Source organism: Nitrosovibrio sp. Nv17 (assembly GCF_900119085.1).
Taxonomy (GTDB): Bacteria; Pseudomonadota; Gammaproteobacteria; order Burkholderiales; family Nitrosomonadaceae; genus Nitrosospira.
The window spans coordinates 3,253-59,128 of sequence record NZ_FPIQ01000019.1; the positions used below are offsets into that span (position 1 = coordinate 3,253).

General features: G+C 65.2%; 46 protein-coding genes. 17 read left to right on the top strand and 29 right to left on the bottom strand.

The genetic code is table 11. The features are described from left to right. Nucleotides 1-105: 105 nt before the first annotated feature. Genes cas2 through cas9 form a run of 3 tightly spaced genes read right to left on the bottom strand, consistent with a single transcriptional unit; the run spans nucleotide 106 to nucleotide 4,427 of the window. Nucleotides 106-432: a CRISPR-associated endonuclease Cas2 gene (gene cas2, locus BT108_RS10425; RefSeq protein ID WP_177257303.1), complete on the bottom strand. Its 327-nt coding sequence runs from the start codon at nucleotides 430-432 to the stop codon at nucleotides 106-108. A gap of 15 nt (nucleotides 433-447) precedes the next feature. Beyond that, nucleotides 448-1,371 (bottom strand): type II CRISPR-associated endonuclease Cas1, encoded by a 924-nt coding sequence (gene cas1, locus BT108_RS10430; protein WP_072294473.1) that lies wholly within the window; start codon nucleotides 1,369-1,371, stop codon nucleotides 448-450. A gap of 5 nt (nucleotides 1,372-1,376) precedes the next feature. Then, nucleotides 1,377-4,427 (bottom strand): type II CRISPR RNA-guided endonuclease Cas9, encoded by a 3,051-nt coding sequence (cas9, locus tag BT108_RS10435; RefSeq protein ID WP_072294474.1) that lies wholly within the window; start codon nucleotides 4,425-4,427, stop codon nucleotides 1,377-1,379. A gap of 393 nt (nucleotides 4,428-4,820) precedes the next feature. On the opposite strand from cas9, the gene BT108_RS10440 reads away from it, so the two are divergent. From BT108_RS10440 to BT108_RS10450, 3 genes are all read left to right on the top strand, one after another. Next, nucleotides 4,821-5,861 carry a phytoene/squalene synthase family protein gene (locus BT108_RS10440; protein WP_072294475.1) on the top strand — a complete coding sequence of 347 codons (1,041 nt, stop codon included), beginning with the start codon at nucleotides 4,821-4,823 and terminating at the stop codon, nucleotides 5,859-5,861. 15 nt (nucleotides 5,862-5,876) lie between these two features. Beyond that, complete coding sequence (locus BT108_RS10445; protein WP_072294476.1) at nucleotides 5,877-7,529, top strand: MFS transporter; 1,653 nt, start codon at nucleotides 5,877-5,879, stop codon at nucleotides 7,527-7,529. Between the two features lie 70 nt (nucleotides 7,530-7,599). Next, nucleotides 7,600-7,902, top strand: a complete 303-nt coding sequence (locus tag BT108_RS10450; RefSeq protein ID WP_255369697.1) for a hypothetical protein — start codon at nucleotides 7,600-7,602, stop codon at nucleotides 7,900-7,902. Between the two features lie 33 nt (nucleotides 7,903-7,935). Here BT108_RS10450 and BT108_RS10455 read toward each other — a convergent pair whose 3' ends face one another. The 5 genes from BT108_RS10455 to BT108_RS10475 are packed head-to-tail and all read right to left on the bottom strand — an operon-like array spanning nucleotide 7,936 to nucleotide 16,678. Next, nucleotides 7,936-9,129 carry a Y-family DNA polymerase gene (locus tag BT108_RS10455; RefSeq protein WP_369817090.1) on the bottom strand — a complete coding sequence of 398 codons (1,194 nt, stop codon included), beginning with the start codon at nucleotides 9,127-9,129 and terminating at the stop codon, nucleotides 7,936-7,938. Nucleotides 9,130-9,143: 14 nt separating this feature from the next. After that, nucleotides 9,144-11,648, bottom strand: a complete 2,505-nt coding sequence (locus tag BT108_RS10460) for an ABC transporter permease (RefSeq protein WP_072294478.1) — start codon at nucleotides 11,646-11,648, stop codon at nucleotides 9,144-9,146. A 22-nt stretch (nucleotides 11,649-11,670) separates the two neighbouring features. Next, nucleotides 11,671-14,784 (bottom strand): efflux RND transporter permease subunit, encoded by a 3,114-nt coding sequence (locus BT108_RS10465; protein WP_072294479.1) that lies wholly within the window; start codon nucleotides 14,782-14,784, stop codon nucleotides 11,671-11,673. Next, complete coding sequence (locus tag BT108_RS10470) at nucleotides 14,784-15,995, bottom strand: efflux RND transporter periplasmic adaptor subunit (RefSeq protein ID WP_083566386.1); 1,212 nt, start codon at nucleotides 15,993-15,995, stop codon at nucleotides 14,784-14,786. Before BT108_RS10470 ends, BT108_RS10465 begins: the two co-directional genes overlap by 1 nt. Then, complete coding sequence (locus BT108_RS10475) at nucleotides 15,992-16,678, bottom strand: ABC transporter ATP-binding protein (protein ID WP_072294481.1); 687 nt, start codon at nucleotides 16,676-16,678, stop codon at nucleotides 15,992-15,994. The genes BT108_RS10470 and BT108_RS10475 overlap by 4 nt, the downstream gene beginning before the upstream one ends. Between BT108_RS10475 and BT108_RS10480 the strand changes: the two genes are divergently transcribed. Further along, nucleotides 16,677-17,327 carry an arylesterase gene (locus BT108_RS10480; protein ID WP_083566387.1) on the top strand — a complete coding sequence of 217 codons (651 nt, stop codon included), beginning with the start codon at nucleotides 16,677-16,679 and terminating at the stop codon, nucleotides 17,325-17,327. The genes BT108_RS10475 and BT108_RS10480 overlap by 2 nt on opposite strands. A 38-nt stretch (nucleotides 17,328-17,365) precedes the next feature. Here the strand turns inward: BT108_RS10480 and BT108_RS10485 are convergent, their stop codons facing one another. Beyond that, nucleotides 17,366-18,172 carry an outer membrane protein assembly factor BamD gene (locus BT108_RS10485; protein WP_072294483.1) on the bottom strand — a complete coding sequence of 269 codons (807 nt, stop codon included), beginning with the start codon at nucleotides 18,170-18,172 and terminating at the stop codon, nucleotides 17,366-17,368. Here BT108_RS10485 and rluD point away from each other — a divergent pair. The 4 genes from rluD (at nucleotide 18,171) to BT108_RS10505 (ending at nucleotide 21,694) form a co-directional block, all read left to right on the top strand. Continuing rightward, nucleotides 18,171-19,211, top strand: a complete 1,041-nt coding sequence (rluD, locus tag BT108_RS10490; RefSeq protein ID WP_255369698.1) for a 23S rRNA pseudouridine(1911/1915/1917) synthase RluD — start codon at nucleotides 18,171-18,173, stop codon at nucleotides 19,209-19,211. The two genes, BT108_RS10485 and rluD, sit on opposite strands and share 2 nt — an antisense overlap. Next, nucleotides 19,208-19,957 carry a peptidoglycan editing factor PgeF gene (gene pgeF / locus BT108_RS10495; RefSeq protein WP_072294484.1) on the top strand — a complete coding sequence of 250 codons (750 nt, stop codon included), beginning with the start codon at nucleotides 19,208-19,210 and terminating at the stop codon, nucleotides 19,955-19,957. Before rluD ends, pgeF begins: the two co-directional genes overlap by 4 nt. A 187-nt stretch (nucleotides 19,958-20,144) precedes the next feature. Next, nucleotides 20,145-20,948: a ZIP family metal transporter gene (locus BT108_RS10500; RefSeq protein WP_072294485.1), complete on the top strand. Its 804-nt coding sequence runs from the start codon at nucleotides 20,145-20,147 to the stop codon at nucleotides 20,946-20,948. 251 nt (nucleotides 20,949-21,199) lie between these two features. Then, complete coding sequence (locus BT108_RS10505) at nucleotides 21,200-21,694, top strand: hypothetical protein (RefSeq protein WP_255369699.1); 495 nt, start codon at nucleotides 21,200-21,202, stop codon at nucleotides 21,692-21,694. Between the two features lie 175 nt (nucleotides 21,695-21,869). Here BT108_RS10505 and BT108_RS10510 read toward each other — a convergent pair whose 3' ends face one another. Beyond that, nucleotides 21,870-22,625 (bottom strand): PEP-CTERM sorting domain-containing protein, encoded by a 756-nt coding sequence (locus BT108_RS10510; RefSeq protein ID WP_072294487.1) that lies wholly within the window; start codon nucleotides 22,623-22,625, stop codon nucleotides 21,870-21,872. 234 nt (nucleotides 22,626-22,859) lie between these two features. Between BT108_RS10510 and BT108_RS10515 the strand changes: the two genes are divergently transcribed. The 5 genes from BT108_RS10515 (at nucleotide 22,860) to BT108_RS10535 (ending at nucleotide 27,557) form a co-directional block, all read left to right on the top strand. Then, nucleotides 22,860-23,996 (top strand): MlaE family ABC transporter permease, encoded by a 1,137-nt coding sequence (locus BT108_RS10515; protein WP_072294488.1) that lies wholly within the window; start codon nucleotides 22,860-22,862, stop codon nucleotides 23,994-23,996. 13 nt (nucleotides 23,997-24,009) lie between these two features. Then, nucleotides 24,010-24,783, top strand: coding sequence for an ABC transporter ATP-binding protein (locus BT108_RS10520; protein ID WP_072294489.1), 774 nt, complete (start codon nucleotides 24,010-24,012; stop codon nucleotides 24,781-24,783). A 9-nt stretch (nucleotides 24,784-24,792) separates the two neighbouring features. Next, a complete protein-coding gene (locus BT108_RS10525; protein WP_072294490.1) occupies nucleotides 24,793-25,716 on the top strand; it encodes an MlaD family protein in 924 nt (307 codons plus the stop codon). Further along, the gene (locus tag BT108_RS10530; protein WP_072294491.1) at nucleotides 25,713-26,342 is read left to right on the top strand and encodes an ABC-type transport auxiliary lipoprotein family protein; all 630 of its coding nucleotides are present in this window, start codon (nucleotides 25,713-25,715) and stop codon (nucleotides 26,340-26,342) included. Before BT108_RS10525 ends, BT108_RS10530 begins: the two co-directional genes overlap by 4 nt. Before the next feature lie 168 nt (nucleotides 26,343-26,510). Beyond that, on the top strand, nucleotides 26,511-27,557 hold the full coding sequence (locus BT108_RS10535; RefSeq protein ID WP_083566389.1) for a DUF6607 family protein: 1,047 nt from the start codon (nucleotides 26,511-26,513) through the stop codon (nucleotides 27,555-27,557). Nucleotides 27,558-27,575: 18 nt separating this feature from the next. On the opposite strand, the gene BT108_RS10540 is transcribed toward BT108_RS10535, so the two are convergent. The 11 genes from BT108_RS10540 to sucC form a co-directional block, all read right to left on the bottom strand. Then, nucleotides 27,576-28,256: a DUF4197 domain-containing protein gene (locus BT108_RS10540; RefSeq protein ID WP_072294492.1), complete on the bottom strand. Its 681-nt coding sequence runs from the start codon at nucleotides 28,254-28,256 to the stop codon at nucleotides 27,576-27,578. Nucleotides 28,257-28,313: 57 nt separating this feature from the next. After that, a complete protein-coding gene (gene lipA / locus BT108_RS10545) occupies nucleotides 28,314-29,258 on the bottom strand; it encodes a lipoyl synthase (RefSeq protein WP_072294493.1) in 945 nt (314 codons plus the stop codon). A 57-nt stretch (nucleotides 29,259-29,315) separates the two neighbouring features. Continuing rightward, nucleotides 29,316-29,996, bottom strand: coding sequence for a lipoyl(octanoyl) transferase LipB (gene lipB, locus BT108_RS10550; RefSeq protein WP_255369700.1), 681 nt, complete (start codon nucleotides 29,994-29,996; stop codon nucleotides 29,316-29,318). A gap of 10 nt (nucleotides 29,997-30,006) precedes the next feature. Then, nucleotides 30,007-30,360 carry a YbeD family protein gene (locus BT108_RS10555; RefSeq protein ID WP_072294494.1) on the bottom strand — a complete coding sequence of 118 codons (354 nt, stop codon included), beginning with the start codon at nucleotides 30,358-30,360 and terminating at the stop codon, nucleotides 30,007-30,009. A 12-nt stretch (nucleotides 30,361-30,372) separates the two neighbouring features. Continuing rightward, nucleotides 30,373-31,233 carry a D-amino acid aminotransferase gene (locus BT108_RS10560; RefSeq protein WP_072294495.1) on the bottom strand — a complete coding sequence of 287 codons (861 nt, stop codon included), beginning with the start codon at nucleotides 31,231-31,233 and terminating at the stop codon, nucleotides 30,373-30,375. Nucleotides 31,234-31,275: 42 nt separating this feature from the next. Continuing rightward, nucleotides 31,276-32,418, bottom strand: a complete 1,143-nt coding sequence (locus BT108_RS10565) for a D-alanyl-D-alanine carboxypeptidase family protein (protein WP_177257304.1) — start codon at nucleotides 32,416-32,418, stop codon at nucleotides 31,276-31,278. Nucleotides 32,419-32,487: 69 nt separating this feature from the next. Further along, the gene (locus tag BT108_RS10570) at nucleotides 32,488-32,829 is read right to left on the bottom strand and encodes a hypothetical protein (protein ID WP_072294497.1); all 342 of its coding nucleotides are present in this window, start codon (nucleotides 32,827-32,829) and stop codon (nucleotides 32,488-32,490) included. 51 nt (nucleotides 32,830-32,880) lie between these two features. Next, nucleotides 32,881-34,407: a helicase HerA-like domain-containing protein gene (locus BT108_RS10575; protein WP_072294498.1), complete on the bottom strand. Its 1,527-nt coding sequence runs from the start codon at nucleotides 34,405-34,407 to the stop codon at nucleotides 32,881-32,883. Between the two features lie 129 nt (nucleotides 34,408-34,536). Continuing rightward, complete coding sequence (locus BT108_RS10580) at nucleotides 34,537-35,457, bottom strand: CobD/CbiB family protein (RefSeq protein ID WP_072294499.1); 921 nt, start codon at nucleotides 35,455-35,457, stop codon at nucleotides 34,537-34,539. Between the two features lie 25 nt (nucleotides 35,458-35,482). Beyond that, nucleotides 35,483-36,367: a succinate--CoA ligase subunit alpha gene (gene sucD, locus BT108_RS10585; RefSeq protein WP_072294500.1), complete on the bottom strand. Its 885-nt coding sequence runs from the start codon at nucleotides 36,365-36,367 to the stop codon at nucleotides 35,483-35,485. Next, complete coding sequence (gene sucC, locus BT108_RS10590) at nucleotides 36,355-37,551, bottom strand: ADP-forming succinate--CoA ligase subunit beta (RefSeq protein WP_072294501.1); 1,197 nt, start codon at nucleotides 37,549-37,551, stop codon at nucleotides 36,355-36,357. Before sucC ends, sucD begins: the two co-directional genes overlap by 13 nt. A gap of 538 nt (nucleotides 37,552-38,089) precedes the next feature. Here sucC and BT108_RS10595 point away from each other — a divergent pair. Continuing rightward, on the top strand, nucleotides 38,090-38,455 hold the full coding sequence (locus BT108_RS10595) for a hypothetical protein (RefSeq protein WP_072294502.1): 366 nt from the start codon (nucleotides 38,090-38,092) through the stop codon (nucleotides 38,453-38,455). A 63-nt stretch (nucleotides 38,456-38,518) separates the two neighbouring features. On the opposite strand, the gene BT108_RS10600 is transcribed toward BT108_RS10595, so the two are convergent. From BT108_RS10600 to BT108_RS10630, 7 genes are all read right to left on the bottom strand, one after another. Continuing rightward, nucleotides 38,519-41,773: an efflux RND transporter permease subunit gene (locus tag BT108_RS10600; protein ID WP_072294503.1), complete on the bottom strand. Its 3,255-nt coding sequence runs from the start codon at nucleotides 41,771-41,773 to the stop codon at nucleotides 38,519-38,521. Continuing rightward, nucleotides 41,774-43,030 carry an efflux RND transporter periplasmic adaptor subunit gene (locus BT108_RS10605; RefSeq protein WP_072294504.1) on the bottom strand — a complete coding sequence of 419 codons (1,257 nt, stop codon included), beginning with the start codon at nucleotides 43,028-43,030 and terminating at the stop codon, nucleotides 41,774-41,776. Beyond that, on the bottom strand, nucleotides 43,027-44,259 hold the full coding sequence (locus BT108_RS10610) for an efflux transporter outer membrane subunit (RefSeq protein WP_255369701.1): 1,233 nt from the start codon (nucleotides 44,257-44,259) through the stop codon (nucleotides 43,027-43,029). Before BT108_RS10610 ends, BT108_RS10605 begins: the two co-directional genes overlap by 4 nt. Before the next feature lie 190 nt (nucleotides 44,260-44,449). Next, complete coding sequence (locus BT108_RS10615) at nucleotides 44,450-46,093, bottom strand: cyclic peptide export ABC transporter (RefSeq protein WP_072294514.1); 1,644 nt, start codon at nucleotides 46,091-46,093, stop codon at nucleotides 44,450-44,452. 115 nt (nucleotides 46,094-46,208) lie between these two features. Further along, nucleotides 46,209-46,925, bottom strand: a complete 717-nt coding sequence (locus tag BT108_RS10620; RefSeq protein ID WP_083566392.1) for a 4'-phosphopantetheinyl transferase superfamily protein — start codon at nucleotides 46,923-46,925, stop codon at nucleotides 46,209-46,211. Nucleotides 46,926-47,038: 113 nt separating this feature from the next. After that, nucleotides 47,039-47,269 (bottom strand): MbtH family protein, encoded by a 231-nt coding sequence (locus tag BT108_RS10625; protein WP_072294506.1) that lies wholly within the window; start codon nucleotides 47,267-47,269, stop codon nucleotides 47,039-47,041. A gap of 64 nt (nucleotides 47,270-47,333) precedes the next feature. Continuing rightward, a complete protein-coding gene (locus tag BT108_RS10630) occupies nucleotides 47,334-47,843 on the bottom strand; it encodes an RNA polymerase factor sigma-70 (RefSeq protein ID WP_072294507.1) in 510 nt (169 codons plus the stop codon). Between the two features lie 315 nt (nucleotides 47,844-48,158). Between BT108_RS10630 and BT108_RS10635 the strand changes: the two genes are divergently transcribed. Genes BT108_RS10635 through BT108_RS10645 form a run of 3 tightly spaced genes read left to right on the top strand, consistent with a single transcriptional unit; the run spans nucleotide 48,159 to nucleotide 51,630 of the window. Next, nucleotides 48,159-49,259, top strand: a complete 1,101-nt coding sequence (locus BT108_RS10635) for a GNAT family N-acetyltransferase (RefSeq protein WP_255369703.1) — start codon at nucleotides 48,159-48,161, stop codon at nucleotides 49,257-49,259. Between the two features lie 10 nt (nucleotides 49,260-49,269). Continuing rightward, complete coding sequence (locus BT108_RS10640) at nucleotides 49,270-50,583, top strand: lysine N(6)-hydroxylase/L-ornithine N(5)-oxygenase family protein (protein ID WP_072294508.1); 1,314 nt, start codon at nucleotides 49,270-49,272, stop codon at nucleotides 50,581-50,583. Nucleotides 50,584-50,625: 42 nt separating this feature from the next. Further along, on the top strand, nucleotides 50,626-51,630 hold the full coding sequence (locus BT108_RS10645) for an alpha/beta hydrolase (RefSeq protein WP_072294509.1): 1,005 nt from the start codon (nucleotides 50,626-50,628) through the stop codon (nucleotides 51,628-51,630). Here BT108_RS10645 and BT108_RS10650 read toward each other — a convergent pair. Continuing rightward, the coding region (locus BT108_RS10650) for a non-ribosomal peptide synthetase (RefSeq protein WP_143142472.1) at nucleotides 51,611-55,876 on the bottom strand (4,266 nt) is incomplete at its 5' end. The two genes, BT108_RS10645 and BT108_RS10650, sit on opposite strands and share 20 nt — an antisense overlap.

Sequence of the window (55,876 nt, forward strand, 5' to 3'; positions counted from 1 at the left end):
GTTCCGGCCAGAGCGCAAATCCCAACCTGCTATACTCGAAACTCACCATCCTCTTGATAAATATAGAGGATGGTGAATATCGGGCGTCCAGAGCCATGGTAATCTCTAAAACAAACAGTACTGATCTGGAGATTTTTTGGACGCTCGTTTGATTTTTCCATAGAAAGTAATAATGCGTTCGTACTGCTTATCCGTAAATTGCAAAATATTTACCCTCCCCCCACTGGGCAAACACCTCTCCACTTGTGAGCAATAAGTATCGACCTGGCCTTGACTGTTACAAAATCGCATGTAAACAGAAAACTGCGACATCTCAAATCCCATATCAAGTAACGCATTCCGAAATTCTGTCGCTGCCTTACGCTCAGCTCTCTCAATCACTGGCAAATCGAACATCACCATGATCCACATGAGTCGATATCCAGATAACATTTTTCGGACTATTTCTCAGTTTAGTGCGGAAGCCATATCTATAGGCAATCCGGGAAGGGGTAAATCAAGCTTGTTTCTTTCACCTATAAATACCTGAGCCAATGAAGTAGCCAGCCTCTGAACGCAAACTAGGACAGGCGTTGCTCCCATACCAGTTTGCATATCTTCATATATCGTCCTAACCAATGCGCGCTTGCTCTCAGATGTAATCAATCTCTCTCCATTTCTGTTCAGCAACCACACCTTCAGATCAATGATGGGGCGAAAAGGCTCCATCAGATCATCCACTAACCGCATGGCATTCCCCTCATTCCGATGATGTATTCCAAGGGTTGGGTGTAGCCCTGCCGCCACTACTGACCTCGCTGTAGCGGCCCGCAGAACTGTATATCCATAATTTAGCATGGCATTCAATCCCCCTTCCTGCTGATCGCGTCGAAAATCACTACCAAATAATAGGCCCCAGTAACGCCGTGCTCCCTGTGCTTCGAGATTATCCGGATCTCCAGACCGCACCTTACGGATCAAATATCGAAGGGGTATATCTGGTGCACCGGTAGCTTCAAGAACAATGGCTTGCTGTTGCAGTTTGGATTTGACAATCTCAGCCCACAAACGCTTCATCAATGGTTGTCCGGCCGCAAGCTGCGCATCGAAACGCTTGGCCTGCTGATAATTTCCATCAATAGTCACCAGCATGCCTACAGCATTATGGTTTGCGGCACACAATACAAAAGGAACACAGCGCTCGGTTAAGGCCACCAACAGGTTATTGGTGTAGCTGAGGCCATGTGCATTGGCTATAAGCGCAACAATATCATCCAGAGGAACCTGACCGAGCTCCTTGCGCTCACCCTGTGTATCCTGCACCACCAGAAAACCTCGAGAAAGAAACAGATGCCGGCGGTCATCAGCAATTTCGACGATGCGTCCTATCACTCGGACTATCCTTTAAAACCAGGATCCTGGAGCTTTCCTGTTGGTGAAATCGTAACACGGCGCGCTTTGAGCAATTGAAGAGAGCTGGCTTTCTTTGAGATATACGAAAAAGGGTCTTCTTTGTTTCTGTTTCTCGCGTCGACATTTGCTTCATTTATATCAGCCATAAATACTTGTCCATTACTACTCAACTTCGCTACTCGCATTACCCGCAATATCCCATCAATATGCAATCGAATCGTATCGTCGATCATCAACCGCATCACCAGTGATTCTCCGTTAAATCCCGTGCGAGAATCTCTTAGCTTTGCAATCCCACCCTTACGCACTATTTGATATGCCATATATGTCGAAATGACATTCCCTTTCCATTTTCCACCTTCATCGCAAATGATTTCGATACAGTAATTGCTATCTCCTTTGTAACCCTTATAAGGACGCGGCTCTCCATTCGGTAAGAAGCCATGCCGATCCCCCACGCCGGTATCCGTGATTTCTATGACCTTCAAGTTCTCCTCTATATATATACGTTGCCCCCCTTCCACCTTATGAAAGCCAATTTTTCCATCGCCGAGCAGGCCATATGCAGTATCATTGTGCATGGCACCTTCATGACCATGGTCTGGCTTATGGCTGGTGTAAGTATGCCTAATCGCACGTTCCACATGTTCCCGATAACTCTCCCACGGCAAGGGCATGTTCGCCACAAGCCGATCTAGTTGGCTCTCTCGTGAACTGGCGCTGGCGGATGCAAACCGCTGTAACAAACCCTGGTCAGTTACAGCTATCACACAAGCATCCACCGCATGATGACGATGATCATTACGATTCTTTTCACCCCTCAACCCCAGAATACCATTCAACCCCAGCTTTGCACGCAATAGGGCTGTCATTCGCCCAGGAATGACACGGGTATGCGGGCAAATCAAGCTTAGATACTCCTTGGCAACCCTGCTCATATACCGCGTGTCATTCAACGCACGTGCAAGAAAACCAGCATCATCTTTCAACCAATTCCGATAACCATCCTCGCCAAAGCGATAGCGCTTGGCCTTAGGCATACGCTCGGCCCTTTCCAAGATATCAGAATAATCAAAACCACTTGGATTTTGTGCCCCAAAAGCATCCCAGGGAGTGCGATTACCTTTGGCCCGATTGGCAAGACGAAGACAGACAGTTTTATTGTTCAGGCTATCATCCAAGGTTTGAGAGAAAGGTAAAATATGCTCAACCTCCACTTCGTCGCTTAGCAGCATGCTCACACTGATCTGTGTCCCTGAGTAAGGGCAGCGACGATCCGCTGGATCCGATCCCAGTTCCTCCCACAGAATCATTTTCTGAATATCTGCATTTCTCACTCTTTCCTCATCGACATTCAGAATCCGCGCAATCTCTGCACGTAATCGTCTATTACGTTTTTGATTCTCAGCCTGACGCTTATTTTCCTCATTACGCTGATCCTTACTTTGCTTCAAGTCCCGGGCCACCTCCACAATTACCTCACTGGGATGCCCATACCGCTTGATCAGGGCGTTCACAACAAGACGTACTTGATTCAAGCAAACGTGTACGGTGGGATTGGCTATTCGGCCATAGCGTTTTTCATCTTTATCCTGAGGATCGTTGCTCCCGAAGCCGACATGGCGTTGCAAGGCTCTTCCATAATAGGGTAATTCCAACAGTACTTCGCCGGTGACTGATGCACCAATGTGACTGTGATGTTCAAAACCTGCAGCTATCACCGCTTTGTCATACGTAATCACCTCTCTGCGTAACTCTGGAAGAATGCGATCTATAGCTATCTTGCATAATCCTCCGTAGCCTTCCGGCAATCCAACATTGGCAATGGCTTCCGCGCGCTCCTCATCCACATCTGTTTCATTACGCAACCAGGAAATCAATTGGCTCATGTTTTCTTCTTTACACAGCTTTAGAACTATCTCATCCTGTTTTTCCTCACTAAATGAGAACCAGTCTTCTCCGAAATACTTATCTTTGCTCAAAATAGCATTGGTAATGTTGCCTTTGAGTTCCTGGCGTCTCTGATCTTCCAGATTGAATTGTACCGAGCCGTTCATTCCCAACAATTTCTTTATCTCGGGAAACGTACGCTTACCATATCTCTCAAGAGATCCAACGAGATCATCACGTTGCTTTAACGTAAGTGTTTCCTCTTTCAAATTTTCGCCCAGAATACGCAAGTTATTCACTTCCTGATACAGGCGAAAACGTTGCACGCTGGGCAACGCCATCGGTGCACGCTCTTCATCGGGAATGAATGTACAACGACCCGGTCTGATTGGTTTGAGAGGCCTCTGATAAAGCAATATATCCTTGAGTTCTATACGTGCCGCTTCATTGAACAACACCGGATTGAATTCGGATTGACTCTTCCATAAAACATCGAATTCCTGCTCGATCATGGCACGATCGACATAAAGATCGTAATTTTTGTTAATACGCGTTTTCCCATCATCATTGATGGTTCTTTTTTCTCTGTACCGTGCTCGGACACCCCATCCCAATTTATGGCGGTTGTTCAACCATTCGCCCACCGTGCGACAATTCTCCGATGCAAGGGCATTTCTCAAACGAGTGATGGCCGTCTTCAATACACTGGAGTCATCGTTCTTTTGGTCTGTTTTACGATTGCTCTTGAATCCACGTCGTTGGTTGATATGAAACAATGCACGACCAAATTCCCCGGGAGTGAGTGCCTCATTCAATCCCTTTGCCCGCAGAAAATAAGGATCCAGAAGCTCCAATGCCTTGCGTTGAGCCTTCTCTGAAGGAAAAAATCCGTATTGGATCAGGGCATTCAACATTCGGCACCTACGCCTCAAGAAGCGATCACGACGCCTTCGCATGGCTCGAGCCTTCCGCCTCGTAACAGCCAATGAAGATCCATCCTTTGGATTCCGGCCATCTGAGAAAATACGTACCCCGGTTTTTATTACCGCACAGGGCTGATCGCTCGTATCCAGGCGAACCAGCGCCCATCCGATCGATGTCGACCCCAAATCGAGGCCCAAGCGATAGCGCATTTTATGTAACATGGTTCGCACCCCTCCTCTTTTGCTGGGAACCTATGAAACTTTCTTCGAATCCCTATTATCCCTTGACGCCTCAGCATTTTGCCATTATAGTCATCAATACGCTAGTAAGTTGGGATTTGCGCTCTGGACGCTAACAAGCTGAAAGATGCACTAAATGATAAGGCCGCTATATGCGGCCTTATTTCATTTATCCTTGAAGCGATTCGTTGCCAGCTTTTCTGGATTATGAGTCTTGCCTTCCACCCCAACATTCATGACCTATCCTTTTTCAAGTCGACAATAGCAGACACCTCCAATCAGGACTTGAAGCATAGAAATACAGAAATTTGACGCCCTGCCTCGGCGCCGTGTAACGTTCGGCCCTGATCGAGCATCTCCGGAACCTTCCATCCCTTGAGCACCGACCCCATCGCGCACGAGCTGCTGCACGGCATTCTCAGGCAGGTCTCGCGCTCGTTCTACCTCACGCTCCGGGTGCTGCCGGCGCCGGTGCGGGACCAGATGGGGCTGTCGTACCTGTTCGCGCGCGCGGCCGACACCATCGCCGATACGGATCTGATCGACCGCGACCGGCGCCTGGCCTACCTGCACCGGTTCCAGGCGCAGTTCCGGAATGATGCGATAGACTGGCAGGCGGTGCGGGAGATCCAGGCCGCGCTGGTCCCGCACCAGCGCGATTCCGCGGAGGGCGTCCTGCTGCAGCGGCTGGAGGACTGCCTGAAGATATACGAGGGCTACGAGGCAGGCGACCGCGCCCGCATCCGCTGGCTGATGGAGGTGCTGCCCCAGGGCATGGAGATGGACCTCACCCGCTTCCCCGCCGATGTGCCGGGGCGGCCGGTGGCGCTGTCCACGCTGGAGGAGCTGGACCGCTACACCTATCACGTCGCGGGATGCGTGGGGGAATTCTGGACCCGGATGGTGTGCGCGCACAGCCCGGGGATGGCGCGCTGGAATGTCGAGGAGATGTCCGCCCTGGGGGTGCGGTTCGGCAAGGGCCTGCAGCTCACCAACATCGTCAAGGATATCGCGCGCGACCTGCACAACGGCCGCTGCTACATGCCGGACGAGCTCCTGCACGAGGCCGGGCTGAAAGCCCATGACCTGCTGGACGAGGCGAGCCTGCCCGCCTTCCGGCCGGTATTGGATCGAATCATCCGGCTCGCGGTGGCGCACCTGGACGCGGGCTGGGCCTATACGCTGGCGATCCCGGCCGGGGAGGTGCGTCAGCGGCTGGCCTGCATGTGGCCCATCCTGCTGGCGGGCGAGACGCTGTGGCGCGTGGCGGCCGCCCCCGGCCTGCTCAACCCGGCCGTCAACGTGAAGGCCCCCCGCAGCACGGTGTACCGCGTGATGGCGGTGACGGCCCTCACCGCCGCCAATGGAACGGTGGCCACCGCCTGGTGGAACGGGATCCGCGCGCGCATCGCCTGAGAATATGCCACAAGGATGAATACGACACCCACGCCCCCCGGATTGATCGCCGGCCTGCACCGCTGGCTGGATGACAACATCCTCTCGCTGGGCCGGGAGATGCGCCTGTCGTACCTGCCGCCGCTGATGGTCTACGTCGCCGCCGGGATTTCCGGCCTGACGGGAATCGTGGGCACCTTCTACGTCAAGGAGCGCCTGGGACTGTCCGCCGAGTTCCTGGCGGCGCTGGGGTTCTGGATGATGCTGCCGTGGGCGCTGAAGATGCCGCTCGGCCACCTGGTGGATCTCGTGTGGCGCTGGAAGAGCCTGCTGGTCTACCTGGGGGCGGGGCTCATCGCGCTGAGCCTGCTGATCATGATCGGCCTGCTCGGGCATACCGAGGCCATGCACGCCCTAGCGCCGGTGGAGGCCTGGTACGTGACCTCCGCCCTGCTCGCGCCCATCGGCTACGTGCTGCAGGACGTGGTGGCGGACGCCATGACGGTGGAAGCGGTGCCGCGCGTGGACGGGCAGGGGCAGCCGCTGGATCTGGAGGCGCGCAAGTCGATGCACGTCACCATGCAGACGCTGGGGCGCGTGGCCATCATCAGCGGCGGCGTCCTGGTCTCGGTCATGAACGTGTTCCTGCTGCAGGGCGTGGGCGAGCTGCCGGAGGCGGACAAGGCCGCGACCTACCTGTTCGTGTACGAGCTGGCGCTGATCATTCCCGTCGTGTCGGTGCTGGGCGTCCTGCTCGCCACCTGGCTGCGGCGCCAGGAAATGGCGCGGCTGGCCGCGCAGGGGCACAGCCGCGAGGCCTCCGAGGCGCTGCTCGGCCTCCACAACGAACCGCCACCGGTCAACTGGTGGATACTGGGCGGGGGGCTGGCCTTTACCGTTGTTTCGCTGAGCGTCGGCCTCAGCCGCATCGCCTGGGGGGAGGAGATCATCTTCCTCGTCTCGATGGCGATCGTGCTGTTCCTGATGTGGCGCCTCACGGGGGAACTCGAGCCGGACGCGCGCAACGTGCTGGTGGGCACCGCCGTGCTGATCTTCGTCTTCCGCGCCGTGCCGGGGCCGGGCGCAGGCTCCACCTGGTGGATGATCGACGAACTGGGCTTCGACCAGTCGTTCCTCGCGACGCTGTCGCTGATCGGCGCGGTGCTGACCCTTGCCGGCATGTTCATCTTCCGCCGCTTCATGGCGGAGCGCTCGATCGCCTACATCATCGGCGCGCTCACCATCGCGGGGACGATCCTGTCGCTGCCGATCATCGGGATGTACTTCGGGCTGCACCACTGGACCGCCTCCGTCACCGGCGGCGTCGTGGATGCCCGCTTCATCGCCGTCATCGACACGGCGCTGGAGTCGCCCCTGGGGCAGATCGCGATGATCCCCATGCTGGCGTGGATCGCCAATTCCGCGCCGGAAAAACTCAAGGCGACCTTCTTCGCGGTCATGGCCTCGTTCACCAATCTCGCCCTGTCCGCCTCCCAGCTCGCCACCAAGCACATCAATCAGATCTTCGTCGTCGCGCGCGAGGTGAAAGACCCGCTCAGCGGTGCCGTCACCGTGCCCGCCGACTACGGCGCGCTGGGCATCCTGCTCATCACGGTGACGGCGATCGGCTTCGCGATGCCCATGCTGTCCATCCTGCTGCTGCGGCAAACGCGCTTCCGCAACGCCTGAGCAGCCCGCCGGCTTGACAATGCCACACCCGCCCTCCATCATTCGGCGGGTAATGGAAGGAGGGTTCGCGATGCAGCGGCTGCAATCCCCATCGAGGCAGAAAGGCGGCATCACGTTGTTCGCGGTGGTGCTGGTCGTCTTCGCCGCGTCGATGGCGTACTGGCTCTGGCGCGCCCATGTGCAGGTGTCGCTGGAAATCGATCTCGCCTGCCGCCTGCCGGAGGCGGCGGCGTGCGCTGCCGCCCGGGGGCGCTATGCGGACAGCTTCTACGCGGCCTGGCTGGGCCAGATGTTCCCCTGGGTGCTCCCTTTCGTCCCCGCCTTCATCTACGTGGTCTTCTTCCGCTGGCTGCGCGGAAACCGCCAGCCCTGATGCCCGGACGACCCGCGTGATTCCCCTGCGATCCTAGGGCCTCCCGGCGGAAACGGCGAACGGCAGTTCCGCCTGGCTGGGCGGATCGAAGCCCGCACGCAGATCGCTGCCGCAGACCAACCCCCCGACCCGCACTCCCAGCAGGCGCAGCCTGCGATCCAGCGGCACCCGCCGCAGGCACTCCTCCGCTGCGCGGCGGATGGCGGCGGCATCGGCCGTAGGGCCGGGCAGCGTGAGATCCCGAGTGACGGTGCGGAAATCGGCATACCGCAGCTTGATGCCGATGGTGCGCCCGAGGTAGTCCCGGCGCTGGAGATCGCGCGCCACCTGCACGCACAGCGCCGTGAAGATCTCGCCCAGGATAGCGCGGTCATGGCGTGCGTGCAGGTCGCGATCGAAGGTGGTCTCGCGGCTGAACGACTTGCGCTGCGCATCCGTAACCACCGGGCGCGCGTCGATTCCGTGCGAGGCCTCCTGCAGCCAGTGGACGTATCCGGGGCTGAAGTGCCGCGCCAGGAAATGCGGATCGGCGCCCGCCAGGCCGCCGATGGTGGCGATGCCCAGTTCCCCGAGCCTGGCCGCCGCCTTGGGGCCGATGCCGTTGATTTTCCTCACCGGCAGCGGCCAGATGCGCCGCGGGACATCCTCCGGCGCCAGGAGGGTGAGGCCGTCCGGCTTGTCGAGATCCGAGGCGATCTTCGACAGCAGCTTGTTGGGCGTAATGCCGATGGAGCAGGACAGTCCCGTGGCCGCCCGCACCGCCTGCTTGATGCGCCGCCCCAGCGGCAGCGCCTCCTCCGACAGGTCACTCAGGTCGGCGTAGATCTCGTCGATGCCGCGATCCTCGATGCGCGGGGCGATGCCCGCCACGGCGGCCTTGAACAGATTCGAATGGTGGCGGTAGGCGGCGAAGTCGGCGGGCAGGAGGATCGCCTCCGGCGCCAGCGCCGCCGCCTTCATGAGGCCCATTCCGGAAGAGACGCCGAACGCCCGGGCCTCATAGGTGGCGGTGGTGACCACGCCGCGTCCCGCGTAGTCCCGCAGGCGCGGGAAGGCCCATCCGCCCTCCCGCCGCGGCGCCGGCCGCCGCTCATTGCGCCCGCCGACCACGACGGGCGCCCCGCGCAGCCCGGGATAGCGCAGCAGCTCGACCGACGCATAGAACGCGTCCATGTCGAGATGGGCGATGCGCCGCGTCATCCCGCCTGCCCGAAATGCGCCTGGCATGGCCTCATGGCGCTTCAGAGCCGGCGCAGCACCACCAGGGGCGGAGTCGACAGCACGGAGCGCGTTCCCATGAGTCCGGCAAGCATGACGCCCGCCATGCCCGCGAACACGCCGATCAACCCTATCCAGGGATTGGGCGTATAGGGCAGGTTCAGTGCGTATTCGCTGATGACATAGCCCAGCGCGCTGGCGCCGGCGGCGGCGAACAGCCCGGCCAGGCCGCCGAGCACGGCGAATTCCGCGGCCCAGGCGCGCGCGAGCTGGCCGCGCCGCGCGCCCAGGGTGCGGAAAATGGCGGCTTCGTGGATGCGCTCGTCCTGGGTGGAGGCGATCGCGGCATACAGCACCGCCAGGCCCGCCATGAGGGTGAACAGGAACACGAACTCGATCGCGCGGGTCACCTGCCCGATCATCTTGTGGACCTGGGCGATGATGGTCGCCACGTCGATCACCAGCAGATTCGGGAACGCCTTGGCCAGCTTGTTCGCCACGTCCATGTGCGCCGGCGGCATGTAGAAGCTGGTGATGTAGGTCGCCGGGTATGCTTCCAGCACGCCCGGCGGCGTCAGCACGAAGAAATTCACGCGGAACGTATCCCAGTTCACCTTCCTCAGGCTGGTGATGGTGGCGGAAAGCGAGGATCCTGCGATATCGTAGGTCAGGGTGTCGCCCAGGCCCACGCCCACCCGCCTGGCGATGCCCTCCTCCATCGACATCACCGCCCTGCCCGCGTCCGAGCCGTTCCACCAGTGGCCTTCCACGATCTGGTTGTCATCCTGCATCTCCTGTGCCCACGACAGGTTGAACTCGCGCTCGATCTGCCGCCGCGCCTGGATGTCGGCATAGTCTTCGGTGACGATGGGATTGCCGTTGATCGCCGTCAGGCGCCCGCGCACCATGGGGAAGATCGGGGGACGCTCGAGGCCGTGCTGGTCGAAGAATGCGGCCAGCGGCTCCAGCTGGTCCTGCTGGATGTTGACCAGGAAATGATCGGGCGCGTCCGGCGGCAGGCTGCTGCGCCAGTTCTGCAGCAGGTCGTCGCGGATCAGCGTCAGCGCCAGCAGCGCCATCAGCCCCAGCCCCAGCGCCACCGCCTGCACCACGCTGGCGGCGGCGCGCCGCCGGATGCTGGCCAGGCCGTAGCGCAGCGCCCCGCCCGTCTGGCTGCGCATGCGCGCCAGCCCCCTGATCAGCAGCAGGCCCAGCATGCCGAACACGCCGACCGCCGCCACGAATCCACCCATCACGGAAATCCCCAGGCGCACGTCGTCGGCCTTCCATACGAACAACAGCGTGAGTGCCGCCAGCCCCAGCGCATAGCCTGCCAGGCTGTGGCTGTTGCTCGTGCCGATGTCGCGCCGCAGCACGCGCAGCGCCGGCACGCTGCGCAGGTTGATCAGCGGCGGGAGCGCAAAGCCGATGAGCAGCACCATTCCGGTCAGCAGCCCGTGCACGCCGGGCCAGATGCCCGGCGCGGGCAGCTCCGTCTCCACCATCTCGGCCAGCCACAGCGCCAGCACCTCCTGCGAAAAAAAGCCGAGCAGGCAGCCGGTCCCGCTGGCGACCAGCCCCAGCACGCTGAAGTGCAGGAGATAGAGTCCCAGTATCGCCGCCTGGCTGGCCCCCAGGCAGCGCATCACGGCGCATCCGTCCAGGTGGCGCTGGGTGAAGCGCCGTACCGCGAGCGCAGCGGCGGCCGCCGCCAGCACCACGCTCGCCAGGGCAGCAAGGCTCAGGAATTTCTCCGCACGCTCCAGCGCCGACTTGATTTCGGGACGGGCGTCGCGGATGCCCTCGATGCGCTCCCCCAATGCCAGGCGCGGCTGCGCCCAGGCCCTGAAGTTCTCCACCGCGCCGTCCTCGCCCGCCACCAGCAGGCGGTAGCCCACCCGGCTGCCCTGCTGGATCAGGCCGGTCGCGGGCAAATCCGCCGCGTTGATCAGTACCCGGGGCCGCAGATTGATGAAGCCGATCGAATGGTCCGGCTCCTCGGTGATCAATGCATCCACGGTGAAGCGCGTCGCGCCCAGCTCGATGCTGTCGCCTTGCCGCAGCGCCATCTGCGCCATGAGCTTCTCGTCCACCCACGCCGATCCCGAGGGAGGAATCGCGCCCGCGACCCGGTCGGGGCGGAGGCCCTGCACCTGGCCGAACTCGCCGCTGACGCGCAGGTCCCCGCGCAGGGGATAGCCTTCGGTCACCGCCTTGATCTCGGTCAGCTGGCTGTTCTCGTCCTTCACGGCCATGCTGGGGAACCTGGCCGCGGTGGACACCGCCAGCCCGCGCCGCAACGCCTCTTCGCGAAAGCCCGGCGCCAGCGGATGGTCCGAGTGGATGATCAGATCCGCCCCCAGCAGCTGGTTGCCCTGGCGGGAAAGCGCCGCCTGGACACGATCGGCGAAGAACCCCACGGTGGTCATGCCGCCCACGGCGATCACCAGCGCGAAGCCCAGCACGCGCAATTCTCCCGCGCGCCAGTCGCGGCGCAGCATCCTCAGCGACAGCCTGACCAGGTTCATGATGGATTCCCCAGTGCGCCCGTCATGCTCCCTCCCGTCCGCGGCCGCCCTCGTCCTGCCGGAAATCCGGATCCGTCTCCAGCTTGAGCGGCCCCGTGCCGGAGAAGCGATCCAGGTAGAGATAGATCACCGGGGTGATGAACAGCGTGATGACCTGGGAGAACAGCAGCCCCCCCACCACGGCGAGCCCCAGGGGCTGGCGCACCTCGGCCCCCGCGCCCAGGCCCAGGGCGATCGGCAGCGCGCCCATCAGCGCCGCCAGCGTGGTCATCATGATCGGCCTGAAGCGCAGCAGGCAGGCCGTGCGGATCGCCTCGAACGGCGCCATGCCGCCGTCACGCTGCGCCTCAAGCGCGAAGTCGATCATCATGATGGCGTTCTTCTTGACGATGCCGATCAGCATCAGGATGCCGATCATGGCGATCACCGAGAGCTCGATGCCGAACAGCCACAGCATCGCCAGCGCACCCACGGCCGCGGAGGGCAGGCCCGACAGGATGGTGAGCGGATGGATGTAGCTTTCGTAGAGCACGCCGAGCAGCACGTAGATGACCAGCAGTGCCGCCACGATCAGCACCACCTGGCTGGTCTGCGTGGACTCGAACGCCGCCGCGTCGCCGGCGTAGCTGGTGAGTATGCTGGCCGGCAGGCTCAATTCGCGCTTGAACTGCTCGATGCGCGCCGAGGCCTCGCCCAGGGCGGCGCCGGGAGCCAGGTTGAACGAGACGGTGACGGCCTCCAGCTGCCCGGCATGGTTGATCGCGAGCGGCCCGACCTCGCGCCGCACCGAGGCGACGCTCGACAGCGGCACCAGTGCGCCGTTGCGGGCGCGCAGGTAGATCTTGCCGAAGGCGGTCTCGTCGGCACGATCCTCGTCGGCCATCTGCAGGATGACCTGGTACTGGTCGATCGAGGTGAAGATGGTGGAGACCTGGCGCTCGCCGAACGCGCTGTAGAGCGCGGAGCGGATATCCGCGATCTGCACCCCCAGCAGGTTGGCCTTGTCGCGGTCGACGGCGAGCACCGCCTGCAGCCCCTTCAGCTGCGAGTCGCTGGTGACGTCCTGGAAGATGGCGTCCTGGCGCATGCGCGCCATGAGCGACTCCGACACGCCGTACAGCTCTCCGGAATGGACGCTGCGCAGGACATACTGGTAGCGGCTCTTGCTGAGGCGGCCGCCCAGCCTGAGATTCTGCAGGGAATTGATGAAAATGCTGACACCGGGCATGGCGCCCACCTCGCGCCGCAGTTCCCCGATGACCTCCGTCATGGAGGCGCGCTCGCCGCGCGGCTTCAGTGTCATGAACAGGCGTGCGCTATGGCTGTCGCTGGCGTAGACGTTGAGCGTATGCACCGCGGGATTGGCGCGTATGACGCCGTCGACGCGCAGCAGGAGCTCGGACATGGCCGGAAACGAAATGTCCTCCACCGCGTCCACCGTGATCAGCGCCTGTCCCGTGTCCTCGTCGGGAAAGAATCCCTTGGGCAATATCATGAACAGCAGGCCGCTGGCGACGAAGGTTCCCACGGCGATCGCCAGCACCAGGCGGCGATGGCGCAGCGCCTGGTCGAGGACGCGCTCGTAGATGCCCATGAGCCAGGCGAATCCGCGTTCGAACCATTCGGTCCACCGCAGGCTGCCGGCCTCGGATTCATGCCCGACGACGTAGCGGCTGGTCATCATCGGCACCAGCGTCAGGGACACCACCGCCGACATCATGACGGCGATGCCCACGACCGCGGCAAACTCGTGGAACAGCAGGCCGATCACGCCGGGCATGAAGAATATCGGGATGAACACGGCGACCAGCGACAGGGAGATGGACATGATGGTGAAGCTCACTTCGCGGGAGCCGTCCAGTGCCGCCCGCAGCGGGGATTTGCCCAGTTCCATGTGGCGCACGATGTTCTCCAGCATGACGATGGCATCGTCCACCACCAGCCCGACCGCAAGCGTGATGGCGAGCAGCGAGATGTTGTCCAGGCTGTAGCCGAGGGCCCGCATCATCGCGACCGTCCCGAGCAGGGAAATGGGCAGGGACAATGCCGGGATCAGGGTGGCGGAGGCCTTGCGCAGGAACAGGAAGATCACCAGCAGCACCAGCACGATGGTGATGCCCAGGGTGACCTGCACGTCGTGTATCGACTCGCGGATCGACACCGAGCGGTCGCTGTACAGCCGGAGCTGGACGGACGACGGCATCTGCTCGACCAGTTCCGGCAGGATCGCCTTGATGGTATCCACGGTCGCCACCGTGTTGGCGCCCGGCTGGCGCTCCACCGCCAGGGTGATGGCGCGCTCGCCGTTGACCCAGCTCGCGGTCTTGATGGACTCCACGCTGTCTTCCACGTCCGCCACTTCCGACAGCCGCACCGGATTGCCGCTGGGAGAGGTCGCGACGATCAGCTGCGCGAACTCGGCGGCGCTGGCGAGCTGGCGGTTGGCCTGGATGGTCAGGCTCTGGCGCGGGCCGTCGAGCGTGCCCACGGGCGTGTTGACGTTGGCGCTGCGCAGCGCGCCGGCGACGTCGTCCAGTGTCAGGTTGCGCACCGCGAGCGCCTCCGCGTTCACGCGCACGCGCACGGCATATTTCTTCTGCCCCCTGATCTGGACCTGCGCGACGCCCATGATCGTCGAGAGCGTGGGCGCGATGAGATCCTCGGCGTAGCGGTTCAGGTCGAACAGGGACATCGACGGCGAGGTCAGGGCCAGGTAGACGATGGGCGCCTCCGCGGGATTGACCTTGCGGTAGGAAGGCGGCGTCGTCATCTCGATCGGCAGGGATCGCTGGGCGCGCAGCAGCGCCGCCTGCACGTCCACCGATGCGCTGTCGATGTCGCGATCCTGCTCGAATTCCAGCGCGATCTCGGTGTTGCCCAGCCGGCTGGTCGAACTGATCACGGCAAGCCCCGGAATGGTGGAGAACTGCCGCTCGAGCGGGGTGGCCACGGAGGACGCCATGGTCTCGGGACTCGCGCCCGGAAGCAGGGCGGTGACCGTGATGGTGGGGGTATCGTAGCTGGGAAGCGCGGCGATGGGCAGGCCGCCGTAGGCGATGACGCCGGCGATGACGGAGGAAAGCGACAGCAGCACCGTCATCACCGGACGGCAGATGCACAGTTCGGGCAGGTTCATCAGCCACCCGCCGGAGCGTGCGCCGCCGGACCCGCCCCGGCCGCCCGGCCCCGCGGATCGCTTTCCGTCACGAGATTTCCCGGCTTGAGGTTCTGCGCGCCTTCGACCACCACGCGCATGCCCGACGCCAGGCCTTCCCCCTCGATCACGGCGATCCCGTCCTGCACCAGGCGCACCGCCGTCGCCACCGCTTCCACCGTGCCGTCGCCGCGGATGGCGTAGACGAAGGTACGCTCCGGCCCGGTCTGCACCGCCTGCACCGGCACCTGGAGCGCGTCGGAGAATTGGCGCGGCGACAGTGTCACGCTGACGAACATGCCGGGCCAGAGGTGCCTGTCCGCGTTCGGAAACTCGGCCTTGAGAACGATGGTGCCGCTCGCCGTGTCGACGACATTGTCCATGAATATCAGGTGGCCCTGGCGCGCCGGCTGTCCCTCGGCGCTCAGCGTCACGATCACCCTGCCCTTCGCCAGGGCCTGCTGCAGCGGCACGAACTCACGCTCCGGCAGGGTGAAGTTGACGTTGATCGGATCGACCTGCGTGATGGTCACCAGCGCATCGTTGGGTTGCACCAGGCTGCCCTGGTACACGGGAACCACGCCGGTGCGTCCGGAAATGGGCGCGACGATCTCGCTGAAGCCGCGTGCGACACGGCTCGCGTCCAGCGAAGCCTCGTCCACGGAAAGCTGGGCGCGCAGGCCGTCCACCTGGTTCTCGGCCACTTCCAGCGCTGCCCGGGAAATGAAATTCTGCCTGAACAGCTCGCGCTGCCGCTCCAGGTTGCGTTCCGCGTTCAGCAGATCGGCGCGCGACCGGGCCAGCTGCCCCTGCATCCGGTTGAGATTGGCATCCTCGGTGCGCGCATCCAGAGAGAAGAGCTTCTGGCCTGCCTGCACATACTGCCCCTCCTGGATGTGCACCGCACGGATCATGGCGCTCAGCTGCGGCCGCACCACCACCATCTGCTGGGCCGATACGGTGCCGTTGGCCGCCAGCCTGACCGCCACGTCGCCGCGGGTGACCGCGGCGGCCACGACATGGATCGCGCCGTCCCTGCCGCCGTTGCGCTTGCCGTCCGCCACGGCGGAACGATGGTGCCAGTTCCAGGCGAGGACGAGCAGCGCGGCCAGTGCGACGCCTGCCAGGCCAAGGCCGATGCGCCGTCCGCTGCCCGCCGGCCTCTCCGGTGCGCCCTGCATCGGGTGGGTCAATCGACGACCCTTCCCGCGGCAAGCCGTATGCGCGAGGCGCAGCGGGCGGACAAGGCCTCGTCATGGGTCACCAGGATCAGCGTCGTTCCAAGCTCACGGTTCAATTCGAACATCAGCTCGATGATCTGTGCGCCCGTGGCGGAATCCAGGTTGCCGGTGGGCTCGTCGGCCAGCAGCAGCTGCGGCTGCGTGACGAATGCGCGCGCGATGGCGATGCGCTGCTGCTCGCCTCCCGACAGCTGCCGCGGATAGTGGGTCAGGCGCATGCCCAGTCCGACCCGCTGCAGCAGCTCGCGCGCCGCGGTCTGCGCATCTTGCGCCCCCATCAGCTCCAGCGGCAGCATCACGTTCTCCAGCGCCGTCAGCGCGGGCAGCAGCTGGAACGACTGGAACACGAAACCGAGAATACGGCCGCGCAACGCCGCGCGCGCATCCTCGTCCAGCAGGAAGATGTCTTCCCCGCCGAGCTGCACCTTGCCGGTCGTGGGCACGTCCAGGCCCGCCAGCAGGCCCAGCAGGGTCGATTTTCCCGATCCCGACGCTCCCACCACGGCAACGGAATCGCCCGAATTTACTTTGAGATTGATGTCCTCCAGAATAGTCAGCTGATCGTCGCCGGTGCTGACGCACTTGGTCAGGGCGAAGGTCTGCACCACGGGCTTTCCAGTCGGGTCATCCACCATGAGATACTTCCACGCCTTTCTTCTCCATATGCTGCTTGCCGCGCTGTCCGTTCACGCCGGCATCGCCTCCGCATCCACCACCATCATGGTGTTCGGCGACAGCCTGTCGGCCGGATACGGGTTGCCGCAGGAAGCGGGCTGGGTCAGCCTGCTGCAAAAAAAGCTCCCCGCGCGCCCGCCCACCCGCCTGGTCAACGCCAGCATGAGCGGCGAAACCGCGGCAGGCGGACGTGCCCGCATCGAACAGGCGCTCAGGACCCATCGTCCGGACATCGTCATTCTCGAGCTTGGGGGCAATGACGGATTACGCGGCGCATCCATCGGTTCCATCCACGACAATCTGGAGGCGATCATCGAGGCCTGTCTGCGAACGGGTGCTGCGGTGCTGCTGACGGGAATGCAGCTGCCGCCCAATTATGGCATAGCATACACGCAAAAGTTTCAGGATATTTACGCGCAGCTGGCGGCTCGCCACCGGCTCAAACTGGTGCCTTTCCTGCTGGACGGCTTCGGCGACCGGCGCGAGTTTTTTCAGGCGGATGGAATACATCCGAACGCGCAGGCGCAGCACAGGATCGTGGAAAACGTGTGGAAGGTGCTGCAGACGATGCTGGGACCGCGCCCCACCATCGCGAGCGGGCATGACTGATCAGATGCCGGCCTCCTTGCGAACCGCCGGCAACCCGGCTACCAGAACTTCCACCACGAATCTTCGCGCGCCGCGACGGAATCCGGGAAGAACCGGCTGTCGGGAAAGTTCTTTCTCATCACGCGCTCGGCATCGTCGCGCAGGTCGAACATCCCCAGGGCATCGTAGGCCTTTATCATGATGTGCAGCGCTTCCTCGGTGGCCGGGGTCTGCGGATACTCCTTCAGCGTGAACTGGGCCCGGTTGAGGGCCGCGACATAGCCGCCGCGCTTCATGTAGTAGCGCGCCACCTGCACCTCGCCCAGCGCCACCACATTGACCAGATGCTTCATCCGCTGGACGGAGTCGGCCGCATACTTGCTGCCGGGAAAGCGGGTGACCAGCTCCCTGAAGCTGTCGAACGACTCGCGCGAAGCCTTGGGGTCGCGCTCGCTCATGTCCTGGTTGAGTATCTTTTCCGAGACGACGCCCATCAGGCCGAGATCGTCGTTGAAATTCGCCAACCCCTTGAGATAATAGGCGTAGTCCACGTTCGCATGATTCGGATGCAGCTTGATGAAGCGGTCTGCGGCGGCAATGGCGCTCGCCTGCTCGCCCTCCCGGTAGTGGGCGTAGCCGACTTCGAGCTGTGCCTGCTGGGCGTAACGCCCGTAGGGATAGCGTGCCTCCAGCTGCTCGAACAGGCGGATGGCGGCGGCGTAGTTGCCGTTGGACAGCTCCGACTTGGCCTCGGTATAGAACTTGCCGGCGGACCAGCTCTTGGAATCCTCCGCGCTGTCCTGCCTGGGGAACAGGCCGCAGGCGGACAACAGCAACGCCATCAATAAGACTACACTACGGGACATGGAGCATTCGCCGAAAAGCGGGGATGGACGCCCGCATTATAGCGCAAAGCCCGGATCGTTCGCACCGGCGGCGCGGGCCGTCGAACTGGTCATTCCTCCGGCCTGCGCGGGCATGCGGCTGGATGCGGCGCTGGCCCGGCTGCTGCCCGACTGGTCCCGCAGCCGGCTGCAGGCGGGCATACTGGAACAGCGCATTCGCCTGGAAGAAGGCGCCGCCCTGCCCAGGAAAACGGTGTGGGGAGGGGAAAGGGTGCGGATCGCGCCCGCCGCGAGCGATGGCGCGGAGGGCCCGCACGCCGCCGAAGCCATCGCGCTCGCCGTCATCCATGAGGACGACGCGATCCTGGTCATCGACAAGGCGCCGGGACGGGTGGTGCATCCCGGCAACGGCAACCGCCGGGGCACCCTGCTCAATGCCCTGCTGCATCATGCGGCGCATCTGGCGGCCCTGCCGCGTGCGGGCATCGTCCACCGGCTCGACAAGGAAACCAGCGGCCTGCTGATGGTGGCCAAGACCCTGGAAGCCCAGACCAGCCTGGTACGGCAGCTGCAGAGCCGCACCGTCCGGCGCGAGTACCTGGCGCTGGTGCTGGGCGAGGTGGCCAGCGGCGGACGGGTCGACGCGCCGATCGGGCGCCATCCGGTGCAGCGCACCCGGATGGCCGTCACCGCGCGCGGCAAGGAAGCGTGCACGCACTATCGCGTCGAGGAAAGGCTCGATGGCTGCACCCTGTTGCGATGCAGCCTGGAGACCGGCCGCACGCACCAGATCCGCGTGCACATGCAGGCCCTCGGCCACCCGCTGGTGGGCGACCCCGTCTACGGCGGGAAACCGGGGAAAGCCCCGGTGGAGATCGCACGCCTGATCGCCGGCTTTCCCAGGCAGGCGCTGCACGCGCAGCGGCTGGCATGCACCCATCCGCAACATGGCGGCCACATGCAATGGGAAGCGTCCCTGCCGTGCGACATGGACGGGCTGCTGCGGGCGCTGCGGCAGCGACGGGAACCGGAACCCGCGGGGCGCCAGGCAACGGCATGAACGACTGGATCGTCCCGGACTGGCCTGCACCCGCCAACGTCAGGGCCTTGTTCACCACGCGCAACGGCGGTATCGGCAGCGGGCCGTACGCCAGCTTCAACCTCGGAGACCACGTCGGCGACGATCCCGGAACCGTCAGGCATCACCGCGCGCAACTGCGCCGCATGCTGCCCGGAGAGCCCGCCTGGCTGCGACAGGCGCACGGCACGACGGCGGTCGACATCGACAGCCGGGATCCCGCGGCCCCCTGCGACGGCGACGCCGCATTCAGCAGGCGTGCCGGCGGCGTCTGCGGGGTGCTGGTCGCCGACTGCCTGCCGATACTGCTGTGCAGCCATGCCGGCACCCTGGTCGGCGCCATCCATGCGGGATGGCGGGGATTGGCGGGCGGCATCGTCGAGCAGACAATCTCCGACATGCGCCGGGCGGATCCCTCCGGCGCGCCGATCATGGCCTGGCTCGGGCCCGCGATCGGCCCCGCCCGCTTCGAGGTGGGCGAGGATGTCCACCTGGCGTTCGCCGCCGGGGACGGGCGCTCCGCCTCGGCGTTCCGGTCCCATCCGACCGAGGGTGGAAAATGGCTGGCCGACATCTTCCTGCTGGCACGCCAGCGGCTGGCCCGGGCCGGCGTGACCGCAATCCATGGCGGAGGCGTCTGCACCTTCGACAACCCGGACGCCTTCTTCTCCCATCGCCGGGACGGCCGCACCGGACGCATGGCGGCGCTCATCTGGCTGGAGCGGTGAGGGACAACATCTTTTTCAATGATGACGCTCCCATGAAGGGGGTATAATTCCAGGTTTTGTCCAACTTCCTTCCGACCCTCCGGCTGATGATCGCCCCGCCTCCCCACCGCCTCCCGCAACACCGTCTGTCAGCGGATGTCATGATCCATCGGAATTTTCATGACTTCAGCATTAAGCGCCCGGTCTCGTGTCCACGCTGACCTGGATCATCGCCACCACCTTTCTGGGTGGGGTGCTCAGCGTGCTGTTCGCCGCCGCGCTGACCTTCAACACCCGGACGTCATGGGTGCAGATGCTGATTTCGTATGCGATCGGCGCGCTGCTGGGCGCCGCGTTCCTCAATGCCCTGCCGGAAGCGCTGGAGATATCCAGGGATCCCGGCCAGATGACGGGGGTCGTCCTGTTCGGCATCCTGCTGTTCTTCATCCTGGAAAAACTGGTGCTATGGCGCCACTGCCACATGGACACCTGCGAGGCCCACGATCCGCTGCATGCCCTGGAGCACGCGGCGCCCCTGCCCACGCACGACCATGGCCGCAGCGGCATGCTGATCATGCTGGGCGATACGTTCCACAATTTCGTCGACGGCATCCTCATCGCGGCGGCGTTCATGGCGGACATACACCTGGGCATGGTGACGGCCATCGCCATCATCGCCCACGAAATCCCCCAGGAAGCCGGGGACTTCCTGATCCTGCTCAACTCCGGCTATACCCGGCGGCAGGCGCTGCTCTTCAATCTGCTGTCCAGCTTCGCCACCCTCGTCGGCGCCTTGCTGACCTACTTCATGCTGCAGGACATGAACCACCTGATCCCCTCGCTGCTGGGACTGGCGGCGGCCAGCATGATCTACGTGGCCATGGCCGATCTGATCCCGGGCCTGCACAAGCGCCCGGAAATCGGCGCCACCATCCAGCAGGTCGCGCTGATCACCCTGGGAATCGGCTCCATCTGGCTGGCGGGAAACCTTTTCTCCCATCATCACGCCTGAACGTTCCGCAACCCGCCCCACGGTGGAACGCCCTCGTCCCCTGCCGCGCCCGGCAGGATCCTCGGCATCGCCGGGCTGCGTGTCCCACCGGCAGGGTCGATCTTTCGTGCCTGCCGGGATGGGCACCGATATCCCTCATGTCAAAGCGGTGAAACCAGAGGGACTTATTGCAGTCAGAATGATGACGTCGCATTGACGGGCAGGCATTCCGCGAGGATACGCCAGATTTTCCACGCACAATGGAGGTTCGCTTGAAAAGATCGGGAAAGATACTGGCCATCGTTCTGGGTGGCATGGCCATGGCCGCAACGGCATCCAATCGGATCGACACACGGCAGATCCTGTCCTTCAGCGAAGCGCAGCGGCACCACGTCCTGACCGAAATGCGCGCGCTGCTGTCCGGAACACAAGGCATTCTGGATGCGATCCTGAAAGAGGACATGGAAGCGGCGGCACGGCATGCACGTTCGCTGGGCATGGGCATGGCGCACCAGGCCGAGGATCGTCTCAAGTCCATCCTGCCCAGGGAGTTTCTGCAGCTGGGGATGTCGGTGCACCAGGATTTCGACCGGATCGCCGCGGATGCGGAATCCTTGAAGGATCCGCAGCACACCCTCCGGCAGTTGAACGAATCGTTGAAGAAATGCAGCGCCTGTCACGCAGGCTATCAGATTCGAGTGGAAGTATCCTCAGAACCAGGGAACACCGCGGCGGATGCCCATGATGGGGGCCACGCCCACCCCTGATCCTTTACAAAAAACGACCAGGGCCGGGACGGTCTTCGCGGAAAACCGCCCCGATCCTGATACTTTCATGGCTGTTATTATTGTTTTGTCGTTATTATTATTGGTTATTGTTGTTATTGTCATATGACTGCGCCTTCAGTTCCCAGCCATTTCCTCCCTCCTGAAGCCTGTCAGCCTACACCCCCCGGCGGCGCCCGCTGGCCCAGAGACCCGTCAGGGCGATACCCAGCAGCGCGAGGGTTCCCGGCTCCGACACCGGTACCTGCGGATCCGGATCGGGAGGCGGCACCTCGATCACCGGCAGGTTGCCCGCGATCGCGCTGATCTTGAAATAGTCCTCCTTCTTGTCGAAGTTCCCGCCGACCTGTTGCGGCGCCAGGATCAGATAGCGCCCCACGAGATCGGTACCGAAGGAAGCGAGATGGTTGATGGAAACATTGCTGAAATTGAACAGGCTGAATCCGAGTCCGGCGAGATCCGTTACCTTCTCCCCGGTGAAGTCATAGCCCGCCCCGAGCGTTTCCCCGCCGATCCACGCGCGAACGTCGGAGTCATTGGACCGCCAGCCGATTTCGAAACCGACGGGATTGTAGCCGCCGTCGCCGAATTCGAACACCACGAATTCGTCCCGGCCGGCGTTGTCGGTCGCATGATTGGGGGATCCTGTCCCTTCGCCGGGACTCCTGACCCCTATCCCGCCGTCGAAGATATTGATGGTGGCCTTCTGGAAGGCCCCCGTGCCATTGCTGTTGCTGGTCGCATAGGCGCGCGCCTTGAGGACCTCCCCGCCCGCGGTGAAGGTGTAGGTGTTGCCCGCATTGCCATGGTTGCGCGTGCCTGCGGTGGTGTCCCAGGTGATGGGCACGGCACCGGCAGCGCCCGCCAGGCCCGTCGCCAGGATGATCACTGCCCCCTTGGTCAGCTTGCTCATGCCATTCTCCGTAGAAAAGGATACTGCTCCGTGATGCCGCCGCGCCTGTCGCCGCAAGCCCGTCTGCCATAAGCAAAGCAATTCCCGTGCCATGATATGATTATCCATAGATAACAATCGCTTGGAAAATACCGGGGAGAACTGTCCAACGCCGCTGTAAGAAGCTCCGACACGGCGGGCGAGCGCGGCGGTGCAATCTTGCTATACTGTAGCCTCGCTCCATCCGTGTCCGCCATGATGCAGAAAAACCAGCATGATTCTTCTGCCACGCTGCATCGCTCCATCGGTGAGGAAGGTTTCCCTCTGCTGGAACTGGGCGGAAGATACACGCTGGCCGCCATGGGCCGGCGTCTGCATGCGCTTCCCGCCGAACTGGCGCGGCACGCGGCCGAACCCGGGCTGCGGTGGGATCTGAGGGGGATCGAACAGATGGATGACGCCGGCGCGATACTGCTGTGGCGGGCCTGGGGATCCCGCCGTCCCGATCACCTCCTGCTGCGGCCCGAGCAGGAACGGCTGTTCAGCCGCATGGAAGCCGCTCCTGCCCCTCCCGCGGCCGTGCCGCGCGACGCATGGTGGCCCATGATGATGCTGGGCCGGGGTATCCTGCTGCTGTGGGAACACCTGGTCGCCTTGGTTGCGCTGATCGGGCAGATGCTGCTGGACGTCCGCTACCTCGCCACCCACCCCGCCCGTCTCCCATGGCGCGAAATCTCCGCCAATCTGTACCGTACCGGCGCGCAGGCGCTGGGCATCACGGCGCTGGTGGGGTTCCTGATCGGCGTCGTATTGAGCTTCCTGTCGTCGAGACAGCTGCAGACCTTCGGTGCCGACATCTTCATCATCAACATCCTCGGCATCAGCATCATCCGCGAACTGGGCCCGATGCTGGCCGCCATCCTCGTGGCGGGGCGCTCCGGCTCCTCCATGACCGCGCAGCTGGGTGTGATGCGGGTCACGGAAGAACTGGACGCCCTCACCGTGCTCGGCATTTCCCACAGTCAGCGGCTGATCCTGCCGAAAGTCCTGGCGCTGGGCATGGCGATGCCGCTGGTCGTGCTGTGGACCAGCGCCGTCGCCCTGCTGGGCGGAATGATCGTCGCCGAGATTCAGCTGGGATTGAACCACCGCTTTTTCCTGGACAAGCTGCCGGACGTGGTGCCGATCGCCAACCTGTGGCTGGGCCTGGGCAAAGGCATGGTGTGCGGCATGGTGATCGCACTCATTTCCTGCCATTTCGGCCTGCGGATAAAATCCAACACCGAAAGCCTCGGCGCCGGCACCACGAACTCGGTCGTGACCGCGATCACCGTGGTGATCATCATCGATGCCATCTTCGCCGTCGTGTTCTCCAATGTCGGATTGACATAGGGACCGCAGGACGATGGGCAAAACCTGTATCATCGAGGTCGAGGGGCTGCATACCCGCTTCGGCAGCCACGTGGTGCACCGGGACATCAGCCTGTGCGTGCGCCCCGGGGAGGTGCTGGCGCTGGTGGGGGGATCGGGCAGCGGCAAGACCGTGCTGATGCGCCAGATGCTGGGCCTGGAAACCCCGGCGGCAGGCAGCATCCGGGTTTTCGGCGAATCGCTGCACGGGCACGATCGCGAGGCACTGCAATCGCTGCGCAACCGCTGGGGGGTGCTGTTCCAGAAAGGCGCACTGTTCAGCGCACTTTCGGTCTATGACAATATCGCCCTGCCGATGCGCGAGCTGCGCACCCTGAGCGAAGGCATGATACGGGACCTCGTCATGCTCAAGCTGAAAATGGTGGATATCGGAGCCGAGCACGCCGCCAAGATGCCGGCCGAGCTCTCTGGCGGCATGATCAAGCGCATTGCGCTGGCACGCGCCATGGCGCTGGACCCGGAACTGTTGTTCCTGGACGAGCCCACCGCCGGCCTGGATCCGCAACTCGGCGAAGCGTTCGTCAAGCTGATCCATGCGATGCGTACCGAACTGACTTTGACCATCGTCATGGCGACGCATGACCTGGACACGCTGGTGGCGCTTTCGGACCGCGTGGCGGTCCTGGCGGAGCAGCGCATCGTGGCACTCGGCAGCCTGCAGGAGGTCGCGGGCATGGAACATCCGTTCATCGCCAGCTTCTTTCGCGGCGAGCGCGGACAGAAAGCCCTGGGCAACACCCTGTCATAGGAGAGCATCATGGAGAATCGCGCCCATGCCCTTGCAGCCGGCCTGTTCGTCATCGTGCTGAGCGTGGCCGTCGCGGCGGTGGTCATGTGGTTCAGCGGAGAAACGACGACGCGCGACAAATACCTTCTGGTCTCCGAGTTTCCGGTGACCGGCCTCAATTCCCAGGCGGTGGTGCGCTATCGTGGAGTCAGCGTCGGCAAGGTGGAGGACATCCGCCTGGATCCGGAGAATTCCCATCGAATCCTGATCCGCATCGCCGTCGATCGGGATCTGACGCTGACCCGGGACGCCTATGCGCAACTCGGCTACCAGGGACTGACCGGCCTTGCCTTCGTCCAGCTGAACGACGAGGGCAAGCAGACCGAACGGCTGGCGACGGATGCGGACCATCCCGCGCAGATCCCCTTTCGTCCCTCTGCGCTGGACAGCATCGCCGAGTCGGGACAGCGCCTGCTCAGCAATGCCAATGAGCTGGTGGAACAGTGGAATGCGCTATTTGATGAACAGAATCTGGTCCGGCTCACCCATATACTGGAAAACACCCGGAACGCCACCGGACGGATGAACGACACCCTCCATCAGCTGGAGCCCAGCCTCGCATCGCTGCCGGGGCTGGTCGCGGACGCGGGCTCGACGCTGAGGCATACCGATCAGCTCATGGTCGACCTCCGGCAGCTGTCGGCACGCATCGGCCAGGAGGGAGGGCCGGTCGACGGCCTTTCGCATACCGCCCGGGAACTGGTCGACACCCTGCACAAGCTGCGCCAGGCTTCGGATGGCATCACGCGCAACTCTCACACGGTGGACCGCGTGCTGCTGCAGATCGAGGAGCAGCCGCGCAGCCTGCTGTTCGGCCGCTCCCCCCCGCCTCCGGGGCCGGGCGAGGCCGGTTTCGTGCCGCCCGTGGCAACCTCGCAGGAAAACGCCCGATGAAGAATCTGCTGATCCTCGCGGTCGTGCTGGTCTCAGGATGCGCCGCCCTCCGATCCCAGCCGCCGCTCTCCGTCTACGATCTTGGCACCGGGTCTCTGCAGGAGCACGCCGCTGCGCCTGAACCCGAACCTTCCGCCCCCCGCAGGAGCGTGCGGATGACGATCACCGCGCCGGTCTGGCTGGACAGCCCGGCCATCCGTTATCGGCTGGCCTATCACGATCCTGCCAGGATTCACGTCTACTCGGGCAGCCGCTGGGCCGGCACGCCCGCAGCCCTGCTGGCGCAACGCGTCAAGGATCGCATCGCCGCGGCCGGTCGCGAAGTGACGATCGCCCCCGGGGAAGGCGTCCGCGCGGACTATGCGCTGCATCTCGAACTGGAGGAGTTCTCCCAGGTGTTCGACAGCCCCCGTGGAAGCCACGTCGTGGTGAAGCTGCACGCCAGCCTCGTCCGGCCCGGCCAGCGCACGCTCGCCGCCCAGCGCGGCTTCAACGTGGAGCAACCCGCACAGGAAGCCAGCGCAGCTGGGGCTGCCCATGCGCTGGCCGCCGCGAGCGACCGGGCCGCCGGCATGCTGCTGGACTGGCTGGAACACGAACTGTCCGATCCGCGCGACCGCGGCTAGGCGGGATTCCTCCTCCCAGCCTCTGCGGCCCTTCCAATGCCCAGGAAGGTCCCGCCGCGCATCCCTGCGGCAGCGGACCTGCGACAATTTGCCGCATTCCTTCATCTTCCCGTTGCACCGATAATGCGGGAATACTGCTCGCAGGATCGGAACGGAGAAGGAACGACCATGGAACGCCCATCAGCCCTCGTGGCGTGCGTGCTCATGCTGCCGCTGCTCGGCGCGTGCGCGGGCAACGCCATCCAGACAAGGCCCGCGGCCTCCGGACAGGAGAAATCCGCCGCCGCCGACTATCCTACCGTGGAGCGCGCCGTCGCGGGCTGCGCAGAGGGAGAACCGGCGTTCGACTGCGATCGCCGCGCCATCCTGGCGATGGCCGGCAACTACCTGGTCAGGTTCAACTTCGACGAAACCGTGGTGTTGCAGCCGGGCTACGAGCGCAGGGCCCCCAAGCGCAGCGGGGCCTTCGAGCAGGTCGTGCTGGTCGAGGATGCGGGCAGGCGGATTTCGCTGCAGCACATCCTGGTCATGGGCGACAAGGTGACGAAGCACTGGCGTCAGGACTGGGTGTACGAAGCGGCGCAGCACTGGGTCTACGTCGGCGGCCAGCGCTTCGAGGCGCGCGCGCGCAACGCCGAGACGATACCCGGCACGTGGACGCAACTGGTCTACGAGGTCAATGACGCTCCCCGCTATGCAGGCGACGGAAAATGGAACCACCGGTACGGCGTGTCGACCTGGACCTCGGAACGCAGCTGGCGGCCGCTGCCCCGGCGCGAGTACACCACCCGCGATGACTACCAGCTGATCAATGCCGAGAACCGCCATACCATCGGCCCTCAGGGGTGGACGCACGAGCAGGACAATACCAAGGTGGTGCGCAAGGAACAGGGAAAGGACACCGTCCTGGTGCGCGAGTTCGGCTTCAACGAATACCGGCGCATCGAGGGCTTCGACTTCGGAGCCGCGGAAACCTACTGGCGGGACACGGCTGAATTCTGGGCCCGGATACGCGCCCGCTGGGACAGCGAATTCAATGCCGACGGCTCGCTGAGGCTGTCGGTACGCCCCGGGGACGAGGCCTTCAACAAGGCGATCCTGGAAACGGCGGACGACTACCGGAAGGATCCCCGCTTCGAGGCCTACCAGGCAAGGCTGGACGACATCTTCCGCCGCTTCGTCAACGTCGGCCACACGGCTTCGCTGTCCCGCTGAGCCACCGAACCGGGCGCTTCATTCGGCCGTATCGAGCACCCTCTGCAGCGTCGCGCCACCCCGGCCGGGGTTGGCGCGGATGAGGCGCTCCTCCCCTGCCATCTCCAGATACAGCGCTTCCAGCGCCTTCTGCGCGATATAGTCCTCCACGTTCGCATACCTCTCGGCCACCAGGCCGAGCTTGCCGCCCTTGCGGACGAAGTCCTGGTATTTCCGGGCGAGATCCACCTCCCCCATGACGCCGCGCACGACGGGCGGGAACTCGCGCGCCAGCCTCTCCGAGGCATGGGCGCGAAAATATCGGGTCGCTGCATCGCCTCCCTCCGCCAGGAGGGCCGCGGGGTCCTCCACCGGCATCCGCGCCACCGCCTCCGCCAGCAGCGTGCGCGCCTCGTCCGTCGCGACCGCCATCTCGGCCACGCGGTTCATGCCCGTGACCAGATTGTCCGCATGCTTGCCCGCTCCCAGTGCCCGCATCATGCTCTCCGCTTTCTGCAGCGTGCCGGGCAGGGGAATCCGCACCAGCGGATTCTCCAGAAATCCATTGGCGACGCCCAGCGTATCGACCGCGGCATGCGCGCACTGGAGCAGCATCTGCCTCAGGCCGTCGGCCCTCTCCGCGTCCGACGACCCATCGTTGTCCGCGCCAGCGGCGGACACGCACACCAGAAATCCGGCAAGAACGGCAGCGATACGCATGATCAGCTTCTCCTCGATCGTTCCGCCGGGTCTCCCGCCAGCGTCCGTGCAGACACGCTACGTCAGGCCGGCCTCATGCGCCTGCTGGTCGGCGTGATAGCTGGAACGCACCATCGGGCCGCAAGCGGCGTTGCGATAGCCCATCTCCAGGGCGGCACGCTCGAACGCCCTGAATCCCTCGGGCGGCACATAGCGCAGCACGGGCAGGTGCCCGGTGCTGGGCTGCAGGTACTGGCCGATGGTGAGCATCTCCACGTCATGCCTGCGCAGGTCGCGCATCACCTCCAGGATCTCCTCGTCCGTCTCGCCCAATCCCAGCATCAGGCCGGATTTGGTGGGGATGTGCGGGAAGCGCGCCTTGAAATCCTTCAGCAGCTTCAGGGAGTGCGCGTAGTCGGCGCCCGGACGGCACTGCCGGTAGAGGCGCGGCACGGTTTCCAGGTTGTGGTTCAGCACATCCGGCGGGCAGGCGGAGAGCCGCTCCAGCGCAACCTCCAGCCTGCCGCGGAAATCGGGCACGAGAATCTCTATCCTGGTGTGCGGCGAATGCGCGCGCACCTCGCGGATGCAGTCGGCGAAATGCTGCGCGCCACCGTCGCGCAGGTCGTCGCGATCGACGCTGGTGATGACGACGTACTTCAATCGCATCGCGGCGATGGAACGCGCCAGATGGACAGGCTCCTCCGCATCCGGGGCGAAGGGCTTGCCGTGCGCCACGTCGCAGAAGGGGCAGCGGCGCGTGCACAGGTCGCCCAGTATCATGAAGGTGGCGGTGCCCTTGCCGAAGCACTCGCCGATGTTGGGGCAGGAGGCTTCCTCGCACACCGTGTGCAGCTTCTGCTCCCGCAGGATGCGCTTGACCTCGTGGAACCCCTGGCTGTTGGACGAGCGCACGCGGATCCAGGAGGGCTTGCGCAGGATTTCGCCCGGCGCCTGCGGGACGATCTTGATCGGGTTGCGTGCGGTCTTGTCCGCGCCCTTCTGGCGGATTTCAGTGGTCATGAGCGTTCACGATGAGATCCCTATCTGCGTTGCGTATGATATCACCCAAACGCTGCGTCAAGGCGCGCCGTGGCGCCCTCCCGGCGGCAGCGTTCCCGGCATGGCCGCTCCACGCGCGGCGGCGGGCACGGCCGTGCCGCACAGCCTTGCCTGCAGCCTGTCGGCCAGGGCCTCGCCCAGGGCGGCGGCATCGGCGGCAATGCCGAGATCGCGCGTCTGCGTGACCTGCAGGCCGGGGTAGCCGCAGGGATCGATGGCGGCAAACGCGCCCAGGTCCATGTCCACGTTGAGCGCCAGCCCATGGTAGCAGCAGCCGTTCCTGATCTTGAGTCCCAGCGCCGCGATTTTCAGGCCATCGACATACACCCCCGGCGCTTCCACCCGCCCTGCGGCCGCGATGCCATGGTCCCGCAGCAGGTCCGCCACGGCGCCCTCCATGCCGCGCACCAGCTCCCGCACCCCGAATCCGAGACGGCGAAGGTCGAGCAGGAGGTAGGCGATGACCTGGCCCGGGCCATGATACGTGATCTGTCCGCCGCGATCGGTACGGATCACGTCGATGTCGACCGCGTGCAGGAGATGCTCCGGCCTGCCGGCCACGCCCTGGGTATAGACCGGCGGATGCTGCAGCAGCCAGATCTCGTCCGGCGTGCTCCTGGTGCGCGCGGCCGTGAACGCCTTCATCGCCTCCCAGGTGGCAAGGTAGTCCGCCAGCCCGGCATGCCTGCGGATTCTCAATTCCGGATGCTCAGAGCGCCATGATCACCATCGGGTGATCGCACAGTTCCCGGTACAGCGCGTCCAGCTGCGCGCGGGACAGGGCACGGATGGTGCAGGTCAGGCTGAGATAGGTGTTCTTTCCGCTGAACCTCACTTCCATCCCGCTCTCGTCGAAATCCGGCGCGTGGCGCTTTACGATCTCCACCACCTCGCGCACGAAATCCAGCTTCCCGTCCCCCCGGGAAGCGGAAGACAGCGCCGTCCCCTGGCCGTTGCGCGGAACGGCCGACCCCGCCGGCAGTCCGTCCACGCGTCCCATGATCTTGACGGGAAAGTCGCAGGGATACTCGATCAGGGAGGGGGGCGCCGACGCGTCGTCCATCGATGGAAAGTCTCAGAAGGGAGACCCGTTTCCCCGCATGACCCGCTCCTTGTAGTCCTGGTAAAGACGGTGCAGCAGGGCGAACGCCGCCCCCGGCCGCCCATCTCCCACCGGCCGGCCATCGAGGCGGGTAACGGGCAGAATCTCCTTGGTGGACGAGGTCAGCAGTATCTCCTGGGCGGTGCGCAGTTCATGCTCGGAAACCGTCCTGATCTCATGCCGAATCCCGCGGGCCACGGCAATCTCGAGCACGATGTCATAGGTTATGCCGGGCAGCATCAGATGATTCTTGGGCGGGGTCAGCAGCACGCCGTCCTTCAGGACGAAGATGTTGCTGGCCGCGCCCTCCGTCATGAAACCGTCGCGCAGCAGTATCGTCTCGCGGGCGCCGGCGTCGACCGCCATCTGCCGCAGCAGCACGTTGGGCAGCAGGGAAATCGCCTTGATGTCGCAGCGCAGCCAGCGGTTGTCGGCGGCCGTGACGGCGGGAATCCCGGTGGCCAGCAATTCCTGGGGCGGAACCAGGAGCGGATTGCTCATGATGAACACGGTCGCCGCGGTATCCTCCGGAAAGGCATGATCGCGCCTTGCCACGCCGCGGGTGACGTGCAGGTACAACGACTGGTCCTCTCCGGCATTGCCGGCGACGATCCGCCCCAGCAGCGCGCTCCACTCCTCGTCGCTGTGCGGATTCGCCAGGCGGATGCCGTCGAGGCTGTGCTGCAGGCGGCGCAGGTGCTCCGCCAGGCGGAAGGGCCTGCGGGAATACACCGGGATGACCTCGTATACGCCGTCCCCGAATATGAAGCCCCTGTCCAGCACCGGGACGCGGGCTTCCTCGATGGGCATGAAGTCACCGTTGAGATAGATCATGATGGCGATCGTGTCGGTGGAATCGATGGACGAGGCGGCGCGCTAGTTGAACAGCAGCTGCAGGCTGTCCCATGCCCGGCCGAAGAAGCTGGCCACGCCCACGGTCTCCAGCGCGACCAGCGGATGCTCCGCCATGGGCTTGCCCTGGAACGTGAACTTCACCATGCCCACCTTCTGCCCCGCGCTGACCGGCGCGATCAGGGGTTGCTTGTATTCCATCTTGGCCTTCAGCTTGTCCGCCTGCCCCTTTGGAAACGAGAAGTATACATCGTCGCCGAATCCCGTCCTGAGCCTGCCTTGCGTACCCTTCCACAGCGGCAGGGCGGTGACCTCCCGCTCCTTCTCGTACAGGCGCACGGTATCGTAGAACTGGAAGCCGTGGTTCAGCAGGCGCTGGCTCTCCACGGTGCGCGCGTGGTCGGAGGCGGCTCCCATCACGATGGAGATCAGGCGGCGCTCCCCGCGCCTGGCCGAGGCCGCGAGGCAGTAGCCGGCAGCCTCGGTATGGCCGGTCTTGATGCCGTCGACGTTGGGGTCGAGCCACAGGAGGCGATTGCGGTTGGGCTGCGTGATGCTGTGGTAGGTGAACTCGCGCAGCGAATAGAGCGGATAGTACTCGGGGAAGTGGCGCATCATGGCTGCCGCCAGCAGCGCCAGGTCCCGCGGCGTCGAATAGTGATCCGGGTGCGGCAGGCCGGTGGCATTGGCGAAGCGCGTGTTGCGCATGTCCAGGCGCGCCGCCTCCTTGTTCATGATCTGCACGAAGGCGTCTTCCGAGCCGGCGATGGTCTCAGCCAGCGCCACGCAGGCATCGTTGCCGGATTGGACGATCATGCCGCGTATCAGTTCGTCGACCGTCACCGGTTTGCCGGGCTCGATGAACATGCGCGAACCCGGGGTGCGCCAGGCATGCTCGGAAACGGGAACCACCTGCGTCAGGGTGAGGCGCTTCTGCCTCAGGGACAGGAATGTGATGTACGCCGTCATCAGCTTGGTGAGCGACGCAGGCTCCACGCGCTCCTGCGTGTTCAGTCCGGCCAGGGTCTGGCCGGACTGGAAATCGACCAGGATATAGGATTTCGCCGCGACCGACAGCGTGGGTTGCGGCGCCACGTCGTGCCCGGGTTGCTGGGCGCCCAGGGGGAGCGCCGAGAGGCACAGCAGCGACAGAAATAACCGTTTCATGGCGAACCGCAAAAGCAGCCATTATATCCCAGGCTGCCGAGCCGCGTTGCCGGCGGCAGCGCGTGCCCGTCAACGCGCGCTGCGGCATACGCTGAATCCGTCGTTCCAGCCCATGCGGTATTGGCCGTCGCTGGCGAAACGCTGCTCGTTCTTGCGCCCGTACGAGGTTTTCTTGGCGGTTTCGCAGCCGTCGACGTAGCCTTCCTTGAAGGCGGGCGAGTAGCCGGCCAGGTTGTAGGCGGGACGGGTGCTGGGAGGCTGCGGCGCCACGGGGCGCGCTTGCGGATCCGAAGCCGGCGGCGGACCGGGGGAGGCATCCCCGTCGGATCCCTGCTCCCGCTCCGCATCCAGCGTCGCGCAGCCCGCAATCAAAGCCGTCAGAAAGATCATCCCGTAGCCGATGCGTATCATCTCGAACCCCCCTTTGACGGTCCCGCCATGACGGCGAAGCGCCGGAAGACTTCAGCGTCTGCGTCCGCCGCCGAACATGCCTCCCAGCACGCCCCTCAGGATTTCGCGGCCCATCTGCGAACCGATCGAACGGGCCGCACTCCTGGCGGCGGCGTCGAGTATGCCCGGCTGGCGCCCGCCGCGGGGGCCGGTCCTGCCGAGCAGCATCTCGCCCAGCGCATCCATGACGCCGCCGCCCGGCGCACCCGCTGGCGCCCTAGCCGCGGCCGGCTGTTCCTGCTCGCCCGCTGTCTCCTGCATGCCCGCAGCGCGGCTCCTGAGAATCTCGTAGGCGGATTCGCGATCCACCTCCTTCTCGTAGTGCCCGTGGATCACCGACGCTCGGGTGATGGCCGCGCGCTCCGCCTCGGCCAGCGGACCGATGCGCGACGCGGGCGGCAGAATGAATGCCCGCTCCACCACCTGGGGGCGGCCCTTCTCATCCAGCAGGGAGACCAGCGCTTCCCCCACCGCCAGTTCGGTGATGGCCTTCTCGGCGTCGAAACCGGAATTGGCGCGCAGGGTCTGCGCGGCGGATCGTACCGCCTTCTGGTCGCGCGGGGTGAACGCACGCAGGGCATGCTGCACGCGGTTGCCCAGCTGCCCCAGCACGCTCTCGGGAACGTCGAGCGGATTCTGCGTGACGAAGTACACGCCGACCCCCTTGGAGCGTATCAGGCGCACCACCTGCTCGATCTTCTCCAGCAGGGCGCGGGGTGCCTCGCTGAACAGGAGATGGGCTTCATCGAAGAAAAAGACAAGCCTCGGCTTCTCCGGATCGCCGACCTCCGGCAACCGCTCGAACAGCTCCGACAGTATCCACAGCAGGAAGGTCGAGTACAGCTTGGGCGCATGCATGAGCCTGTCGGCGGCAAGAACGTTGATCATGCCGCGACCGCGCGCGTCGGTCTGCATCAGGTCGTCGATGTCCAGCATGGGTTCGCCGAAGAATCGCCCGCCCCCCTGCTGCTCGATCTCGAGCAGCGCGCGCTGGATCGCACCGATCGAGGCGGCGGAAACGTTGCCGTATTCCACGGTGAAGCGCTTCGTGTTCTCGCCGACGAACTGCAGCATCGCCCGCAGATCCTTCATGTCGAGCAGCAGCAGGCCGCTGTCGTCCGCAATCCTGAACACCAGCGCCAGCACGCCCTGCTGGGTGTCGTTCAGGTTGAGCAACCGCCCGAGCAGCAACGGGCCCATGTCGGAGATGGTCGCGCGCACCGGATGCCCGGCACTGCCGTATACGTCCCAGAACGTCACCGGGCTCGCCTCCCATTGCGGTGCGTCGAGGCCGAGCCGCGCCAGGCGCTCCCGCATCTTGGGCGAATCCGTGCCCGCGGCGGCCAGCCCCGCCAGGTCGCCCTTGACGTCGGCCATGAATACCGGCACGCCGATCGACGACAGCCGCTCGGCCATCACCTGCAGCGTGACGGTCTTCCCGGTGCCGGTAGCGCCGGCGATGAGGCCGTGCCGATTGGCCAGACCGGGCAGCAGCAGGATGGGATGGTCGGATATCGCGATCGGCAGCGGCTCTGGCATGGTCATGATGGAGGGTATCGGATGATGTGACGTACTATTGTAGGGGCCAAGGCAGGGGGTCCGCAATCGGCAGCCTCGGAAGCGGATGACCGGGGCGGCCCCGATGCCGACAGGGCATGTACGGTCGCCTCATCCGGCCCAGCGGGCGATCTCCAGCGCCAGCAGCAACAGCAGCCACAGCATCAGCGTACGCCAGATCAGCCCGATCGCACTCTGCAGGAAATCCGCGTCGGCTTCGTCGCCCACGCCCACCTCCGGGCGGTGATATTGTCCGTTCGGCTCGCGCAGCGCGTCGCCCAGGCGCACCCCGAGCGCACCCGCGCCGCTGGCGAGGATGACGCCTTCGGCCTGGTTGAGCCAGGAGGCCGCCTGCACCCGCCAGCAGTACACCGCGTCCTCGAAATTTCCCGCGATCGCGAAACCCGCGGCGGTCGATCTCGCCGGGATCCAGTCCACGATCTCGAATGCCCGGGCCGCGAAATGGCCGAACGCATCCGGCGCCCGCACCCGCCCGCCCCAGCGCGCGCTCAGCAGGTCGGAAAGCCGGTACAGCACCGGGCCCAGAGGTCCGGGCAGCAGCACGAAGCAGACGATGATGGCGAACACATGGCGATGCGCATGGATCAATCCCGATTCGATGACGCAGCGGGCGATCTCCGTGTCATTGCAGGCCTCCAGCGACGCACCGCTCCATCCCTGCGACAGGTCCCGCGCCAGGGGCGTGTCCCCGCTCCTGAGCGCATCCCGGATCCCGGCCAGCGCATCGCCCAGCCGGCGGAAACTCAGCGTGGAATACAGTATCGCCACGTTCCACATCCACCCCAGCAGCGGGCTGAAGCCATACAGGACATGATGGATCCATCCCGTCAGCGCCAGCACCGGCACCACCGCGAGAATCCAGGCGGCGATGCCGTGGCGGCGCATCCCGGTGTCGAAATAGCGCTCCACCATGTCCGCGTACGCGGAAAACAGCGAAGCGAACCGATCCTGGCTCCTGCCGGGACGCCAATACTCCAGCGCGAGGGCAAGAATCAACGAAAACAGGGTCATGTCCGCACGGCTCCGGCTGGACGGCTCATGCAGCCTTGAGCGCCGACTTCAACAACCTGCCCATTTCCGCCGGATTGCGCGTCGTCCGGATGCCGCATGCCTCCATCACCGCGAGCTTTTCCTGGGCGGTTCCCTTGCCGCCGGAGATGACCGCGCCCGCATGCCCCATGCGTCTGTCCGGCGGGGCGGTGACGCCGGCGATGAAGCCCACCACCGGTTTCTTCATGTGATCCCTGATCCAGCGGGCGCACTCCTCCTCGTCGCTGCCTCCGATCTCGCCCACCATCAGAACCGCATCGGTTTCGTCGTCGTCGTTGAACAGCCGCATCACATCCAGGTGGCGCAGCCCGTTCACGGGATCGCCGCCGATGCCGACGCAGGTGGACTGTCCCAGCCCCTGCTCCATCAATTGCGCCACGGCCTCGTAGGTCAGGGTGCCGGAACGCGACACCACGCCGACGCGCCCCTTCCTGTGGATATGGCCGGGCATGATGCCGATCTTGATCTCGTCGGGCGTGATGATCCCGGGGCAATTGGGGCCGATCAGCCGGGTGCGCCGGCCCTCCATGCGGCGGCAGGTACGCAGCATGTCGTGCACCGGGATGCCCTCGGTGATGCAGACCACCAGGTCCAGCTCGGCATCGACCGCCTCGTCGATGGCGGCGGCCGCGAACGGCGGCGGCACGTAGACGACGGACACCGTGGCGCCGGTCGCCTGTTTCGCTTCCCTGACGGTGGCGTAGACCGGGATCCCCTCGAAATCCTCGCCCGCCTTCTTCGGATTCACGCCGGCGACGAAACAATTCCTTCCGTTGGCGTACTCCCGGCACATGCGCGTATGGAACTGACCGGTCCTGCCTGTCATGCCCTGGGTCATGACCCGGCTGCCGGCGTCGATCAGGATCGCCACGGCGAAGCCTCCTCTCCCGACGGAATGCCCGCCGCCCTCACCGCCTGCTGCGCGGCATCCGCCATGCTGTCCGCGGAAATGACGGGCAGGCCGGATTCTGCCAGGATTTTCCTGCCCAGGTCCGCGTGGGTGCCCTGTAGACGCACCACCAGCGGAACGTTCAGTCCCACTTCTCGCGCCGCAGCTACCACGCCGGCAGCGATCACGTCGCATTTCATGATCCCGCCGAATATGTTCACCAGCACGGCCTTCAGGCGGGAACTGCGCAGCATCAGCTTGAACGCTTCCGTCACCTTCTCGGTCGTGGCGCCCCCGCCCACATCGAGAAAATTCGCGGGGCTCGCCCCGTAGAGCTTGATGATGTCCATGGTTGCCATCGCCAGGCCGGCGCCGTTCACCAGGCAGCCGATGCTCCCGTCCAGGGGGATGTAGGAAAGCCCGTGCCCGGATGCCTCGGCCTCCACCGGATCCTCTTCCTCGATATCCCGCAGCGCGGCGATCTCGGGATGGCGAAACAGGGCATTGTCATCGAAACTCATCTTCGCATCAAGGGCTGCGAGCCGGCCGTCGCCGGTCAGGATCAGCGGGTTGATCTCCACCAGGGTGGCGTCGGTGCCGACAAAGACCCGGTACAGATCCAGCAGCAGCGAGCGTGCCTGGCCCAGGGCGGATTCCGGGATGCCCATGCCGCGGGCCACGCTGTCGGCTTCACTCGCGCACAGCCCGGCGAGCGGGTCGATGAACACCCTGCGGATTCTTTCCGGCGTCCGCATGGCCACCTCCTCGATGTCCATGCCGCCCTCCGGGCTGGCCATCAGGCACGCGCGCCGGCTGCTCCGGTCCACCACCAGGGCGAGGTAGAACTCCCTTTCGATCTCCACGCCCCGCTCCACCAGCAGCAGCCGCACCACCCGTCCCTGCGTGCCGGTCTGCGGCGTGATGAGCGTCATGCCCAGCATCTTCCCGGCAAAGTGCTTCACTTCGTCGAACGATGCCGCCACCCGCACGCCGCCCCCTTTGCCGCGGCCGCCGGCATGAATCTGCGCCTTGACCGCCCACGTGCCGCCTCCCAGGGCCTTGGCGCCGCGTACCGCCTCCTCCACGCTGGAGACGGCGACGCCTTCAGGGACGGGAACACCGAAGGTGCGCAGGATCGCTTTCGCCTGATATTCGTGGATTTTCATCGTCTCTCTTCCGGCGTGAAAAGGAAGTATAGCGCAATAACCCCATTGCGCCAGGGATGAAGCGGAGGCACCCGTGACGCATGCATATCAGGCGGCTGTCGTCGGGCGATCTCCGGTTTCCCGAGGAAGCCGAGACCTGAAGCATTCGGGCAACGGCGGCCCAGGCTCCAAGGAATTTTGTCATTCCCCGCTGCAGGTGCTAAGATTGACGGGCAGCCCGTGGAACTGGCCGGACAGGCTGGGAACCCGAGCCGCCACCAGGACGCCCTTATGCCGAAAGACGATACGCCTGCGCCATCCAACGTCATTCTCCTGTTCCCCTCCGCCCGGCCCGCGGGCCCGGATTCAGGACGCGGTCACAGGAAGAGGGGCCCGGAAAGACGGCAGCACAGCCGCAGGCGGCCCGACCGGCCTGACCAGGGGCCGGGCGAAAGGGAGCTCCCGGATCGTCGCCAGCGATGTCGGCGGCACGGGTGCGCCACCGCTCCAGCTTCGGAACCGATACCGTGACCACGCGCCTTGCCCGGCGATCCCGACCGTGAAGCACGCCAAGGCCGGATCGGACGCAGAGGGGGATGCCCTCGAATCGCCTGCGCATATCCCGGAGCCCTCGTCCGAGGAGCTGCGGCGGTCGCACGACATCATCCAGGCGCTGATGTCGACCCTGCCCGCCGCTGAAAAGACGGAACTCATGAACCTGCTGCAAACCCTCGCCGCGGGGGAAGGATCCCGTACCCAGATGAACGTTGCCCGGCAACGGGCGCTGAAAATCGTGTCGGATGCCTGCAAGCCCGCCTTCCCCCATGAGAAGGACGTCGGAATGCCTCCAGCCGATACGGCCGGAGGCAAGGGGCGCGTATCGCGCACCGGGGAGCGGCGGCGGGGTGACCGGCGGCGGAAGTAGATCTCCACCTCCGGTCATGGGATGCAAGTCGGCCCGACCCCCGAACACCGGGGCGCTCCTTCCCTATCGGGGTCTGTCAGGCAGAACCGTTGCTTCGCTTCGCGAGGAATTCCGCAGGAAAGCGAATATCCCCCTTCCCGCCGGGTATCCGTCGGCGCGCTCTTCCGATCGTCCCAGAATGGCGTAGCAGACCGGCGTCAGCACCAGGCTTGCGGCCATGCCCACCAGCAGGCCGACCGTCAGCGAAAGCGTCATGGGGATGAGAAACTGGGCCTGCTCGCTGGTCTCCAGCAGCGTCGGGAAGAACCCCACGAAATTGGTCAGGAAGGCCAGCAGGATCGGCCGGAAACGGGCACGGCACGCCTCGACGATGAGTTCCGCGACGGGGCGTCCGCCATGGCCGTGCTTCTGTACGTAATCCAGGAGCACCAGGCTGTCGTTCACCACCACGCCGCTGGCCGCGATCATCCCCACCAGGGACTCCATGGACAACGGCATGCCGATGATCCAGTGGGCCCACACGGCCCCGCTCCAGGCGACCGGCGCGCCCAGCAGGAAGATCAGCGGCTTGGTGTAGGAACGAAACGGAACGGCGATCAGGGCATACATGACCATCAGCGCGATCGCCGTATAGAACGCCAGGGTGCGCACCGTCTCCTCCTGCTCCTGGCGCTCCTCCCCGATATCCACGCGCAACCCCGGGAAATCCCGCTTCATCGCCGGAATGTCCGAGTTTTCCAGCCTGTCGTAGATGGCGTTGACATCCGCCTGCCTGGCATCCACCTGGGCCTGAATCTTGATGATCCGCTGCCGGTCCTGCCGGAACAGCTTCGCCTGACCCGCAATGAAGCCGATGTCCGCCAGCACCCCCAGGGGCGCCTGGGCGTCGTTGGGCAGCCGGATGGGAAGGTTTTGCAGATCCTCCAGGGACTGCCGCTCGTTCCGGGGCAGGCGCACCATCACCTTGACCTCGTTCTGTCCCCGCTGCAGGCGGTGCACCTCGTCGCCGAAGTAGCCATGGCGCATCTGCTCTGCGAGATTCTCCAGATCCAGCCCCATGTGCTGCGCCTCGGGCTTGAGCCGCAACCGGATCTCGGGCTTGCCCGTCACCGCCGAATCGACGACGTGGGAAACGCCCGGATAGGCAGCCAGCGTCTGCTTGAGCCGGTTGGCGGCCTGCGCCAGGGTGGACGGGTCGGCCGCGCTCAGATCCAGTTCGAGGTCGTAGGGCACCGCTCCCTGCTTGTAGTAGAAATCGAGCCGCGCCCGGCCGAGGTCTCCCACCCGCTTGCGCCACTCCCGGATGAGCTCTTCCACGGCCACGTGCCGCCGCCCCACGGGTGAGAGCTCCGTGAAGAACCCGGCGCTGTTCTCGGCGACGATGGTCTCCAGTCCGACGATCACGCTTTGCCGGATACCCGGGTCCCTGGCCCTGGCCTCCGCGTCGAGATGGTCCCGCAACTGCAGGAAGGCGAGCTCCACCTGTCGCGCCAGACGGCGGGTCTCGCTGTAGGGCATGTCCTCGGGAACCTTCAACTGCACCCAGAAGCTGTCCCGGGTCACGTCCGCCTGCAGGCTGACCCGGACGTGGCCGCTTGCGACCAGGGTCGCCGCCAGCGCCACCATCACGATGAAAATGGCGACAGTGAGATAGCGCCAGGCGAGCGCGCCTTCCAGCAGGGGGGTATAGACCCGCAGGACGAAATCCTGCAGGCGCCGGTTGAGTCCCGCGCGAATGCGCATCAGCAGCGTGGGGGCCGCGGGTGTCCCGGGAACGATGGCGAGGTGCGCAGGCAGGATCAGCAGGGCCTCGACCAGGGAAAAGATCAGGGTCAGGATCATCACCAGGCAGATCGGCTTCATCATCTCGCCCACCCAGCCCGGCAGGAACAGCCCCGGCAGGAAAGCCACCAGCGCGATCATCACGGCGACGACGACGGGCAGCGCGACCTCGCGCGTCCCCGAAATCGCCGCCTCCAGGTGAATGGCCGGCCACCGGGGGGCGCCGCGAACCATGTTCCGCGTCAGGCGCCCCCTGCCGGCGTCCTCCTGCTTCGCGTAGATGGATTCTCCGATGATGATGGCATCGTCCACCAGGATGCCCATCGCCAGCAGGAAACCGAACAGCGAGAGCATGTTGAGGGAGATGTCCAGCATCGGCATCAGCCAGAAGGCGCCGAATATGGAGGTCAGTATCCCGATCCCGGCCCAGATCGCCACCCTGAGATGCAGAAACAGCGTCAGCACCAGGCACACCAGGACGAATCCGGTGAGCCCGTCCTCGAGCAGCGTCACGATCCGCTCCTCGTAGGCCTGCGAACTGTCCCACCAGGCGATCAGCGACAGCCCTTCCGGCAATTGCGGCTGCATTTCCGCCACGTACGCCTTGACCCGGCGGGCCACCGCGACGGTGTCCTGCTCGGCATGGATCTCCCAGCCCTGCGCTGCGGCGCCGTTGTGGCGCAACTCCACCGAGCGCTCCTCCAGCCCGTCGGTCACGGTGGCCACGTCCCGCAGCAGCAGGCGCGTGCCGTCGGGATTCACGCGCAGCACCAGGTTGCCGAGCGCCAGCGCGTCCTCCGCCCTGCCCTTGACGCGCAGCAGCAGCTCCCCCTGGGGACTCTTGACCGCCCCCCCGGGCAGGTCGACGGAGGCACGCCGCACGATCTCGGTGACCTCGTGCAGGGACAGGCGATGCTGGCGCAGACGCTCCGACGAAACCTCGATGGCGATCTCGTACGCCACCTCGAAGTAGTTGATGGCGCGGGTCACGCCCGGAATCCGCGCCAGATCCCCCTGGATGCGGTCACCCAGGCGCTTGAGCGTGAGCGTGTCGCTCGGCCCGTGCAGCGCCACCACGATGACGCCCTCGTCGCCGATGCGATAGGCCGGGCGTATGTCGATCCTTTCCAGTCCCTTCGGCAGCCGCTGTATCGCCTGTACGCGCCCGCGCAGGGTGCTCATCACCTGCTCCTTGTCGTGATCGGGCAGGATGGAGACCTTGATGTTGCACTCGCCCTCGATGATCTCGGCATGCAACCGCTTCACGCCGGGAAGATTGTAGATGGCCTCCTCGATGCGGACGCAGACGGATTCCTCGATCTCCTGCGGGCCCGCGCCGGGATAGAAAGCGATGACCTCGATCTGCTGCGGCGTGAAACGCGGAAAGACCTGCTTGTCCATCAGGAACAGGCTGCCGGCGCCGCCCAGCAGGATGAGCAGCATCAGGAGATTGGCCGCCACCGGATTGGAGGCGAACCAGGCGATCAGCCCTCCGGCCGGAGGACCCATGGCCTGGAGCAACGGCCTGCGCCTCATCTAGGGAGCGTCTCCCGCCGCAACGCCGGCAGCGCCCCCCGACCCCGAGCCGCCTCCCAGCCCCTGTGCGTCGACCGGCCCGCTTCCCAGGTCGGGCGTCACCAGGTCGGGATGGATTTTCATGCCCTCCACCGGCACGTCCACGTGGGACACGACGATCCGGTCTCCCGTCTCCAGGCCGCCGTTCACCAGCACGCGATCCTTCTCGCGGCGCAGGACCTTCACCCGCAGGATCTGCAGACGCGCCTCTGCGTCGAGGCGCAGCACCTCATCGGCGGCGTTGACCGCACCCGGCGGCAGCACGAACAATGCAGGCAGCACCCGGCCCTCGATCTCCGCCTTGACGAACAGCCCCGGCATGAGGGGCGGCCGCCCTTCCTTCGCCGCGTAGGGATCCTCCACCTCGGCCACGGCGTACAGCAATCCGGTGCGCTCGTCCAGCGCGCCTTCGGTGCGCACGATACGGCCTGGCCAATGCTGCTCGACGCCTCCGAACTCCGCGGTCAGCACCACCCGCGGTAACGGGGCGGGCTGGCCCTTCTGACGGCCCAGCGACAGGTCGAGGTAGGCGAACTGGTCGGTTGCCAGCGGCAGCCGCACCTGGGCGACGTCCGTGGCGTAGAGGCGGGCCAGCTTTTCGCCCGGCTGCACGTACTGGCCCAGACCGATGCTCCGGTTGCGCACGCGTCCCGCGAACGGCGCCCGCCATTCGCAGCGGCTGCGCTGCAGCCGGGCCTTGATCAGGTCGGCGCGCGCCGCCTTCCGCTTTGCACGCGCCTCCGCGAGTTGCGGCTCGCGCAGCGTCAGCGGCGTCGGCGCGCCCTCCCCGAGGGAATTCCATTCGGTACGCGCCTGTTCGGCCTGGGCTTCCTCCATGACGACCTGACGCTCCGCCTCGGCGATGCGAGCCGAAGCCGCCGCGATGGCGTAGTCGTAGTCACGCGAATCGATAGAGATCAGCGCCTCGCCCGCGGCAAAGAAGCCCCCCGCCACCAGGCTCGGATGCAGGCGCACCACCTGACCCGCCACCTCCGGCACCAGGTCGATCTCGGTGCGCGGCACCACCACCCCCTGGGAGCGGATGTTCAGCTTCAGCGCCTGCGGCTCCACCCGCATCACCTGGGCGACCGGCGGTTCGACGTCCCGTGCCCGCGATTCCAGCTGCGGCCGGTAGGCGACGAGCGCCCACGCGGCGCTGATGCCGGTCAGCAACACCAGCACCGGGATGAGAACCTTCAGATTGGCCTTGCGCCTCACACACCGCCTCCCAGGGCAAGATAGAGATTGATCCGGTTGTTGAGCAGCTGTCTCTTGATGGCCAGATGCGCGCTTTGTGCGTTCAAGGTGCTACGGTAGCTGTCCAGCAGCGTCAGAATCTCGATCATGCCGAGGCGGTAGGAATAGATGGCCAGACGGCGGCTGGCCTCGGTCTGCTCGACGGCTTCCTTCAGGGCCTTCTCCTGTCCCCGCAGCCATTCCTCGGCCGCCAGCATCTGCTCCACTTCGCGGAACGCATTGAGCGCCGCGCTCCTGTACTGGTTGAGCGCCTCTTCCACATGAGCCTCGCGCAGCTGAATCTCCCCCTGGATGCGCCCGCCGGTGAACAGCGGCTGCACCAGGCCCATGACGACGTTCCAGGCAAGCGCACGGGGATCGACCAGCTCCGTCAGCGCGGTGCTGCGCGTCCCTCCCGCGGCGGTCAGCGTGATCCGCGGCAGCAGCAGCTTCCTCGCGCTTGCCGCCCGGGCATCCGCGGCATGCAGCCGGTCCAGTGCCGCGACCAGATCCGGGCGCCGCTCCAGCAGTTCTGAAGGCAGCCCCGCGGGCAGGTCCATGGGGAGTTCGGGCAACATCGCGACGCGTTCCGGGCTGCCCGCGGGATAGCGCCCCAGCAGCACCTCCAGGCGGCGGGCGATCGCCTGCACCTGGTTGCGGGCCTGGCCAAGCTGCACTTCGGCACTGGCCAGATCGGTGAGCGCCAGGCGCACATCCAGGGCCGTCGTCAGACCGCGGGCAAAGCGGCCGCGTACCAGCTCCACGATGGTGCGCCGATCCTGGATCGACTGCTCGGCCACGCCAGCCTGCAGCTGCGCCTCGACCAGACTGAAATAGTCCTGCGCCACCCTGGCCGCCAGCGACAGCCGGGCACCTCGGAAATCGGTTGCGGCAGCGCTGGCTTCCTGCACGGCAGCCTGCCTGGTATCGCGTATTCTCCCCCATACGTCCACTTCCCAGCTCAGATTGAACATGGCGTCGAACACGCTGAAGTGCGCGGTGCCGAATCCAGCCTCGCGTATCCGAACCTGCTCGAAGTTCGGGGAGAAGGATACTTGCGGCCAGAGACCGGCGCCGTCGATGCGGACCTGCGCCACCGCCGCGTCCACCCGCGCCGCGGCAACCTTCAGATCGTAGTTCGCGGTCAACGCATCGTGCACCACCGCACTCAGCGTCGGATCCCCGAAGATCTCCACCCACCGGTCATCCACCGGCAGGCTCGGTTCGGCAATGGTACTCCATCGAGAAGGAATCGGGACGCCAATCTCTCCGGCATGCCGCGGCACTGGCGCCTTGCAGCCGCTGATCGCGGCCGGGATCAGTGCGAGGAGGAGAATTCTCGGGATGCTTGACACTTCCTGTTCGATTACCTTGTCCGGTACCGGCCAGCGCCGCTGCGCCCTATACCGGCATGGCCTCCATTCGATGGTTGTCCTGCGGTTCGCCATCGAAGACCAGTTGGCCGTCCTCCATGCGCACCAGGCGATCCGCCAGGTGAAAATAGCGGTCATCGTGGGAAATGACAAGCGCGGTCTTGCCCGCCGCCTTCAGTTCCGGCAGCAGTTCGCGGTAGAACACATCCTTGAATACGGGATCCTGATCCGCCGCCCACTCGTCGAATACCAGGAAGGGCCTGTCCTCCAGCAGGGCCGCCACCAGCGCCAGGCGCTTGCGCTGCCCCTGCGAAAGGGTGCGCGTGGTGAAGGCCCCGTCCCGCACCTGCACCTTGTGCTGCAGGTGCAGCTTCTCGAGCAGCCGGTTACCCTTCTCGTCCAGCTCTGCCCGCCCGGCTTCCAGCAGCCGGTCGAACAGATAGAAATCGGAAAAGATGGCGGAGAAGGTCTGCCGGTAGCGGTCGCGGCTGGCGTCGTCGATGATCTCGCCGTCGAGCCGCACCTCCCCTTCCTCGGGCGGATAAAGCCCTGCCAGCAGCTTGGCGAGCGTGGTCTTGCCGCTGCCGTTGCCGCCCACCAGGAAGACGATTTCACCGCGATGGAACGTCAGGTGGATCGGCCCCATGGTGAACAGCTCGTCGCTCTGCTCGTGGTAGTAGCGATGCACGGCGCCGCGGATGGCGAGACTGGAAAAAGACCGGGCATCCTCCTCGCCGGGCAGCAGCGCCTCGCTCGCCGGTATGTCCCGAGTGATCTCGTCGATGCGTTCGGCCGAAACCCGTGCCAGGTTGGCGCGGGGAATGTTCATCAGCAACACCTCCAGCGGCGTCACCATGTACACGAAGACCAGGGCGAATCCGGTCATGATGCGGGTGCGATCCGGAACGTCCCCCACCAGCACGAACAGCACCAGGCCGATGAACGCGAAAATCAGGAAATTGCCCCAGCTGGCCGAGGCGACGAAGATCGACATGCCCAGAGTCCGCTCCCGGCGCACCGTCTCGATGGAGCGGCCGAGGACATCCCGCGAGAATGCGGCACCCTTCCTCCGGTTCAGGCGCAGTTCCTTGGCGCCGTCGGTGATCGCCCGGAAATGCTCGAACAGGCTGTCCTGTTCCCTCGATGCCACGTCCAGATGGCCGATCGCGCGCAGGTGTGCGAGATGGTAGCCCAGGGACCCCAGTCCGATGACCACGATCGCCATGGCGAACACCTGCCACGACAGCAGCGCCATGTATACGAGGCAGCCGGTTACGATGACCGCATTGGTCACGATGGCGGGCACGCTGACGAAGAATTCCGCCACGTTGGCGCTGTGCTCCGACAGCGCGGACTGGATCCTCGCACCGCCCACCCTCTCCAGATGACGGAAATCGGCTGCCATGACCTTCCCGGTGATGAACGAGCGCATGTCCGCGTGGGCGCGCTGGCTCAGGCGCTCGAACAGGACGCTCGCCAGCATCTGGCTCGCCATCACCAGCACCGCCGTGGCGGCGAATGTCCATGCCAGGGCGATCCTGGCATCGTCGCCCGAGGTCAGGGCCTCGTTGATCTGAGACAGCATGAGTACGCTGCAGACGCCGTGCACGACGCTGGCCGCCGCGGCGCACAGCAGCAGGAGCCGGGATCGCCCGATGAGATAGGTCAGCACGTCATGTTCACGCTTTGGATCATCGAAACGGGGCGGCGGCATGCGAGAGTCATATCAGCGACGCCGGCATCCGGCCCGACTCCGTCGGCCGGCCCCGTCCGGGCAGCAGGTGAGGTCACACGCTGCACGGGCACGATACCGCCCACGGATGTTCCTGCTGCAGCGCGAGGGCGGCCGAGTATCCGACGGGCGCATCGAGGGGCCAGACCGCAATCTCGCCCCATTCGGGACGGTCGTGCAGCACCTGGTAGCCTTCCCCGACCTCGCTGCGCGGCAGGATGGAGATGGCCTGCAGGTACTCCGCGATCCCCTGTCCGAGCGCCTTGAGCGTGGCCTCCTTCGCCGTCCAGCGCGCCATGAAGTCATCGATCGCGGTGCCGGGCCGCAGCGCGACCAGCCGCTCGCGGCGGGTGAAGACGTGGGCGCCCAGCTCCCGCACCTCGGCAGCGCCTGCGTGACACTCGATATCGACACCTATCGGTCGCCCGCTCGAAAAGGCGATCATGGCGTGGCTGCCGGCATGCGAAACATTGAACTCAATTCCCGCACCACTGTCAAGTTCGGGCTTGCCATGGGCATTGGCCGCAAAACGCAATTCTCCCGCCCGCCGACCCGTGCGCCGGGCGAGCAGCTGCCGCAGCGCCGACCGCGTCGCGACCGCGCGCACCCTGTCCGCGTGCCGGTGAAACCTCCATGCCCGGTTGCGCTCGTCCTCGCTCAGCAGGGCGAGGTCGGATGGGTGCAGAGGCGCCTGCAGGTCCAGATCGAGCCACCATACCGCGACGTCCGCCGGAACCGTCCGGGGCAGTGGCAGCGGCCGGATCTCGTTCATCGACCGCCGCTCCCGCGGACAGATCCCATCCTGCGCTCCGGCCCGGCCCGGGAGGCCGCCTTTTCACCGGCCCCGGACGGCAGCCCCGCTTCATGCATGCGGCATCATCCGGATCACTGTTCGGGAGCGGACGCCTGCCCGTCCATGAACCGCCTCAGGCTGAGCGGACGCATGTCGGTCCATACTTTGTCGATGTGGTCCAGGCAGGTCTGCTTGTCCGCGAGTATGCCGGTATCGGTCCAGCCCGCCGGAATGGCCTTCCAGTCCGGCCAGATGGAATACTGTTCCTCATGGTTGATCAGCACACGGAATGTCCCGTCTTCACGATCGAAGCAACTGGTCATGGCTCTGTCCTTTTTCGCGTCATGGATGATGAGTGCCGGGGCTCCCCCGGGAGCGGTGAATGCGTCAGGCCGGCTGCAGCACCGATCGGCAATGATCGATGGCCTGGTGGATCAGGATGTTGACCAGCGAGGTGGAAATATCCAGTTCCTTGGCGATGGCGCGATGGGTGTGCCCTTCCAGGCGATGGAGCTCGAAGGCCCGGCGCGTGCGCTCGGGCAGCTCGGAGATCGCCTCCGCCACCAGATTCAGGTGCTGGCGGCCGCTCACGATGGTTTCCGGCATCGCGGTGTGGCAGGGAACATGCAATCCGTCATCCTCGCTCTGGAAGAGATGAACCTCCAGGGAGAGGCGGCGGCGATAGTCGATCGCCAGGTTGCGCACCATCTGCAGCAGATACGCGGCAGGATTCCTGATGTCGATGGTTGCACCTCCCTCGGAGATCTTCAGGTAGACATCCTGCACCACGTCTTCCGCCCGTTCCGGATTGCCCAGGATTCTCAGAGCGGCCCAGCGCAACTGTGACCGGTAAGCCATGAACACCTCATCCAGGCCAGCCTGCTTCCCAACGATCATGACGACACTCCCATGGTAAAAATAGCAACAATAACGAGAACTATTATCATATACCATTCTTTCACGTGTACGCCATTTTTTACATTGCGGCCTCCTTCACCGCCAGCTGAAATGATTCACCAGATTCATCAATGCCTTATATTGCAGCATCCATTTTCATGAATCCCGCAACGCAGCCTGGAGGAGAAGACGAGGCGGGGAACGGCGGCCCCGACAGAGTATCGGGCCACTAAACAATGAGGCGTTCCATCCGTCTTTGACTGTGTTGCACGCACATTCTCCCCGAACCGACGCCTTGCGGAGACGAATCCCTTGATGGACATGCAGCGCACGCACCTCCAGGCCCCCCCCGGCACCATGCCGTCCCTGGCATCCCATCCCGACGGGATTCCCTATCGGGCGACATGCCGGGAGGATGAGCTGTGGCTGAAGGGCGACGCCGGGAGAGACCGCACGTCGACATGGCGGCTGCTGCGCCGGTCGGATGGGCTCGAGCTCGAGTGGTTCGGCCCCGGGTCCGGCATCCCGCCGCGTACGACCGATCTGCTGGCTGCGCTGGAGGTCGCCTTTGCCCGCCATCCGGACCAGGGCAGGTTGCGCCTTGCAGCGCCCCTGGTGAACGAGGATGTCGACACGCTGCTTCGATCCGGAATACTGCTCAGGCAGGAAGACGGGCAGCTGGTCGTCCATGTCGAACTCCTGTGGCAGCAGCCCAGGCTCTGGCTGTGCCCCCCGACCCCGCCATGCTTTCCCGTGTCTCACGTCCTCTCTGAGGGGCGGCGCCACCCCCTGCGGCCGCCCAAGCCGGTCGGCACCGTCTATCGGCGGCACATTCCCTGGCTCGACCGCACGCTTTCGTTCCGCTCCGTGGACATTCCCCACGACCTGGAATGCTTCCATCGCTGGATGAACGAGCCGGAGGTGGCGCGCGCCTGGGGGGAAGCCGGCGAGCTTCCCAGGCACCGGGACTACCTGGAGCGCATCGCGGCCGATCCGCACGCCGCGGGACTCATCAGCTGCCTCGACGGCGAGGCATTCGGCTATTTCGAGATGTACTGGGCCCGGGAAGATCGGATCGCACCTTTCTACGACGTGGAAGACTTCGATCGCGGCTGGCACGTGCTGATCGGGGAGCCGCGCTTCCGGGGCAGGCCCTTCATCACCGCCTGGATGCCCTCCTTCTCTCACTACCTGTTCCTGGACGACTGCCGCACCCGTCGCATCGTGATCGAGCCGCGCGTGGACAACCACCGGATGATACGCAGCCTGGGCAAGTGCGGCTACGCCTGCCTGAAGGAATTCGACTTCCCCCACAAGCGCGCCATGCTCGGCATGCTGACACGGGAACGCTTCTTTGCGGAGCGCCTGTGGATTCCGCGCGCCGCCGCCGCGGCACCTTCCCTGTCCCTGCTCTGAGGAGCCCGCCATGCACATCCACGATCTGATCGGTATCGGTTTCGGTCCCTCCAACATTGCGCTGGCCATCACCCTGGATGAAAAGCAACAGCAGGGCAGCAGGACGGACTTCTTCTTCATCGAAAGGCAGCCGGGCTTCGCCTGGCACGCCAACATGATGCTGGACAATGCGCACATGCAGATTTCCTTTCTCAAGGATCTGGCGACCCTGCGCAATCCTTCGAGCCATTTCACGTTCATCAACTACCTGCACCAGAAGCGGCGCCTGCAGGACTTCATCAACCTGAAGACCTTCTTCCCCAGCCGGCACGAGTTCAACGACTATCTCGCCTGGGCCGCGGGGCATTTCGACGACCGCTGCGCCTACGGCGAGGAAGTCTTCGAGATCCTTCCGGAACAGCATGCCGGCCAGGTCACCCATCTTCGCGTACGCACACGCAACCCCCAGGGCGTGGTGCGCGAACGCGCCGCGCGCAACCTCGTCGTCAGCGTGGGAGGAACCCCCAACATCCCCGAATGCTTCAGAGCACTCGAGAATGACAAAAGGATATTTCATTCGAATTCCTATCTGAGTACGATTGCGCAACGCGAGAATGCCAGGAAGATCGCGGTGGTCGGCGCGGGCCAGAGTGCCTCCGAAATCTTCATGGATCTGCACCACCGCTTTCCCGATTCCCGCGTCGACCTGATCATGCGCGGACGCTCCATCAAGCCTTCGGATGACAGCCCGTTCGTCAATGAGATATTCAACACCGATTTCACCGACTTCGTGTTCAGCCGCCCCGCTCCGGAGCGCAGTGCCCTGATCGAGGAGTTCTGGCATACCAACTATGCGGCCCCCGATCTCGTGCTGATCGAGCAGATTTTCAACGTGCTCTACCAGCAGAAGGTGACCGGCAACCTGCGCCACCGCTTCCTGCGCCGCCACGAGGTGGCGGCGGCCCATGCCGCGCCGGACGGCATCCGGCTGACCCTGCGCGATCTCAACACCGCCACCGAATACGCCGTCGCCTACGATGCCATCGTGCTGGCGACGGGCTACACCCACGACCGCCACAGGATCCTGCTGGGAGCCCTCGCCCCCTACCTGGGAGACTTCACGGTGAATCGTGAATACCGCATCCAGAGCACGCCGGATTTCCAGCCCGCCATTTTCCTGCAGGGTGCGTGCGAGTCCAGCCATGGCCTGAGCGATACCCTGCTGTCGGTCACGGCGGTGCGCACCGACGAAATCGGACAGACGCTCCTGGACGTCATCCACCAGTCCCTGGCGCAAAGGATGAGAACCCAGTACGCGCCCCTGCCGATCAGCGAAGCGCTGTGAAAGCCGGAACCATCCCCGCGGCAGGCCGCCGGTGTTCCATCGATGCCGCTCGATCCTGATCTCGCCGCGTTTCTCGAACTGGTCGCAGCGGGAGCCGGCGGCGGCCTGCCCCTGCACCGGCTCCCGCCCGCCGAGGCGCGCAGGCGGTACGATGCCTCCACGCTGTCGCTCGACCCTCCCGGGCCGCGGCTGGCGGCAGTGCAGCCGATCGGCATTCCCTGCCGCGACGGCGTGGAAATCCCGGCCCGTCTCTATGTTCCCGGGCCGGATGCTCCGCAGGGGGCGTCCGGCCAGCCGGTGCTGCTGTACTTCCACGGCGGCGGCTACTGCGTCGGCAGCCTCGACTCCCACGACTCGCTCTGCCGGGCGCTGGCGGCGCTGACACCGTGCCGCGTCCTGAGCGTGGCCTACCGGCTCGCTCCGGAGCACCGGTTTCCGCAGGCGGTGCACGACGCCCAGGATGCCTATCTGTGGCTGCTGTCCCAGGGCGCGGCGCACGATCTGGATTCCCGGCGCATCGCGGTCGGCGGGGACAGCGCCGGCGGCACCCTCGCGACCGGGCTGGCGATCGCCGCGCGCGTCGCCGCCTGGACGCCGCCGGCCCACCAGGTGCTGCTCTACCCGTGCACCAGCGTGCGGCAGGACACTGCCTCGCACCAGCGCCTGGCGCAAGGCCATCTGCTCGAGGCGGCGACGCTGCAATGGATGTACGGCAACTACCTGCGCGATGAAGGCGATCGCCTGGACTGGCGCTTCGCGCCGCTGGCGGCGCCCACGCTCGCCGGCCTGCCGCCCGCCTTCATCGCGCTGGCGGAGTTCGATCCCCTGGTGGACGAGGGCGTCGCCTACGCCGAGCGGCTGAAGCGCGAGGGCGTGGCGACGGAACTCAGGATCTACGCGGGCATGACCCACGATTTCGCCCGCCTCGGGAACATCGTCCCGGCGGCGGCGGACCGGCTGCGCCGGGACATCGCGGCCGTGCTGGCGCGCGCATTCGCCCCGGGGGCGGCGCACGCCGGGAAGGAATCTACGCCATCCCCTCCCTGAGGGGAAGCCGGGCAAGAAGCAGCGCGAGCTGGTCCAGCAGCGGCCCGGCCTGCATCATGCCGAAGTGGTCGGCGGACAGCTCGGTTTCCACCGGATCCGCCACACCGATCTGCCGCTTCAGCGCCGCGCGTTCACGCTGCGGCCGACCGGACGACCACCAGCAGACGGGACGCACGCCCAAGGCCGGCAGATCGCCCGCCTGTCCGGACAGCGTCTTGAGGTGGCGCGCCACCTGGAACATGCGTCCGAGCTCTTCCGCCTCCATGCCGGCATAGTCCGTATTCCGCCCGCGGTCGATCCGGGCATCCAGCGTTGCCAGGATCGCCACGGCCGCCGCTTCACCGGCTTCGGCGCCATCGGTCCGCCACCGTGCCAGATGCTGCGCGGTCTCCTGTGTGTCGTGCTGCGGCAGGACCAGCGCGATGAAGGCGCCGAGATCGGCGAGCCAGTCATCCCCGGCAGGTGCCTCGGTACCGGGGACGAACGGGTCGACCAGGCCCAGGAAGCCTATCTCGCCGCCATCCTGCTCGATCCGGTGCGCGGCCAGCACCGCGAGCGCGCCCCCCAGCGACCAGCCCAGCAGGTGGTAACGTCCCTGCGGCTGCGCCTCCTTCACCTGCCGCACATAATCCTCCGCCATGGCCTCCAGCGAGAGGTCGCGGTGCGCCGCATCGCGCAGCATCCTGCAGGGCAGTCCGTATACGGCGCGCTGCCCCTGCAGCCGGCGCGCCAGCGGCTGGTAGTCGAACACGGTGCCCAGTCCGGGATGAAAGCAGAACAGCGGCGGCACGGCGCGGCACGGCTCGTTCATCGCGAGCAGCAGGGAAGGCGCCAGGGCACCCGCAGCGCCGGCAGCCTCATCGAGCCCGAGCAGGGCCGCGATGCTGGGGTGCAGCATCAGGTCGCGCAGCTTGATGCCGCTCAGCACCGGATCATCCAGCCCCCGCAGGCGCGCCATGACCTGCAGGCACGACAGGGAGTCGGCGCCGAGTTCGAAGAAATTGTCGGTCTGCCCGATGCGCTCGATCTTCAGCACGCTCTGCCAGATGTCGGCCAGGTGCCTCGCCGCCGGCGTCGCGGGCGCCACGTAGGCGCTGGCGGCCGCCCGGCCGGGCGGCGGCAGCGCCAGGCGATCGAGCTTGCCCGCGGGCGTCGTCGGCAGGCTGGCCAGCACCACGATGTGCGCCGGCACCATGTAATCCGGCAGGCCCCGGGCGAGCTGCCGCCGGATTCCTTCCTGAAGGACGGCGGCATCGCCGGCAACCGCCGGCACGACGTACGCCACCAGCTGCTGCACCGTCTCCGGGGCACTCCCCTGGACGACCGCCGCCGCCTGGGCCACGCCCTCGATCGCCAGCAGCCGCGATTCGATCTCTCCAAGTTCGATGCGGAAGCCGCGGATCTTGACCTGATGGTCGATCCGGCCGAGATACTCCACCGTACCGTCCGGCAGCCAGCGCGCCAGGTCGCCGGTCCGGTAGAGCCGCCCCCCCGCCGCGTCGAACGGGTCCGCGACGAACCGCTCCGCCGTCAGCCCCGGTCGCCCATGGTACCCCCGCGCCAGGCCGAAGCCGCCGATGTACAGCTCACCCGCCATCCCCTGCGGGACAGGCTGCAGGCTCCCGTCCAGCACGTACGCGGTGCGCTCGCCCACGGGTTTGCCGATGGGCGCATAGGCGCCCTCGAAGGAGGTGCCAGCATCCACCTTCCATATCAGCGGCGTGACCACCGTTTCCGTCGGCCCGTAGCCGTTGATCAGCATCCGCGGCCGCAGCGACCGGCGCACCCGCTCGAAGGTGGCACGCGGCATGGCCTCCCCGCCGAATACGTACAGCTCCATGGCGGGCCGCTCTTCCCGCCCCTCGACCCACTCCGCCAGCTGGCCCAGGTAGGCGGGAGGAAAGACCGCGTGCGTGATGCCGTAGCGGCGCAATGCGCGGCAGGATTGCTCGGCCGGCCACAGCTCGCCGTCCCGCAGGGCCATTCCGGCGCCGGTGATCAGCGTGGTGAGCCAGCGCTCGTGCGCGCCGTCGAAGGAAAAGGACATGAATTGGAACTCGCGCCAGGACGACTCCATCTCGTAGATCTCGGCCGTGGCCTGGCAGTGCATGGCCAGGGGGCCATGCTCGACGGCGACCCCCTTGGGCTGCCCCGTGGAACCGGAAGTGTAGATGAGATAGGCGAGGTTGCGCGGAGCGGTCGCGACCTCCGGATTGTGCGTCGACGCATCGTGCAGATCGATGCGGTCGAGCGCCAGCATCTCGACGTGATCCGGCAGTCCCAGGCGGGATGCCAGGCGCTCCCGGGTCAGCACCAGGCGCATGCCGCTGTCGCGGACCATGTAGCCCAGGCGCTCCGCCGGATAGTCCGTATCCAGAGGGACGTAGGCGCCACCGGCCTTGAGCACCGCAAGCAGCGCCACGATCATGTCCAGGGAGCGCTCCAGGGCGACGCCCACGCGCACCTCCGGCATGACGCCCGATTCCGCCAGGCGGTGCGCCAGGCGATTGGCCCGCTCGTTCAGCACCCCGTAGCTCAGCTCCTCGTCTCCCAGCAGCAGGGCGATGGCATCCGGGCGCGATGCGGCGCGGCGCTCGATGAGACGGTACACCGGCACGCCGGAGGGATAGCGCTTGTCGCCACGCCCCCAGGCGAACAACCTGTCCCGCGCGGCCGGCTCCATCCAATCCAGGTTGCCAACCACCTCGTCCGCATCCTGCGCCATCTGCTCCAGCAGGTGTTCCATCTGCCTGCGGATTTCCGCCACGGCGGTATCCGTGAAGCGGCTGCGGTCGTAGCAGTACTCGATCTCCAGGGATCCGTCGTCGATGACGACCTGCAGATCCATGGCGTAGCCGGTCAGCCCCTCCCCCTCCACCGGCCCGAAACGCAGTCCCGCCCCTTCCTGGCCGTGCAGGCTCTTCTCCAGGGGAAAATTCTCGAACACCAGGATGCTGTCGAACAGCGCCCGGCCGGCCGAGCCGGCCCATCGCTGGATCTCGTACAGGGGCGTGTGTTCATGCTCGCGCCATTCCAGGTTGCGGGCCTGCAATTCGCGCAGCCAGTCGCCGACGCGCTGCTCGGGCCGGGCGTCGACGACGATGGGCAGGGTATTGATGAACAGCCCCAGCATCTCTTCCGCACCCGGGAGGCCGGCCGGCCTCCCGGCCACGGTGGCGCCGAAGACGGCGGCCTCCGCCCGCGCATGGCGCTGCAGCAGCAGCCCCCACGCCGCCTGCACCAGCGTGTTGAGGGTGACGCGCTCGCGCCGGGCCAGCGCTTCGTACGAGCGCGTCCGGTCGGGGCCGAGGCGGGAATAGCGCTTCGCATAGCCGCTGCGGCCTGGCAGCACATCGCCCGCCAGCAGCGTGGGACCATCCAGCCGGGACAGGGAGTCCTTCCAGAAGCGTTCATCGGCCTGGGCGTCCTGCTGCGCCAGCCAGTCGATGTAGTTCGAGTAGGGCGGTCCCGGCGGCGGCAGGCGCCGCCCGTCGTAGCAGGCGAACAGTTCGTTCACCAGCCGCGACATGCTCCAGCCGTCGAGCAGGATGTGATGCAGGGTCCAGACCAGCCGATGGCGTGTGTCGTCCAGCCGGATCAGGGCGACGCGCATCAGGGGAGCCTTCAGGATGTCGAAGGAGCGGCACAGCTCCGCCGCCGCGAAGGCGGCGATCCGGCCTTCGTCGATGGCAGCTCCCCGCCAGTCGTCCATCCGGATGGCGAACCCGGCATGCCGATGGACCAGCTGCAGGGGCTGGTCGAGCGGGTCGGGACCGGCCTGCCAGAGAAATCCCGTGCGCAGGATGGCATGGCGCCGGATCACCTCCCGGAACGCGCGCTCGAAACGGTCGACGTCCAGCCCCTCGACCTCCACGTTGAGCTGGTTCATGTAGAGACCGGACTCCGTATCCGTGGAATCGATGCTCGACAGCAGCATGCCCTTCTGCATCGGAGACAGGGGGTAGGCGTCTTCCAGGCTGCCGGGATCGATCGCCAGCTCGCGCATCCGCACCGCACTCAGATAACGCTCCAGCCTCTGCGCCGGCCGCGATTCCGGCGCAGGCGGGGCCGCTGCGGCATCGGCCGCATCGGCGCGCTCGGCCACGCCGGCCATGCCCATCACGCTCTGGCGTTCGAACAGCTGCCGCGGCGTGACTTTCCAGCCCGCTCGGCGCAGCCGCGCCACGATCTGCAGGCTCAGGATGGAGTCGCCCCCCAGTTCGAAGAAGTTGTCCTGGCGCCCCAC

What these genes read in the sequence shown, in the direction of transcription:
- BT108_RS10485 (WP_072294483.1), bottom strand. Translation starts at nt 18,172, where the DNA reads ATGTCCCGTAGTGTAGTCTTATTGATGGCGTTGCTGTTGTCCGCCTGC.
- BT108_RS10575 (WP_072294498.1), bottom strand. Translation starts at nt 34,407, where the DNA reads ATGCCAGAGCCGCTGCCGATCGCGATATCCGACCATCCCATCCTGCTG.
- BT108_RS10520 (WP_072294489.1), top strand. Translation starts at nt 24,010, where the DNA reads ATGGGCAAAACCTGTATCATCGAGGTCGAGGGGCTGCATACCCGCTTC.
- BT108_RS10540 (WP_072294492.1), bottom strand. Translation starts at nt 28,256, where the DNA reads ATGCGTATCGCTGCCGTTCTTGCCGGATTTCTGGTGTGCGTGTCCGCC.
- BT108_RS10475 (WP_072294481.1), bottom strand. Translation starts at nt 16,678, where the DNA reads ATGGTGGATGACCCGACTGGAAAGCCCGTGGTGCAGACCTTCGCCCTG.
- BT108_RS10625 (WP_072294506.1), bottom strand. Translation starts at nt 47,269, where the DNA reads ATGACCAGTTGCTTCGATCGTGAAGACGGGACATTCCGTGTGCTGATC.
- pgeF (WP_072294484.1), top strand. Translation starts at nt 19,208, where the DNA reads ATGAACGACTGGATCGTCCCGGACTGGCCTGCACCCGCCAACGTCAGG.
- cas9 (WP_072294474.1), bottom strand. Translation starts at nt 4,427, where the DNA reads ATGTTACATAAAATGCGCTATCGCTTGGGCCTCGATTTGGGGTCGACA.
- BT108_RS10600 (WP_072294503.1), bottom strand. Translation starts at nt 41,773, where the DNA reads ATGAGGCGCAGGCCGTTGCTCCAGGCCATGGGTCCTCCGGCCGGAGGG.
- BT108_RS10630 (WP_072294507.1), bottom strand. Translation starts at nt 47,843, where the DNA reads ATGATCGTTGGGAAGCAGGCTGGCCTGGATGAGGTGTTCATGGCTTAC.
- sucC (WP_072294501.1), bottom strand. Translation starts at nt 37,551, where the DNA reads ATGAAAATCCACGAATATCAGGCGAAAGCGATCCTGCGCACCTTCGGT.
- BT108_RS10515 (WP_072294488.1), top strand. Translation starts at nt 22,860, where the DNA reads ATGATGCAGAAAAACCAGCATGATTCTTCTGCCACGCTGCATCGCTCC.
- BT108_RS10450 (WP_255369697.1), top strand. Translation starts at nt 7,600, where the DNA reads ATGCAGCGGCTGCAATCCCCATCGAGGCAGAAAGGCGGCATCACGTTG.
- BT108_RS10525 (WP_072294490.1), top strand. Translation starts at nt 24,793, where the DNA reads ATGGAGAATCGCGCCCATGCCCTTGCAGCCGGCCTGTTCGTCATCGTG.
- BT108_RS10580 (WP_072294499.1), bottom strand. Translation starts at nt 35,457, where the DNA reads ATGACCCTGTTTTCGTTGATTCTTGCCCTCGCGCTGGAGTATTGGCGT.
- BT108_RS10570 (WP_072294497.1), bottom strand. Translation starts at nt 32,829, where the DNA reads ATGATACGCATCGGCTACGGGATGATCTTTCTGACGGCTTTGATTGCG.
- BT108_RS10635 (WP_255369703.1), top strand. Translation starts at nt 48,159, where the DNA reads ATGGACATGCAGCGCACGCACCTCCAGGCCCCCCCCGGCACCATGCCG.
- BT108_RS10445 (WP_072294476.1), top strand. Translation starts at nt 5,877, where the DNA reads ATGAATACGACACCCACGCCCCCCGGATTGATCGCCGGCCTGCACCGC.
- BT108_RS10645 (WP_072294509.1), top strand. Translation starts at nt 50,626, where the DNA reads ATGCCGCTCGATCCTGATCTCGCCGCGTTTCTCGAACTGGTCGCAGCG.
- BT108_RS10510 (WP_072294487.1), bottom strand. Translation starts at nt 22,625, where the DNA reads ATGAGCAAGCTGACCAAGGGGGCAGTGATCATCCTGGCGACGGGCCTG.
- lipA (WP_072294493.1), bottom strand. Translation starts at nt 29,258, where the DNA reads ATGACCACTGAAATCCGCCAGAAGGGCGCGGACAAGACCGCACGCAAC.
- BT108_RS10565 (WP_177257304.1), bottom strand. Translation starts at nt 32,418, where the DNA reads ATGAAACGGTTATTTCTGTCGCTGCTGTGCCTCTCGGCGCTCCCCCTG.
- BT108_RS10640 (WP_072294508.1), top strand. Translation starts at nt 49,270, where the DNA reads ATGCACATCCACGATCTGATCGGTATCGGTTTCGGTCCCTCCAACATT.
- BT108_RS10460 (WP_072294478.1), bottom strand. Translation starts at nt 11,648, where the DNA reads ATGAACCTGGTCAGGCTGTCGCTGAGGATGCTGCGCCGCGACTGGCGC.
- BT108_RS10560 (WP_072294495.1), bottom strand. Translation starts at nt 31,233, where the DNA reads ATGATCTATCTCAACGGTGACTTCATGCCCATCGAGGAAGCCCGCGTC.
- BT108_RS10620 (WP_083566392.1), bottom strand. Translation starts at nt 46,925, where the DNA reads ATGAACGAGATCCGGCCGCTGCCACTGCCCCGGACGGTTCCGGCGGAC.
- BT108_RS10530 (WP_072294491.1), top strand. Translation starts at nt 25,713, where the DNA reads ATGAAGAATCTGCTGATCCTCGCGGTCGTGCTGGTCTCAGGATGCGCC.
- cas2 (WP_177257303.1), bottom strand. Translation starts at nt 432, where the DNA reads ATGTTATCTGGATATCGACTCATGTGGATCATGGTGATGTTCGATTTG.
- BT108_RS10535 (WP_083566389.1), top strand. Translation starts at nt 26,511, where the DNA reads ATGGAACGCCCATCAGCCCTCGTGGCGTGCGTGCTCATGCTGCCGCTG.
- BT108_RS10555 (WP_072294494.1), bottom strand. Translation starts at nt 30,360, where the DNA reads ATGGACGACGCGTCGGCGCCCCCCTCCCTGATCGAGTATCCCTGCGAC.
- BT108_RS10455 (WP_369817090.1), bottom strand. Translation starts at nt 9,129, where the DNA reads ATGCCAGGCGCATTTCGGGCAGGCGGGATGACGCGGCGCATCGCCCAT.
- BT108_RS10465 (WP_072294479.1), bottom strand. Translation starts at nt 14,784, where the DNA reads ATGAACCTGCCCGAACTGTGCATCTGCCGTCCGGTGATGACGGTGCTG.
- BT108_RS10480 (WP_083566387.1), top strand. Translation starts at nt 16,677, where the DNA reads ATGAGATACTTCCACGCCTTTCTTCTCCATATGCTGCTTGCCGCGCTG.
- rluD (WP_255369698.1), top strand. Translation starts at nt 18,171, where the DNA reads ATGGAGCATTCGCCGAAAAGCGGGGATGGACGCCCGCATTATAGCGCA.